Here is a 56852-nt window from a genome sequence, read left to right as displayed (position 1 = left end):
TCCTCATCGCTTGCGTATATTACAGCAGCATGGTTGCGTGAGAATAAAGATGACAATCAAACGTTAATTAATCAACGCCATCCATTTACCACTGACTTATCGGGGAATGCAGGTAAATTAGGAATAGGTTTAAGCAGTTTAGTGAGTGAGAAGTTAAAGTTATATGGTGAGGCACATTATATTAAAGGGCGTAAAACAAAACAGTCCCTTCAGGGTGTTTTAGGTGTACGCTATAGTTTCTAACGATATGGTTATTTTTTAATTGATCTCAATGATAATTTTGATGGAAAGCGTTGAGGAATATAAAAGAAGTTCAACATTTGCTAAGGAGCGGTAGCGCATCTTTATGATGGGATGAGCAATTGCAGGTGTTTTTATTAAAGTCTTCTTTATAATTCATTCTATATTTTTGAGAATTTGTATAGAATTTTGCAGAGTCACTTGGCAAAGGGCTCCTTGCTCGCTATAGAAATGGCTAGAGAATATTATAAATGAAATAAAGGTGGTTAAATGGCTTTAGAGCGTACTTTTTCGATGATTAAACCAGACGCAACCCGTCGTAATTTGACTGGCGCAATTACTAAAATGCTTGAGGATGCGGAGCTACGTGTTATTGCGTCTAAACGTGTCTGGATGAGCAAACGTGAGGCTGAAAAATTTTATGCTGTTCATAAAGAACGTCCTTTTTTTAGTGAATTGGTTGAATTCATGTCTTCTGGTCCAACCGTTGTACAAGTTTTGGAAGGTGAAAATGCAATAGCTAAAAACCGTGAAGTAATGGGGGCTACGAATCCTAGTGATGCAGAAGAAGGGACAATTCGTAAGGTTCATGCTTTATCGATTGGCGAAAATTCTGTCCATGGATCCGATAGTGCTGAAACGGCAAAAACAGAAATCGCCTTTTGGTTTCCTGAGGTAGAAATTGTTGGTTAATAAAGCGTATATAAGAAGCAAAAATCCGAAACACTATGTTTCGGTTTTTTGCTTATAAGATTATAGATTTTTTTGAAAGCATATAGAGCATTAATCGTTTTTTTAGCTTTTAATATTACAGCTGCTTTTACGAAAATATAAAGCCTATTTACTCTTTTTTGAATAGCTTTTATCTACACGTCCCCCTTATTTGTAATGTGCAAAACAGTGTTTGATTGATTTATCATTAATAAAAATAAATCAATCTTATGCTATTCTTATCTCTTATTTAAGTACAAAAAGATAAATTATCATTATAAATCCCCATACTCTTCATAGGATAACGTGTTTTAAACCTGCACGAAAATAATCCCACCCTGTCCACAATGTAAGGAGGGCAGAAATCCACAACATAGTAATGCCAAACTCTACTGTGTAAGGGAAAATTTTATTACCGGCTGGTCCAGCTAAAAGAAATACAATAGCGATCATCTGTACAAAAGTTTTCCATTTTGCAAGACGAGAGACAGGAACACTAACTTTTAACTCAGCCAAATATTCACGTAATCCTGATACAAGAATTTCTCGGCAAAGAATGATAATAGCTGCCCATAGTGTCCACCCAGCGATGGTACTGTCTGCGGCAAGCAAGAGCAAACAAGCAGAGACGAGAAGTTTATCGGCAATTGGATCTAACATGCGACCAATATTGGATGTTTGTTCCCAAATACGAGCAAGGTAACCGTCAAGAAAGTCAGTAATGGATGCAACGATAAAAATAGAAACAGCAATCCAGCGAGTGATATCACTTGATTGTAGTCGCCCTTCTAAAAAAAAGCATGCAACAACCATTGGGACTGCAACAATTCGTGCATAAGTTAAAATATTTGGAAAAGAAAAAGTATGATTTTTCATGGAGCCATTTTTAATTCTTGTGAAAGAGAATATATTTCCTAAACGTAACAAGGTGAAGGTTATGAAACAAGCCTATTTTTCATGAAAATGGTTATGAATTTTTTGTGCAATTGTCATAGAGATTCCCGTAACTTTTTTTAAATCTTCAAATGAGGCACTAGCAACAGCTTTGGCACTTCCAAAATGATGAAGTAACGCACGCTTTCTTGTTGGACCGATATTTTCGATTTCATCAAGTGGGTTTTTGAATGTTGCTTTTTTTCGTTTTATCCTATGAGTTCCAATCGCAAAACGGTGTGCTTCATCACGCAGACGTTGCAAAAAATAGAGGATAGGATCACGTGGAGGAAGTGTAAAGGGGGGAATACCTTTTATAAAAAATCGTTCACGTCCCGCATGACGGTCAACACCTTTGGCGATTCCAACAACTGTGAAGAGATCATTTAATTGTAATTCAGCAAGTATTGCATGTACGCTGTTGATTTGTCCTTCACCACCATCGATTAAGATAAGGTCAGGCCAAATGGGAAAAAGATCATCATCTTTTATGTCATGACTTCTATTTGGCAGATCATACTCTTTGATAAGGCGTGAAAATCTTCGTTTAATCACTTCTTTCATCATGCCAAAATCATCGCCAGGCGTGATATCTGTTGAGCGAATGTTGAATTTTCGATATTGATTTTTAATAAATCCCATTTGACCAGCAACAATCATAGCTCCTACAGCATTTGTTCCCATGATATGAGAATTGTCATAGACTTCTATCCGGCGTGGAGGAAAAGGTAGTTGGAATGTTTTAGCAAGACCTTGAAGCAATTTTGTATGGGTGGCTGTTTCAGAAAGCTTATGTTCAAGTGCTTCATGAGCATTGAGATAGGCACGATTAACAAGAGTTTTTCGTTCACCTTGTTTAGGTAAAGAGAGGGACACTTTGTGATTTGCTTTAAGACTAAATGCCTCTGTAAGAAGTGTCTTTTCTTCAATTTCTTCAGATAAAAGGATGCTTTTAGGAAGTGGTTTATCATCGTAAAATTGGGCAAGAAAACTCGCTAAAATTTCAGTGCGGGAAAAAGAGGGATCTGCTTTAGGAAAATAGGCACGGTTTCCCCAATTTTGCCCCATGCGAAAAAAGAACACTTGAATACAGGTCATTCCTTCTTTTTGCGCAATTGCAAATACATCCGCTTCTTTTATCGTTTGAGGATTAATACTTTGATGGCTTTGTATGTGAGAAAGGGCTGATAAGCGGTCACGATAGGAAGCTGCTTGTTCAAAATCAAGATTTTCTGCGGCTTTATGCATAGCTTGAACCATATCGTTTTTAATAGATTGATCTTTTCCCGAAAGGAACGCTTTTGCTCCTTTCACCAGTTCTTTATAATCACTGTCACTAATTTCATGAGTACAAGGTGCAGAACATCGCTTAATTTGATAAAGCAAACAGGGGCGTGTACGGTTTTCAAAAACTGAATCAGTACAGGTTCGTAATAAAAAGGCGCGTTGTAAAATATGAACTGTTTGTGTCACTGCACCAGCAGAAGCAAAAGGACCAAAATAGTGAGCTTTTCGTGTTCGAGCACCACGATGTTTGTAAAGTGCAGGCACTTGATGATCATCTGTAATCATAATATAAGGAAAACTTTTATCATCACGTAGGAGTACATTAAAATGTGGATGCAATCTTTTGATGAGATTGGCTTCTAAAAGGAGTGCTTCTGTTTCTGTATGGGTGACAATAAATTCCATATGATATGTTGCACGAATCATGCGGGTAATACGATTATTGTGTCCTTTTTCACGTGTATAGTTTGAAACACGTTTTTTGAGATTACGGGCTTTGCCAACATAGAGAATATCACCATTTTCACCAATCATCCGGTAAACCCCTGGCTTATGCGGAAGGTGTCTAACAAACTCTTGTATGAACTTGATACCTTGGAATTGATTTTTCTCATTGCTTTGATTGGCATTATGCCATGTAATATTAGAGAGAAAAGAAAGTTTTTCCCGTTCATTTTGCGGACAATTTGTATTATTTTTCAGGACCATTCCGTTTATTACGAATATGTTGTTTGTTTAATATATGAAATATTCTTTTTTGTTAAATAATGATTATTTATGTCTTTATAATTTTTTTCTATAAATAATATCTTATAACATAAGAGTATGATTTTAGAGAGCCGATCTTTCATAAAAAATATGAGAGTTGTTATTCTAAGACAGCTTTATGAATTTGCCCAATTTATCCATTAAAATGATTGAAATAAGAAATCCATGATGATTAAGAGGATAGGCTTTCTAAAAAAACAATTCACGCTGATCGTTATTAGCTTACCATTATAATATGTTGATATTATCCAAAGAATCAAAGAACTTTATCATTTAATGCCTTTGTATTTTACAACATGATATTTGATTTAGGAAAAATATTAGAGAAAGATCTAAAATAATAGATGTTCTTTTTGAAGCCACTTATGCGTTATTTTGGCATTTTCATCTTGTCCAAGACGGTTGATAAGAAAGGGGCTGAGTTTTTTCATTTCTTCTTCCAAAAGGTAGGGAGGGTTAATAATAATCATACCACTTCCATTCATTGTCGGTGGACTTGAATTTTTTCGGATACGCATTTCAAGCTGTAGAATCTTAGGAATTCCGGTTTGATAAAGCGCTTGAAGAAAACTTTCAATTTCTTTGTCATATTTAACAGGATACCATAAAGCGTAGATTCCTCCAGAAAAGCGACGATAGGCTTTCGTTAATCCATCAATAAGGCGGGAAAACTCTCCAGCTTTTTCAAAGGGAGGGTCAACAAGGATAAAACCACGTTTTTCTTTTGGTGGTACATGAGCATTTAAGGAAAGCCAACCATCTAAATGCAGAACTTTTGTTTGATAATCTCCTGCAAAGTTTTTTGCTAAAATATGATAATCTTCATTGTGCAATTCTATTGCGGTGAGGCGATCTTGTTTCCGTAATAATTGACGAATAAGAACAGGAGATCCAGGATAAAATACAATTTCTTTTTCCCCTTTATTGAGGGCATCAATGATATCACACCATGGACAAAGGAGTGTTCTTAAATCTTCTGGGATAGGAGTTGAAAAAAGTCGTTGGACACCTTCGCGCCACTCTCCTGTTTTATGTGCTTCTAAAGAAGAAAGGTCATAAATACCGATTCCAGCATGCGTATCTATAACGCGAAAAGCTTTTTCTTTGCGTTTGAGATATTCTACAATGCGAGTGACAATAATGTGTTTAAAAACATCAGCAAAATTGCCAGCATGATAAATATGCCGATAATTCATGGAGTAAACTCTATCATATGTATAACTGTACCGGATTATTAGCATAGAATAATAGAATTGATATCCATAAAAATACTCTTGTAGAAATCAAACAATACCCTCACTCCCAAATTATACACTACAGAAAAAATATTAATGTCATTAGAGCATTTATTCACAAGGCTATTTTTATATTATGAGATTAATCGTTAAAATTTTAATTTTTTTATATGAAAGATAGACAAGAAGAGACCAAACATTTCAATAGAGATATTTATGTTGTAAGAGAATTTTTTTATGACCGCGGACTCTTTCAGGAAAACTATAAAAAAACTCAATTAACGAGAATATTAGTGAAGTTTGTTGAAAAATTGAAGGGTATCTTTCAAATTCATTCATCAATTTGCTTGTTTAAAGATTAAAGAATTTCAAATGGTTGATAAAAACATTGTTACATTTATAAGTTTTTTAGCAAGCGTAAAATTATGGATAGAGCAATAAAGTGCTGGTGTTATAGTGATAGATTTTTGTAAAAGTGTGAATGAATTTCATTGCTTTAAGCGGAGCCAAAGCTTTACATTATACACGCTAAATAGCTAGGTTATTGTGTATGATGCTAAAATAAAACTTTTGAAAATTGATATGTGCTCTGCAAGCTATCTCAATCAAAATGAGGAATTTTAAACTAAAGTAAATAGGTTTATCTATCTCTAACACTGTATTATCGAGCGACTTTATGAGGTAATCTTATAAAAAAGGCTAGGATAAGAAATTCTTTTTATATGGATTATGCTTCGATACCATGCTTTTGATTGAATGTAATTTTCTATTCATGCCCATTCTGTTTTCAATACTGAGATAGGTTAAACACATGATATTATGAGAACGCATGCCCAGAATCCGGAGACATGTAATAGTTAGAGCATACAGTGGTTTAGAGAGCTGGTTATATGGAGGTATTTTACTGAATAAAGGCACAAGCTGGTACCTTTTTTATTTTTTAGCAGTATTGCCATACCTCTTGGCACTTGAGTTGGTTCATAAAGTACATTTTTACTCTTTCCGCTAATAGTTTTATTTACACGCCAGATATTTAATTGAATGCTATGATGGCTCATATTTCGTATTGTATATGGAATAATGGATAATAAAATTTCCACCCCAACGCAAAGAATAAATGTTGTGCGTAAGATGATCGTTTTTGAAGAGACTGATGATGTGTTAAGAAAGTTTTTTAGAGATTTTTCTTTCTGATTTTTTTAATTGAATACGTAAAATGTTTTACAGCATGTTATGATTTTTATCAGTAAAGGATAATTTGGCGGAAATGTTTGTAATGATATGTAAAGCATTGTTTAAAAGGAAAGACATTGGCTATAGTATTTACAGGAAGATGAGTAACCTAAGAGATCAGATGAAGTTATTTTAGAAAAGTTTTTAAGTGTTTTGAACTTTGTATGAAGTGGTTTATCATTTTTGAATGGTTTGTGTTATAATACGCTAAAAAAGGATGAGAGGATAAAAAGTTCTTTTTGCAATAAAAGCGTGTAATTGCTTTTAAGTTAAGAAGAAAATATATAAGTAAGATATTATATTTGATACATTCTTCAGAGGAAGCATGGATAAATGAAATCAAATTTAAAAGCATAAAGTTAGAGAGAATAATGGGTAATATTTTTTCACCAACGCATTTAATTATAATTTTATTGATTATCTTTGTGCTTTTCGGTCGCGGTAAAATTTCTGAATTAATGGGCGATGTTGCTAAAGGAATTAAAGCCTTCAAAAAAAATATGAAAGAAGAAGATGACGGCATTGAGGATAAAGTTGAAATGGCTCCTACTTCCCAAATGATTGATGTAGAATCTCAACAATCTCAACCGTTATCGGTAAAACATGCAACAGCGCGCAGAAAGGTTTCTTCTGTTTCTAAAAAAAGCAAAACATCTGTTGCTAAAAAACAGTAACAAAAACGCAATCATCATTGTGCAATATTTTTTGATGAGAAAGTCGAATTAAGAGATGTTTGGGATTGACGGACCAGAGTTTATCGTAATCTTACTTGTTCTCATCATTGTCGTTGGACCAAAAGATTTACCTAAAATATTAAAGACAGTAGCAAAGATAAGAGCGTATGTGTATTCAACAGCAAATGAATTTCGTCATCAGTTTGATGATGTAATAAAACAAATCGAGCGCGATGATTTGCAAAAAGTATGTTCGGATATTAGCAATTCAAGCAAGAAGTTGGCAGAAACTTTTGATCCCACTCAAAATATATTAGAGGATATCCACGATAATTGGGATGTTAAGGAAACACATCATAAATCAAAAAAAGATAAAGAAATTTTGGAATGTGATCAAAAGGTAATCAAGAAAGATATGACAGTTTCTATAGCTTCTCATCATTCTGAAAACATTTTTGTTTCTCCTAAAGATAAAGAAAAAGAAGATGTGTCATGAATGTAAAAAAAAATGAAGTTGATGCTAATATGGCTCCACTTTTAGAACATTTAATTGAACTTCGTCAGCGAATTATTTCTGCCTTGGTTGCATTTATGATCGCTTTTGTGATGTGTTTTCTTGTTAAAGATTATATCTTAAATTTTTTACTATGGCCATATCAGTGGGCAATGAAAATAGCAGGGGGTAACCCTGAGGGTATTCGTTTGCAATCAACGCAAGTATGGGAAACTTTTTTAACGAAGATGAAGCTTTCTGCTTTTGGGGGAATTATTTTATCTTTTCCCTATACGGCTTTTCAGTTTTATAGTTTTATTGCACCAGGGCTTTATAAAAATGAGCGGATGGCTTTTTTACCATTTCTCATTGGGGGGCCTATTTTATTTTGTATTGGGGGAGCGTTTGTTTATGGTCTATTAGCGCCAATAATACTATGGTTTAGCCTTTCTCAACAATTTCTTCCAGATGTTCATTTAAAAATAGAGTTTATAGTGCGTATTTCTGATTATTTGGGCTTTATGACATCATTTATCCTAATTTTTGGTTTGATTTTTCAATTACCTCTTGTCATCAGTCTTTTAACAAAAATTGGATTTTTAACGTCTCATGATTTGGTGTCTAAACGAAAATGGGCTATTTTGCTCTCTTTTATCATTGCGGCAATCATAACGCCGTCGGATTTTTTTACGATGTTTGCAGTGGCTTTACCAACAATAGCACTTTACGAGATTTCAATTTTAATTGCTTACAGTATAGAAAAGAGAAGAAAATCCGCTTAAGAAAAGTGTATAATCTTATGCGATAAGGAATGAATAAAAACAATATAAATGAGGAATTTTTATGCTTGATATTAAGTGGATTCGTGACAATCCTGAGAAATTAGATAAAGCACTCGTAAGTAGAGGTCTTGAGCCACAAGCTGAAAGGTTAATACAACTTGATCTTGCACGTCGGTCGCATATTGCTAAGGTGCAATTGGCGCAGGAACGTCGCAATGCTGTTTCAAAGGAAATAGGACAGGCTTTAGCGGTATCGGATCAGCAAATGGCTGAACGTCTTAGAGCTGAAGTTGAAGAGATTAAAGCTTTTCTTTCCTCTGCAACAGTGGAAGAAAAACAGCTGACGGAGAGTCTTGAGAAAATTCTTTCAGCACTTCCAAATATTCCATTAGATGATGTTCCAGAAGGTAAAGATGAAAGTGATAATGTCGTCATTCGACATTTTGGTACACCTCCAATATTTAATTTTACACCAAAGGAACATTTTGATCTTGGTCAAGATCTCAAACAGATGAATTTTGAACGAGCTAGTCGTTTGTCTGGAACACGTTTTACAGTACTTTCAGGGGCGTTAGCACGGCTAGAACGAGCATTAGGCCAATTTATGCTTGATGTGCATGTCAATGAGAATGGTTACACAGAAGTCTCAGTACCTCTTCTTGTTCGTGATGAGATTGTTTACGGAGCAGCACAATTACCGAAATTTGCTGAAGACCTTTTTCGTACAACAGATGGTCGATGGCTTATTTCCACAGCAGAAGTACCATTAACCAATTTGGTCAACGATGAAATTTTTGAAATATCAGATTTACCACTGCGATTTTCTTCTTTATCTCCCTGTTTTCGTTCAGAGGCGGGAGCAGCCGGTCGTGATACGCGCGGTATGTTGCGTCAGCATCAATTTTGGAAAGTTGAAATGGTCTCGATTACCAGTGAAGAGCAGTCTTTAATTGAATTGGAACGTATGACGGAATGTGCAGAAGATATATTAAAACGGCTTGGTTTGCCTTTTCGCACAGTGGTTCTTTCTACGGGTGATATGGGGTTTGCAGCGCGTAAAACCTATGACATCGAGGTTTGGCTTCCTGGTCAAGAATGTTATCGTGAAATTTCTAGCTGTTCAGTTTGTGGAGATTTTCAAGGTCGTCGTATGAATGCGCGCTATCGTAAAGACGGCGATAAAAAATTGCATTTTGTTCATAGCCTTAATGGTTCTGGTACGGCTGTTGGACGTTGTCTTATTGCTGTACTTGAAAATTATCAACAGGCTGATGGATCAATTATTATTCCAGATGTTTTACAACCTTATATGGGAGGCATGCGCTGTATTACTGCTTAATTTTACGAAAGGAGAGACAATATGCGTTTATTGCCAAGAGGTGATGATACACAGACGCAAGTTTTTGCCATTTTAAAAGAAGCAGTTTGTCAGTATGATAAAAGTGTACCTCCATTGGAGATTGAATGATACTATGGGGCAAAAGGGTATTTTACAATTTCGTGAGGAGTTAGCCGCTCTTGTACTGAAAATGCGTAGCAAAGGCATTGATGACGTGCGATTTTTTTCGGCATTAGAGAAAATTCCGCGTCAACAGTTTGTTGCTGCTCCTTGGTTCAATAGTGCTTATGATAATAAAGTTATTCCCCTTGAGTGTGGTGAATATATGGAACGTTTGGAAGAACAACTCTTAATTCTTTCGGCATTATCGTTGAAAAAAAGGCATCGTGTCTTAGAAATTGGTACAGGATCTGGTTTTTGTACTGCTCTTATGGCATGTCTGAGTGACCGTGTGACAACGATTGATCGTTATAAAACGCTTGTTGATTTAGCACGCCAAAAATTTCAAACTTTAGGAATTGAAAATATTGTTATACGGCAGATTGATGGAAGTCATAGCGTGACAGGCTTAGGATCATTTGATCGCATTCTTATTTGGCCATCACGTTTTGATGAACCAAAGGAATTTTTAGAACTTTTAGCTGAAAATGGAATTCTCATTCAGGCGATAGGACCTGACGAAGGGGTACAAACGGTGACGCGCTATACAAAAATTGGTAGTCGATTTGAGTGTTTAGAACTGTTCCAAGTGCGTTACCAACCTTTTATTAAAGGCATTGCGGAGATACTTTAATTTTTACAAGCTAAGAAGTTTCTGCAAATTGTCTACGTTAAGTTCATTTTGATCTTATATAAAGATATTTATGAATAAAACATCTCATTTTAACTCTTCGGTAATTTAAAAAAGCTTTAATGGAGTGAGTTGATTATTGATGAGTGAGCAAAACGATGTGTCTAAAAGCTTTGGATAATATTTTCCAGCATAATTTTCAGAGAATAACTTTGTTAGCGGTGGTAACTATTGTTGCTGGTTGTAGTTCTGGTACACAGCGTTTTTCCAATACGTTCTCTCATCGTACGGTATCATCTCAATCAAATATATCAAGCACTATGTATACAGACCCGCGAATGCTATCATACGGTAGTGGTATGATACAAAGCACTGAATTGCCACCTGTGGAATCAAGCGATGATTCGTGGGGAGATGATAATTCCCCCTATAATTTTCCACATCAAGATAGGATAACTTCTTCTGATGGTCGCGTTATGGGCTCCCCTCCACGTAATCTTGGAACACTTTCTCGTTCACAAATGGATAAATCTCCTATTTTTCGCCGGAATTCTTATATTGTCCAGAGTGGAGATACACTGCTCAATATTGCACGACAAGTAGGGGTTAGTGTTGAGGCATTAAAATTAGCAAATGGTATAAACAGCAATTCCATTTATATTGGTCAGGTACTGGTTGTTCCAAGCAGGCGTACATTAGCATCTTCAAATGCACACAATAATAACGATTGGGCAGTGTCAACAACAGAATCTGCATCCCAATCTCAAGTGATGTCCTCTATAAAAAACAAGAAGTCCTCTCCTATATATAAAGCTCCTGTAACAACGCCACCCTCTGCAAAGATGAACAAATCAAGTTCTGAGAAAAATTTTTCTAAACAGATGACGCAATTGAAACATGAGACTGGTTTGTCAAGTACTGTTACGAATACAGATAATATGACGACTCCGCAAGCCACAGGAATTTCTAAGATGCGTTGGCCAGTACGAGGGCGTTTATTAAGCCAGTTCGGTCAAAAAAAGGGAACAGTAATGAATCGAGGAATAGATATTGCAGTGCCTGAAGGGTCTTCGGTAAAGGCGGCAGAAAATGGTGTGGTTATTTACGCGGGAGATGGATTAAAAGAGCTTGGTAATGTTGTGATGATTCGACATGAAAATGATATTATCACTATTTATGGATGTAATAGTAAGCTTGTTGTTAACAAAGGACAAAGGATAAGGCGCGGTGATGAGATTGCTAAATCTGGTGTTTCAGGAAATGTTAAAACGCCACGTGTCTATTTTGAGATGCGTAAGAATTCATTACCTGTTGATCCCCTTAAATATTTAGAAAACTAATTTATTGATAACTTTGACATTTGAATAGTCTTACAGTTTATAGAAAATTCATGAAAAACAATTGATTTTCTTAAATCAATAACATAGCAGCAAAAAATCATTGGTTTCAGGAGAGTAGTTCGTTGGGGTCGTTAGATATTACCATCTTTGTATTTATGAAAGTGTAAGACAATAGTATCATACTGTTTGTCAGCTTTGAGTATTCCAATTGCTCTTGCATTTGAGAGAAGCATGAAAAAAGATATTTCACGCCTTTCTTAAAAAGTTTTTATCGACAGGCTCGTTTCATATGTGTGACGTGCAAGAAAATCGTTTTGATTAATTCAGAAGGTTTGAAATGAGATCGTTTTATTGTATTTAGATCTGTCATTTGATATCAAAAACGATAAATTATCTATATAAATTAAGTTTGTTCATTAGAAAAATTATCTTGTATAATTTATTGAGTTAGTGAAAAGATTTGTATTGTAGGATATACAATAGGGGAAAGTGAATCTATTTTTTAAGATTTTTCTCATTGTATTTTGGTATTCTGCCTCTTAAGGATTTATTGTATTTTTGTAAAGCTGTGATTAGATTATGTAGTTATTGCTTTTTATGATAAATTCTTTAGGAATTTTTTCTGTATCGGAATTTCATTTTAATAGAGTGGGAAATACCTGAGGTTTAACTATAGGAGATAAAAATGTTTATGACGAACGCTTATGCTCAAGTTGCAGGCGATGTTTCCGGTGGAATTTCATTTGCTAGCGCTGTCCCATTCATTTTAATTTTTGCAATTATGTATTTTTTTATCATTCGTCCACAGCGTGCCCAAATGAAAAAACGCCAAGAAATGCTTAATGCAGTACGTCGTGGTGATACAGTTATAACGGGTGGTGGTATTATCGGCAAGGTTACGAAGGTTCACGACGAGAGCGGTGAATTAGAGGTTGAAATTGGTGATAGTATGAATATTCGTGTTATTCGCTCAACATTAGCTGATGTGCGCGTTAAAGGTGAGCCGGTTGCAGAAAAAAAATCAAAACTTAATGCTAAAGCAAAAAGACCACAAAAGTCTAAATCTAAAACGACAACGAAAGAAGATATGAGTATCTCTGAAGAGAAAAAAGCTGTATCAAAGGAAAATGCATCTTAAGGTGTAATGGCAGTTTATTACATTTTTTAAGCATTTTTATAAAAAGCTTGGCAAGATCAAGACAATTTCATTGAAAAAGAGGCTTTTATAGTGGCTACAGAAAATGGAGTTTTTGTTTTCTTTAGATTATTAAAATAGTTGTTTTATTTATAGAATGTTACGCAATTTTTTTCTGTTTTTTAAACAAGATCATTGTGTTTATAAAAAGCAATTTGTGAGTAAATAAGCTGAGGAAACTTTTTAAAAGATAGATTTATTTAAGCAGGTATAGCATTTTACCGCAGTTTATTTGCAAATTTTCATATATTTCTTGTATGAGAAGATTAGGGCATTATATAAAAATTTTCACTTCAATACTAGGCTATGTTTAACATATCAATGTTTATATTAGCCTTACTTTAATTTTTATGATGAGAAGAAGCAAAGACAATTGGATTATTCAAAAATAAAAGGTGCATATTTATGTTCGATGCAATTCAAATTCGTGAAGCACATTTTCCAAGTCGCGCACCTATTGATGCTTATGGAAATGGTGGGTTTCGTTTTGCTGATATGTCTCATAGAGGTTCTATTATTTGTGTACCATCAGGTATTTATGGCATTGAGATGGCAGGGCCTGTTCCCACTCAAAGGGATATATCTCGTATTTTAGAAGAAGCTTCTGAAATCGAAGTTTTATTAATAGGTACTGGAATTGAATTATTACGATTACCTGAAGAGTTACGGGTGCTTTTATGGGAAAAACGTATTTCATCAGATACAATGAGTACGGGAGCGGCGGTGCGTACATTTAATGTTTTATTGGCTGAAGATCGCGCTGTTGCGGCGTTATTATTTGCGGTAGAATAGAGTATTGTTTAATAAAACAAAGGCTCTGGTCTAGCATGAAAGACTTGTGTGATTATTTTCTGCGCTGTAAAATACTGTCGTTTAAGGCGGTGATATAAGGGTATAGAATATACATAACTTAACACATTAAGTGTTTTTTAAATACAGCAGCAAGTATTCAGGACAAAGTTTGCTCATAGTTCCTAATGAATCACATGAGTGATCAGCTCTTGGGACTTAAGATAGTTCATAAGAGGCATTTTAATTCTTTCTTATACAGTTTTTACCTACAAGCCAGTTCCGCTTATGACGTGCAAGGGAATAGTTTTTATTGATGTAACATGGAATTGGTTTGAAATGAAAGCATATCTACGATATTTGGGATTCTAATTTAATATACAAAACACAAAATTATCATTATAAATCAATGCGTTTATAGTAACAGAAACGCACCGAGAGCAATTGGATTTTTTACAAATTGGTGTTGGTAAGAACCTTTGTCTTTTAGGATGGGGAGGAGGTCAATGATTGATGAAGTTTTTGTGATCAGTGCATTTTTTATAAAATAACATTGTCATCTATCCACTGAAAAAGTGTTTTGCGTTGCTTGTTGTTCAAGTTTTACTATGCATGTTACGATTGGTTTTTAGCTTTTTTATTGCAAATGAAAACTTGAAGTCCGATAAGATAAGTTTTATCAGAAAAATTATTTATTTAATTTTTTTCTTTCTAAAACGAAAAGGGATTAGAAAAGAAATTTTAATTCATAATACAGTTAAGAGACACATTTAAAAATCTTATTTTCTGAACTGTATTTGCTTATCCTTCATTTTTTAATATGAATAAAAAGAGGGTATTAATTTAATTGCTAAAAAAGGGACGTTAATAGGTTCATAGAATGATAGGCTCTCTTCCTTATTGTCTTGATATTTTACGTACCATAGATCGTGATCGCTATATATCGGTTTTATTTGCACCTAAAAAAAAGCGCCAAGCATTGGCTGCTCTTTATGTATTTAATGCTGAAGTTTCTCGTATCCGCGAAAGTGTACATGACCCACTCATAGGAGAAATACGGTTACGTTGGTGGTATGATGCTATTGCTCATGGTGAAATGCAAACGAGTGGAAACAATCCGATTTTGAATGATTTATTAAAAGCAATCACTCTTTTTAATTTACCTAAGACAGCTTTTTTACGTTATTGTGATGCGCAAATTTTAGATCTTTATCACAATCCAATAGAAACACTTCATGATCTAGAGCATTATTGTGGTGAGACAGCAGGCATAATTTTACAGCTTTCTTGTCAGATATTAGATCCTGAAACTGCACAAGAGTTTACAGATATCTATGAACATGGAGGGATTTCTCAAGGATTAAGCGGTGTATTGCGTCTTTTATCATTCATGCAATCACGATATCAATATTATTTACCCACTGATATATTAAAGGCTGTAGGAGTGAATAGGGAAGATTTGGAATCTCATCGTCTCAGCGATCAACAAAAGGGTTGTATTGTTGAAGCTATGGTAGCATTATCGCGCGATCATTATACCCAATTTTACGAGTATTCTTGTACTTTACCTAGAGTTCTTAAGCCAGCTTTTCTTCCATTGGTCATTGTACCAGCTTCTCTTCAAAAAGCTATACAGCTGGGGGCAGCAATTTTTCAAGAGAGTGCAACTTTGCCATTGATGTATCGCTATTGGTTGATAACAAGGGCAGCAATAAGCGGCAATTTTCCAAAGATATTGTAAAAAAATATTACTACGTTGGAATGCGTAACATGTAGACTGATTTTTTCATATGAAGATAAAAGGAGCTATTGTGATTCCAAACCATTTTTTTGTTATAAAAAATGTTGATGTTTTGGTTGTTATGAACGCAAAAGAATAAGAAATTTTATGATCTTGAAAATACGCTGTATTTCTTCATCAGTAATATGTTTTATTCAGTGTATTGGATGGGTGAGATGCAGAGAAAGAAAAACATGAGATAAATCTTAATACATTGGTTTGTTTGAAGAAGAACTTTTAAGTACTCTGAATGTATTGATTGTATCTCATTTGCAAATGAAATGAAATTTCTATTTTATGAGAGAAGTTATCTTAGCAGTCTATAAGTCTATAAAAAACTCTTATTTTTGAGAAATTATAACATCATAATTGATGATTGTTATGATTGATGAATATATTGATTTATAATGGTAATACGTTTTTTCTCATATTGAATGAGAGTCTTGAATAGAAAAAGATTTCTCCATTTTTATAATGAATTTTAAAAATAGTTTTTTTATCTATTATAAGTTGGATGTGTAAATGAAATCATTTAAGGAAGAAGCAATACGCTCCCTATGAATGAATATTAAGAGTAGCAATATAATGAGCTATGAATGAATGACGATAGGGATGATATTTATAGCTTAATGGGCGGCAACCTTTACGACCTTTGGATGGATAATGTTTTTTAATGCATTGCAAAAACGATTCTACATTCCATTGACTATTTTCTCGCAAATCCATACATGCACTGTTTTGCGAGAAAATGAATCATTATACAAACGCTGATCCTAAGATATGCAGACAAGAAATCCGTCTTACCTCTTCAACTATAGACGAAGAGCTGATGAAAACTTTATCAATAAGTTCTTAAAATTATGCACAATCTTTTTATTGGAGAGCGTTAAAGATCTGATTATAATTTGTGCTATTAATTTCCAAAGGATGTTCTTTATTGGCAACTTGTAGCATTTCTAGCTTGAGATCTTCTCTTATCATCATATCTATATTGGCGCGGACCTCAGTTGAAAGAGTATGAGACGTGATATCTTTAGGCATGGTTACAGTCTTTATTTGATAAATGATACGGTTTGTTGCAACCGGACCTTTTATGATGCCATAATGACCTTTGGGAGCAGCAAATAATGCTTTAATCCCTTCAACGCCAAGGATTTCAGATGAGTCTTGACGCCGGAGGGCGGGTGTTGTTTGTTTTGTAACACCAAGGGTATGAGCAAGAGCAACAAGACTTTTTCCTTCCGTGAGCTGTTTGAGAGCATTTTGGGCTTTTTCATCAAGAAGACGTTGGATTTCCTCATTTTTCCATTGAGAAAGAACATCTAGCTTAGCCTCTTCAAGTGTCTTATCGCGGGAAGGAATAATTTTATCGACCTTGTACCAGAGATATCCACCATTTTGAAAAGAGAGAGGATCAAGATCGACTCCTTCGTTTGATTGATAGATGGCATTCAGTAAAATATCTTTTTGAGGTAAATCCGTGAGTATTGCACCTTCAAGCGTTTTTCCCGTTTTATCAATAGTAATTGTGCGCAAAGATAACTTGTATTGGTCAGCTAACTCTTTGAGAGAAGCACCCTCAAAACGAGCATTTTCAATGGCTACATAATTGTTACGGATATCATCAGTAGCACGATTTTTGGCAAGTATTTGGCGAATATTTTCTTCTACACTTTCAAAAGGAAGAGAGCTTGAAGGTTCAATATGCGTAACGCGAATGAGAACAGGTCCCTGTAAGTCATTTATCACAGGACTGACTTGGCCTTGTTGAAGTTCAAAAATTTCAGATGTCAGATGATTAGGAAGTTCATTTTCTGCGAGAGGACCTTTTTTTATGTCATTAAGAGTCTTTTTTTCAGCTTTTACCAGTTCATCAAAACTCAATCCATCAGCTATTTTTTTTGCTGCATTATCGGCTTCTTCGCGTGAGGGGAATCGCAGTTCTTCGAATGTACGCTTTTCAGGCGTTACAAAACGTGAAGCATTTTGTGTATAATAGGCTTTCGCCTCATCTGTTGAGATATCTTTAGGTTTTACAAAATCATTAAGTTCCATAGATAGCAAAGAGACAGTACGGTATTCTGGAGCACGAAATTGACTTTGATGTGTTTCAAACCATTTTTGTAATGTTTCGTAATCAGGATCAGCAATTGTTTCCTTTTCTTTTAGATCAATAACGAGATAATCAGCAATACGCATTTCTCCTTGATAAAGAGCAAGTGCTTTATAAAAGAGATTTGGTGCCTTCATATCAGAAAGTAAAGCAGCAATAAGCTGATTACGCTTTTCTTGTTTGGTGTAATAATTAAGAAAAGCACTTTCACTAATGTGTAAATGCTGAAGATAGTTATAAAACAAGTTTTTATCAAAAGTGCCATTTACTTGGAACATTTTATCAGAACCAATCGTATGAGCTATTGTATCTTTTGAAAGACTTATTTTCATTTTACGTGCTTGTTCATCAAGCAGTACATTTTGTTGTAATTGATTAAATACAAAAGCAGGAATTTGGTATTGCTGCATTTCATTTGTTGTAAACATTCGTCCAAGATGAGCAGCATATGCTAAACGTGCGCTTTGATCGGCGAGTGCAAGACGATAATCATCGACAGTTACTGTGGACTTTCCAGAAGTAATAAGATCTCTTTCACTTTTTTTGTGTAACTGCGGTACCCCCCATAAAAGAATGAAGCATAAGAGTAAAATAGCAAGGAAAATTCTAAAAATCCAAGAATTTGTAGCATTTCTTATGATGTCAAGCATTGTTCAAGTCCATTTTTAATGTGAGTTATTATCAAAGCTGTAATGGAATTTGCAATAAAGAGATGAAAGATGCAAGCTTTAAAGACTTGCTTTCATTTTATAATTTGGTAACTACAGATAAACAATGTATTGTAAAAGCTCTTGAGGTGAAAATATGTCTCAAAATATTCGGCCTTTTCTTGCTGGAAATTGGAAAATGAATGGAACGAGTGAATCGCTTGGAGAGTTGCGTGCTATTGCTACAGGCGTTAGCTCTGATCTAGGTCATCTTTTTGAGGCGCTTATTTGTGTTCCAGCAACGCTTTTATCGCGTGCTTCTAATACGCTGAATGGTGAAAATCTCCTTTTGGGAGGACAAAATTGTCACTTTGATGATCATGGTCCTTATACTGGAGATATTTCAGCTTTTATGCTTAAAGAAGCGGGAGCAAGTCATGTTATTATTGGGCATTCAGAACGTCGTACAGTGTACCAGGAAAATGATGCGATTGTCTGTGCCAAAGTGCAAGCTGCGTGGCGAGCAGGTCTTGTGGCTCTTGTATGTATTGGTGAAACATTGGAGGAGCGTAATAATAATAAAGTACTGGATATTCTCACGCAGCAGCTTGAAGAATCTCTCCCAGATGATGCAACAGCAGAGAATACCATTATCGCTTATGAACCAGTTTGGGCGATAGGCACCGGCAACACAGCGACTCCAGAAGATATTGCAAAAGTACATCATTTCATTCGTGATAGGGTGCGCTCTCGTTTTGGTGATGAAGGCAATAAGATACGTTTGCTTTATGGTGGATCCGTAAAGCCATCCAATGCATTTGAGCTTTTAAGCATTGCTCATGTTAATGGTGCTTTGATAGGTGGAGCAAGCTTAAAAGCGATTGATTTTTTAACTATTTGCGATGTTTGTCGTAAACTATAGCAGAGAAATTTGAGTTTCCCCTTGGATTGTGCGTTATTTATGTGTAAATAGCTATTAAAGAGTTATTTAAAGAGCAGGGTTTATGCAAACAGTACTTATAGTTATTCATTTTTTGATTGTGATTACTTTGGTTGGTATTATATTAATTCAACCTTCAGAAGGTGGTGGGTTAGGTGTGAGTAATAGCTCAGGGTTGATGAAAACTCGTGGATCTCGAAACCCTTTAACACGTTTGACTGCTATTTTAGCCTGTTGTTTTTTTGTTGTATCTATTGGACTTACCGTGGTGAGTAATATATCAAATTCTAGTTCTGATATTTTAAAGCGTATACCAGTTAATTCAGAGCAGAATTCTACCAATAAAGACTCAGGATCAGTCCCATCATCAGATGGTGAGACTCCCCCTTCTATTCTTGAACAGCTAGGAGGCACTTCGAATTCTTCGCAGGAACAGAAACAGTTCACAAATCCTGAAGTAGAAAGTCCAGTTCCTCAGGTTCTTGAAAATACAGTTCCCGATAACAGTACAAAATAGTTTTTTAAGAAAACATAGACTTTTTAAAAAAGGTGATTTTTTCGCCTTTTTTATTTTAGAAGGAAAATTGTTTCTTTTTGCATTTTTTGCTGGAAAAATCATTATAAATTGCTTATCACCATAAGCCCATGGCACGTTATGTTTTTATTACTGGTGGTGTGGTTTCTTCCCTTGGAAAAGGCATCGCAGCGGCGGCGTTAGCAGCGTTATTACAGGCTCGTGGCTATCGCGTACGTCTTCGCAAACTTGATCCTTATTTAAATGTTGATCCAGGTACGATGTCACCTTATCAACATGGTGAAGTATTTGTAACCGATGATGGTGCAGAAACGGATCTTGATCTTGGTCATTATGAGCGTTTTACTGGGCGTTCTGCAAATAGCCAAGATAATATTACAACAGGGCGTATTTATCGCAATATCATTGAACGAGAGCGGCGTGGTGATTATTTGGGGGCAACAGTCCAGGTTATTCCTCATGTTACGGATGAAATTAAGAGATTCATTACGATGGGAAATGAAGAATTTGATTTTGTTTTGTGTGAGATAGGTGGAACGGTTGGTGATATTGAAGCAATGCCTTTTCTAGAAGCGATTCGTCAGCTTCGCAATGAGCTACCGAGACAAAATGTCGTTTATGTCCATCTCACATTAATGCCTTATATTCCTTCAGCAGGTGAATTAAAAACGAAACCAACACAACATTCTGTCAAAGAATTGCAAGCAGTTGGTATTTCTCCTGATATTTTGCTTGTACGTGCAGATCGATCTATTCCAGAAACAGAACGGTGCAAATTATCACTTTTTTGCAATGTTCGCTCCAATGCAGTCATTCAGGCATTAGATATGCCAACAATTTATGATGTTCCTATGGCATACCATAAGGAGGGTTTGGACTCTGAAGTTCTTTGCGCTTTTGGAATCGATTCGGCACCTTCCCCCAAGATGGATCGTTGGGAAGATATTACGCATCGTATTCACCATCCTGAAGGAGAAGTTACGATTGCTGTTGTGGGAAAATATACGGGCTTAAAGGATGCTTATAAATCTCTTATTGAAGCGATTGCGCATGGTGGTTTAGCGAATAGAGTGAAGGTTAATATTGAGTGGATTGATTCGGAGCTTTTTGAAAAAGAAGATTCTGTTTCAGCTTTACAAAAAGCCCATGGAATTTTGGTTCCAGGTGCTTTTGGGGCACGAGGGGCAGAAGGGAAGATTCGAGCAATTCAATTTGCGCGAGAGCGTAAAGTTCCATTTTTAGGGATTTGTTTTGGGATGCAATTAGCTTGTATAGAAGCTGCGCGCAATATTGCACAGATTGAGAATGCTTCATCGAGTGAGTTTTGCGAAACAGACAATCCAATTGTAGGTTTAATGACAGAATGGCTTAAAGGAGACGTCCTTGAAAAACGTACAAGAAATGGTGATCTCGGCGGTTCGATGCGCCTTGGTGCTTTTGCTGCTGAATTAAAAGAAGAGAGTCATATTGCTCAAATTTATGGGGTGACCAAGATTGTCGAGCGACATCGTCATCGTTATGAGGTCAATATTGATTATAAGGATAAGTTAGAACAGTGTGGTTTGATTTTTTCTGGGATGTCTCCTGATGGTATTTTACCAGAAACGATAGAATATGTAGATCATCCATGGTTTATTGGTGTTCAATATCATCCAGAATTAAAATCCCGTCCTTTTGATCCACATCCGCTTTTTTCTTCTTTTATTGAAGCTGCTGTAGAACAAAGTCGATTAGTTTAATGCATAAATTGGGTTACTTTGCTTTTGAGGGATAAAATGACTAAACCAAATGCCCGTGTGAAAGTTGGAAATATGATTTTTTCAAATGAAATGCCTCTTTCATTAATTGCAGGGCCGTGTCAGATGGAAAGTCGTGATCATGCTTTTGAAATGGCTGGTCGTATTAAAACAATTACCGATCAGCTTGGTATCGGGTTTGTTTATAAATCAAGTTACGATAAAGCCAACAGAACCTCTTTGGGGGCGGCACGTGGTATTGGTCTTGAAAAAGCAATGTCCATTTTTTCTGATTTAAAAAAAGAGTTTAATTGTCCCATATTAACTGATGTGCATACAGAAGAGCAATGTACAATTGTTTCTTCTACAGTTGATATTTTACAAATACCGGCTTTTTTATGTCGTCAAACAGATCTTTTGGTAGCAGCCGCCAAAACAGAATGTGTTATTAACATTAAAAAAGGTCAGTTTTTAGCGCCGTGGGACATGGAGAATGTTTTAAAAAAGGTTGTTTACAGTGGTAATCCGAATGTTATGCTTTGTGAGCGAGGCACGTCATTTGGTTACAACCGACTTATTTCTGATATGCGTTCGTTGCCTATTTTACGTTCATTTGGTGCTCCTGTTATTTTTGATGCAACGCATTCTGTTCAAGAACCTGGGGGGCAGGGGGCTTCATCTGGTGGGCAGCGTCAATTTGTTGAAATTTTAGCGCGTGCAGCTGTCTCTGTTGGGGTAGCTGGTATTTTTTTAGAAACACATCAAGATCCAGATAATGCACCTTCTGATGGACCTAATATGGTTAAAGTTGATGATTTACAAAGATTGCTTGAGACTTTAATGGAATTTGATTATCTGTCAAAAAAGTTGAGCTGAGAAGAGAAAAAATATTTCATTAATAGGGCATTATAAATGAATCGAGACTTTTATTGGATAAGGAAACACATATGACTATAATTGTCGATATCATTGGGCGTGAAGTTCTTGATAGCCGTGGTAATCCAACGGTAGAAGTTGATGTTCATTTGGAGAATGGAGCTTTTGGTCGCGCTCTGGTTCCTTCGGGAGCTTCAACAGGAGCACACGAGGCTATAGAGCTTCGTGATGGTGGTTTGCGCTATCAAGGGAAAGGTGTTGAAAAAGCGGTTGCTGCAGTTAATGGCGAAATTCTTGAAGAACTTGGTGGGCGGGATGCAACAAATCAAATTGCTATTGATCAAGCAATGATTGCTTTGGATGGAACGCCAAACAAAGCCCGTCTTGGTGCCAATGCGCTTCTTGGTGTTTCATTAGCTGTTGCAAAAGCAGCTGCGGATTCATTAAATTTACCTTTGTATCGTTATATTGGTGGTACACAAGCGCATATTCTTCCAACCCCCATGATGAATATTATTAATGGTGGTGTTCATGCTGATAATTTGATTGATTTTCAAGAGTTTATGATTATTCCTATAGGAGCTCCTACTGTAAAAGAAGCTATCCGTTATGGCGCTGAGATTTTCCATGCATTGAAAAAGCGTTTAAAAGATGCGGGTTATAATACCAATGTTGGTGATGAAGGTGGTTTTGCTCCTCAATTTAAAAGTGCTGATCAAGCAATTGATTTTATTATGGAATCTATCATGATATGTGGTTATAAACCAGGTGAACAAATTGCCATTGGTTTAGACTGTGCTTCAACCGAATTTTATAAAAATGGTTCGTATTTTTATAAAGGTGAGGGGAAATGCCGAGACATCCAAGAGCAGGTAGATTATTTAGCGCATCTTGTGAAAAATTATCCTATTATTACAATTGAAGATGGAATGGCAGAGGATGATTGGGAAGGTTGGAAGCTACTTACTGACACAATTGGAGAAAAATGTCAGCTTGTTGGCGATGATTTGTTTGTAACGAATTCAGCACGTTTGCGTGATGGTATCAAAATGGGGGTAGGCAATTCTATTCTCATAAAAGTTAATCAAATTGGTACATTGAGTGAAACACTCGATGCTGTAGAAGTAGCACATAAAGCAGGTTATCGTGCCATTATATCTCATCGTTCAGGCGAGACAGAGGATTCTTTCATTGCAGATCTTGCTGTTGCAACGAATTGTGGACAAATTAAAACAGGTTCTCTTGCACGTTCGGATAGATTAGCAAAATACAATCAACTTATTCGTATTGAAGAAATGCTAGGAGCCCAAGCGCATTATGCTGGTGATTTATATCGTGTATAGTTGTGAGCAAAAAATATGAAAGTATAAGATCATTTAGATTATGAAATTGAGATTTCTTATCAAAGGCATATGCATAGTAATTTTATGGGTATTTAAATTTATAGGGATTAAGATGAGAGGTGTGATTATTACTCAAGATCAAGGAATGTATCTCGTTTCGGGTGATGACGGTAAGCGTTATCAGTTTGCGACTTGGGATTGGTTGGGAAAGAAACCACCAAGGATTGGTGATGCGGTTGATTTTGTCTATGAAGGGGGTGTTGTCAGTTCTGTTTTTCCATTGTTGAGATCAGGTACAGAGAACACAAAGATAATGTTCGCACTGCTTTGTTGGGTTGCAGGTATCTTTGGTGTTCATCGCTTTATGGTTGGGAGAGTTCGGACGGGTACTTTAATGCTCGTTTTATCTTTATCATTGTTTGGATTGATAATTACCGGCATTTGGGCAATTGTTGATTTTATAGTCATTCTTGGTGGAAGATTTACGGATAAAGATGGGAATCAGATTACAGATTTGTGAAAATCTTATAATAAAAAAGGTAATTTAGCCCGCTTTTTATTTTTATAAATATATTAAGTTGATTAATGCCGAACTATGTCTCTATACCTTTTTAAGGAGAGATTAAAAGACTGTGCACAGTTGAATAAAAATATTGAAAAGGACAGTGCTATTTTATATGGGTAATACAAAGGCGCAAATCAATTACAGCGTACTTTAGGTTGCAGCTTATAGCAGCGGGAAACATTGGATTATTGGGGGGCTTCAAACTTATTTCAATTACACGTTTATCATAGTTTTTATGCGTTTTATTTATACCGTGAGGTTAATTCGCATATTATTGAATTTAGAAATAATCTCTTTATGAATAACACATAAGGAGCAGCTTTATAGGTGGGCAAGGATGAAAGGTAAGATTATTGGTCGTGATCGAGAGGCTTATCTCGTTTCGGGAGATGATGGCAAGCGTTACCAATTTTTGCGTGAGGATTGGTTAGGGAAAAAAGCGCCTAATATAGATGATGCGATTGATTTTGTATGTGAAGGAGATAGCATTAAGTCTGTTATCCCTATTTTTCATCGAAAAATATTAGAACAATCAAGATTGGCTTTGGCAATCTTAATTTTTTTTCGGGGCTTTTGGGATTCACCGCTTTATGGCAAATAAACTGGGAACGGCTCTTGCTATGTTTCTTATAACTATAATGTCTCTGGGATTAGGGGGGCTTATAACTGTACCTTGGGCATTGATTGATTTTATCTTTATTTTAACAGGAAATTTTGGGAAAAAATCTACAAATTAGAGGATATCCAATATTTATAATATAAAAAGTGAGGCATTCAACTTACTTTGATCGTATTAAGGGGGGGGATAAATTGAAATAACAAATTATTTTGGTGTAGATTTGGTAATGAGGTATTAATCAAAATCATGCATAGTTGGGCAAAATATCAAGAAATTTTGCTGTAAAGACTGTGCTATTTTATGTGGACAAAGCAGAAACGTCGATCAATCAAAGTACGCTTTGTACTACCTCTTATGACGGTGGGAGTCTTAAGCTATTTCAGTTATCACATTTATCATGGTGAGTATGGATTGTATTCACGCAGTGAAGTTAATCAGCATATTAGCGAATTAGAAAAGGAGCTTCATAAAATAGAAGCTGAGCGGATATTCATGGAAAAGCGTATTTCTCTTTTACGCAACGGGCATATAGAAAAAGATATGTTGGATGAGTATGTCCGAAAGAATTTGAACTTTTCTAAGCCAAATGAACTGACAATCTTAATACCTTGAAATTGATACTAAAGGTAAATGAAAAATCGCTTAATTTAAACAACAATCAGCAATGATATTGTTTAAGCCGGATTGATAAGGCTTGTAACTTTTGTTCGTAAAGGTTATTCCTAAATAATCATAAAAGGGAGTTTAATATGGCAGAACAACTTAAAAAAAATTCTGCGTCGGTGGCGCGCACTGCATTATCAAGCACCACAAAGAAAGCACCAATAGCAGATTTTACAAAAGAAGAAGAACTTGATGCTTATCGTGAAATGCTTTTAATTCGCCGTTTTGAAGAAAAAGCAGGACAACTTTATGGTATGGGGCTTATTGGGGGATTTTGTCACCTTTATATTGGTCAGGAAGCCGTTGTTATAGGAACATTGAAAGCGGCAAAAGAAGGTGATCAGGTTATTACGTCTTACCGTGATCATGGTCATATGTTAGCGGTTGGGATGAGTCCGCGTGGTGTTATGGCAGAATTAACGGGACGTCAAGGTGGCTTTTCCAAAGGGAAAGGTGGCTCGATGCATATGTTCTCTAAAGAAAAGAACTTTTATGGGGGACATGGTATTGTTGGTGCGCAGGTTCCCATTGGTTCAGGTTTGGCATTTTCGAATCAGTACCTTGGTAAAGATAATGTGACATTGGTTTATTTTGGTGATGGTGCTGCAAATCAGGGGCAGGTTTACGAGAGTTTTAATATGGCTTCACTTTGGAAGCTTCCCGTTGTTTATATTATTGAAAACAATCAGTATGCTATGGGAACGTCAGTTTCACGTGCATCTGCAGAAACTGATTTTTCACGACGTGGTCTTTCTTTTGAAATTCCAGGTATTGTTGTTGACGGTATGGATGTTCGATCAGTAAAAGGAGCTGCTGATGAAGCAATTTCTTGGGCACGCTCAGGTAAAGGACCGATCATTCTTGATATGCAGACCTATCGCTATCGTGGTCATTCCATGTCTGATCCAGCAAAATATCGTTCAAAGGAAGAAGTCCAAAAAATAAAAGAGGAGCACGATCCGATTGATCAAGTAAAAAGTCGGATTCTTAAAAAAAATTGGGCGAGCGAAGACGATTTAAAATCTATTGAGAAAGAGGTCCGTGCAATTGTTGCTGATGCGGTAGATTTTGCACAAAGTGATCAAGAGCCAGATGCTTCTGAGCTCTATACTGATATTTTAGTTTGATGCGAGGGAAGCAAGTATGTCTATTGATATTTTGATGCCGACGCTTTCACCAACTATGGAAGAAGGTAAACTGTCTAAATGGCTCAAGAAAGAAGGTGATAAGGTTAGCTCTGGCGATGTTATTGCTGAAATTGAAACGGATAAGGCTACAATGGAAGTAGAGGCCGTTGATGAAGGTACTCTTGGTAAAATTTTTGTGCCTGAAGGTTCAGAAGGCGTAAGGGTTAACACTGTTATTGCAATTTTGTTAGAAGAAGGTGAGCGTGCTGAGGATATTTCGCAACCTACTGATACAGCACAAAAAACTAAGGAATCTGCTCTTTCTCTGCCTTTGTCAGTTCCGCAGGCTGCTCCTACTTTTGATACATCTCTTAATTTTGATATTCCAGCGGGAACACAAATGGTTACAATGACAGTTCGTGAAGCGCTTAATCAGGCTTTGGCTGAAGAAATGCGGCGTGATGAAACAGTTTTTCTTATGGGGGAAGAAGTCGCGCAATATCAAGGTGCCTATAAGGTTAGTCAAGGTTTGTTGGAAGAATTCGGAGAACGCCGAGTTATTGATACCCCAATTACAGAACACGGCTTTGCTGGGCTGGCTGTCGGGGCTGCTTTTGGTGGGTTACGTCCTATTGTCGAGTTTATGACCTTTAATTTTGCGATGCAGGCGATGGACCAAATTATTAACTCAGCAGCCAAAACACGTTATATGTCTGGTGGACAAATGACCGCTCCTATGGTTTTCCGAGGTCCCAATGGCGCGGCTGCCCGTGTTGGTGCTCAACATTCTCAATGTTATGCTGCATGGTATAGTCATGTACCAGGTTTGAAAGTTGTCATGCCTTATAGTGCTGCAGATGCAAAAGGTTTGCTGAAATCTGCTATTCGTGATGATAATCCTGTTATTTTCCTTGAAAATGAGATTTTGTATGGGCATCAATTTGATGTTCCTCAACTGGATGATTTTCTTTTGCCTATTGGTAAGGCACGTATTCATAAGTCTGGACAAGATGTGACGATTGTTGCATGTGGAATTGGGATGCATTATGCTGTTCAAGCGTTACCAGAAATTGAAAAACTTGGTATTGATGTTGAATTGATTGATTTACGAACCATTCGCCCGATGGATCTTCCAACAATTCTTTCGTCAGTTAAAAAAACAGGTCGTTTGGTAACAATTGAAGAGGGATTTCCTCAGTCATCTGTGGGAACTGAAATAGCAACGCGTGTTATGCAGCAGGCTTTTGACTATCTTGATGCACCAATTGCTACGATTTCTGGTAAAGATGTTCCGATGCCTTATGCCGCTAATCTTGAGAAGTTGGCTTTGCCTAATACTGCTGAAATTATTGAGGCCGTTAAGGCTGTGACATACAGAGCATAACGGAGGAAAGCATAATGCCCATTAAAATTACAATGCCAGCGCTTTCCCCTACGATGGAAGAGGGAAATTTAACAAAATGGAATATTAAGGAGGGAGATAAGGTTTCCTCTGGTGATGTTATTGCTGAAATTGAGACGGATAAAGCGACAATGGAAGTCGAAGCCGTTGATGAAGGTAGGGTTGCTAAAATTGTTGTTCCTGCTGGAACACAAGGCGTTAAAGTAAATGCTTTAATTGTTGTTTTAGCAGAAGAAGGTGAAGATTTAGCTGAAGCTGCAAAAGTTGCAGAAGAAATCTCTTCTTCTACAAGACAAAAACCAGAGGGCATCAAACAGACAGATTCTCTGAAACAGACGGACTCAAAGGGAATAAAAATGTCTCACGAATCATCAACTGGGCAATTAATACAGCAAGATAAAAAGGAAGCTCGTCTTTTTGCCTCTCCCTTAGCGCGGCGATTAGCATCTCAGGCAGGTCTTGATTTATCCCTTATTTCTGGAAGTGGTCCGCATGGGCGTATTATTAAGCGCGATGTAGAAAAAGCTGTGAGCAGCGATATGTCTAAAGTGTCTTATTCATCATCGATAGGGGAGCTAATAGCTACAGGTGCTTCGGACAAACAGATATTGAAACTCTTCAAAGAGGATGAATATAGCTTCGCTCCCCATAATAATATGCGTAAAACAATCGCGACACGTTTGGTGGAATCAAAACAGAGAGTCCCACATTTCTATGTAACGGTAGATTGTGAACTTGATGCGCTATTAGCACTGCGTACACAACTAAATGCTGCTGCTCCAATGGTTAAGGGGCAGGAAGAAACTCAGCCTACTTATAAGCTTTCTGTTAATGATATGGTGATCAAAGCTGTCGCACTTTCTTTGAAAGCGGTTCCTGATGCGAATGTTTCTTGGCTTGAAGGCGGGATGCTTCATCATAAACATTGTGATGTTGGGGTTGCTGTTTCTATTCCCAATGGATTAATTACACCAATTATTCGCCATGCAGAGAAAAAGCCGTTATCACTTATTTCCAAAGAGATGAAGGATTTTGCAAAGCGTGCGCGCGAGGGCAAGTTAAAAATGGAAGAATATCAGGGTGGAACAACAGCTGTATCAAATATGGGGATGTATGGTATAAAAAGTTTTTCGGCTATTCTTAATCCACCGCATGCGACGATTTTTGCGATTGGTGCAGGGGAGCAACGCGCCGTTGTTAAAAATGGTGCATTAGTTATTGCGACAGTTATGTCAGTTACGCTTTCTGCGGATCATCGTGCTGTCGATGGTGCTTTAGCAGCAGAGCTCGCGCGGACTTTTAAGAAGATGATTGAAAATCCATTAGCAATGTTGGTTTGAACTGTTTAACAGTTCTTCACGTAAATTGTGAGAAAGCGTGTTAGGAGAATAGAAACAAATTTAAAGAGTTTAAAGAGCAATGTTATTGCTATTTCTGGTTTGGGTAAAGCATTTACGTGAAGCTTAAAGCAAAGACATAAGATAATTCTCTCATGTTGTTTTACAGTCTTAAGTTCAAAAAATGCATATCCGTTTTTTATATATCCATGGAGGAATTACTGTGGCAAATCTTTATGATGTAATTGTGATTGGATCAGGTCCAGGCGGATATGTAACCGCAATTCGTGCAGCACAATGTGGCTTTAAGACTGCGATTGTTGAACGTGAACATTTGGGAGGGATCTGTTTAAATTGGGGATGTATTCCAACAAAGGCCCTTCTACGTTCAGCGGAAATGAAACATTTTGCTGAACATGCGACAAATTATGGATTAAAAATTAATGGTTCAATTGAGGCAAACATCAAAGATGTTGTGGCACGTTCACGGGGTGTTTCAGCACGTTTAAATGCTGGTGTTGGTTTTTTAATGAAAAAAAACAAAATTGATATTATCTGGGGTGAAGCAAAGCTTACTAAAGAAGCAAAGGGAAGCCTTCCTGCGGAAATTATGGTTTCTTCATCCTCCAAACCGATTATGCAACCGCAAAATCCAGTCCCTAAAGGGACGTTAGGGGAGGGAACTTATCAAGCAAAGCATATCATTATTGCAACGGGCGCACGTCCTCGTGTCCTTCCTGGTATTGAGCCAGATGGAAAACTCATTTGGACTTATTTTGAAGCTATGATACCGCCAGCAATGCCAAAATCGCTTTTGGTTATAGGGTCTGGGGCTATTGGCATTGAATTTGCTTCTTTTTATCATGATATGGGGGCGACAGTAACTGTTGTTGAAATGATGCCCCATATCATGCCTGCTGAAGATATTGAAATTTCAACGTTTGCTCGTAAACAGTTAGAGAAAAAAGGTTTACGTATTCTTCGTCAAGCAAAAGTAACAAAGGTTGAAAAATCTTCCGATTCTGTAAGTGTACATATTGATGTTCAAGGTAAAATAGAGTCAATAACTGTTGACCGGTTGATTTCCGCTGTTGGGGTGCAAGGTAATATTGAGAATCTTGGTTTAGAAGCTTTGGGAATAAAAACCGATCGCGGCTGCATTGTAACTGATGAATGGAGTTGGACGGGGGTGGAAGGTATTTATGCTATTGGTGATGTAGCAGGCCCTCCTATGTTGGCCCATAAAGCAGAAGAAGAAGGTGTGATATGTATTGAGCATCTTGCAGGTTTGAAAAGAGCTCATCCACTTGATAAAAGAAAAATTCCAGGGTGTACATATTGTACACCACAGGTTGCCTCTGTAGGGCTTTCAGAAGCGGCAGCAAAAGAAGCAGGTTATGATATACGGATTGGTCGTTATTCTTTTGCTGCGAATGGTAAGGCGATTGCTTTGGGTGAAGATCAGGGGTTAGTAAAAACGATTTTTGATAAAAAAACAGGACAGCTTCTCGGGGCCCATATGGTAGGGGCTGAGGTAACAGAATTGATACAGGGTTTTGTTATTGCTATGAATCTTGAAACAACAGAAGAAGAATTAATGCATACTGTCTTTCCACATCCGACCTTATCGGAAATGATGAAAGAAAGTGTATTAGATGCTTATGGTCAAGTTTTAAACGCTTGATGACTGGATTGTATGAAAAGTTTTATATTTTTGATTGTTACTTCGTATTTATAAGGCAAAGGCTTAAATGGTTACGGTTGTTGATAGAGTTGCAAATAGACGATTGCGTCATCCTGAAAAGGCACATCGTCCTGATACAAGCGTTCAAAAAAAGCCAGATTGGATTCGTGTAAAAGCGCCAACATCACCAATTTATAAGGAAACACATGGTATTGTACGTACGCATAAGCTAGTGACTGTATGTGAAGAAGCTGGTTGTCCTAATATTGGCGAATGTTGGAGCCAGAGGCATGCTAGCTTTATGATTTTAGGTGAAATATGTACGCGTGCTTGTGCTTTTTGTAACGTTGCAACAGGTATTCCACTTGCCGTTGATGATAATGAGCCAGAACGTGTCGCTGATGCTGTTGCAAGGATGGAATTAAAACATGTTGTCATTACATCTGTTGATCGTGATGATCTTGCTGATGGTGGTGCTGAGCATTTTGCAAAAGTTATTTATGCGATTCGTCAAAAAACTCCTAAAACAACAATTGAAGTTCTTACACCTGATTTTCGTCATAAGGATGGCGCTTTAGAAGTTGTTGTTGCTGCTAAGCCTGATGTTTTTAATCATAACTTAGAAACAGTTCCTTCTAAATATTTGAAGGTCCGTCCAGGGGCACGTTATTTTCATTCAATTCGTTTGTTACAACGTGTTAAAGAACTTGATCCAACAATTTTTACAAAATCGGGAATTATGGTTGGCCTCGGGGAGGAGCGAAATGAAGTTTTGCAATTGATGGATGATTTGCGCGCTGCTGATGTTGACTTTATGACAATTGGACAATATTTGCAGCCTACACGAAAACATCATCCAGTTGTTCGTTTTGTGCCTCCTGAAGAATTTGAGTCTTTTGCCAAGATTGGTAAAGTAAAAGGATTTTTACATATGGCCTCCAATCCTCTAACGCGTTCATCTCATCATGCTGGAGATGATTTTGCCATTTTGCAAAAAGCGCGTGATGAAAAATTTTCCTTACAGAGATAATTATGCCGATTTTTACAATACATCGGCAGATCACCCATAGTGCCAGTGAAATGTTTGATCTGGTTTCAGATATTGAGCGTTATCCTGAATTTTTACCAATGTGTGAGTCTTTAATAATACGTTCTCGAAAAGAATATGGAAAAAAAATATTGCTTCTTGCGGATATGACCGTTGGCTATAAGATTATTCGTGAAACTTTTACGACTCAAGTATTTCTTCAGTCGGAAAAAAGTCTTATAGAAGTTAAATATATTGATGGTCCATTCAAATATCTTGAAAATCGTTGGGCCTTTCATGATATTGAAAATACCAATGCATGTAATGTAGAGTTTTTTATTGATTATGAGTTTAAAAGTAAAACGCTTGGATTAGTGATGGGCTCAATGTTTGATATTGCGTTTCGTAAATTTACCGAGGCTTTTGAGAAGCGTGCGCATCAGATTTATGGCTCTACGGTAACATAGTCTATTCTGTTATTTTTTAACAATACCTATTGCTTAAACAGCGTGAAGGTGAAAACCGGTTTCCATCTTTACTATTTGTTTTTAATTCAGCTTTCAAAAGTATATTGAAGGAATATCATTTTAAATGATGAAGATGATGCACAGCTTCATGCTTTTGTTTCTCTCTTTTTTAATGGATGCACACTCATTAAACAAAACGCCCAAATAGAACCTGCTTGCGTCATACCCATTTCATAATAGTGCTCATAATAAATAGTATAGATTCTCGTAAAAGTATATAAAATCTACATCTGTACACTTATGAAGAATTCCTCCTGTATCATTTATTTGCCATCTCTCAAGATGTTGTGCCAGCTCTTAGCACTTGAGAGAAGTACAAGTGTCTCTTTCTTTAATCATTTTATTTATACAGTTTTTTCTCTTGTGGCGTGCAAGTGAATAAATTTGATTAATTCAACCTACACAGGACTGAAGTGAGATAACTTTACGCTATTCAGATCTTTCATTTTCAGGTTGTGATACAATAAAATTTTTTCAAGATGTTGACGATTATAGACACGATGGGGAATAAAGAATTTTGAAATTAGTATGGGGAATTCAGTGAAGCAATTCCAGAATCATTTTAAAAGCATTTTCAACAGTTGCGTGGCGGATAGCATTGCGATTAAGATGAGCAAAGTGCATTTCTTTGTGCAGGGGAGAGTGGTTTTTGTAAGCAACTGCGCAATGCACAAGTCCTACAGGTTTATCAAGACTTGCACCTCCTGGACCAGCAATTCCTGTTACAGAAACTGCAATGTCAGCTTGTGAATGTTTTAATCCACCCTCAGCCATTGCAAGAGCAACTTCTTTTGAAACGGCACCATAGGTTCTTATAAGTTCAGCACAAACGCCAACAAGGCGTATTTTAGATTCATTTGAATAAACAACAAATCCACAATCGAGAACATCTGACGATCCTGCAATATTTGTGAGGCATGCAGCAATGAGTCCCCCTGTACAAGACTCTACAGTTGTTAACAGCAAACCTTTTTGGCGAAAGGTATTAAGGACTTCATGTGCGTGTTTTTCACAAAGATATGTCATTGGGGAATTTCTCCTGAATAAAGGACGCTCACTGTTGCAAGAGCAGCAATTCCCTCACCACGACCAATAAATCCAAGCCTTTCATTTGTTGTTGCTTTGATAGAGATTCGATCAGGTGTTATTGCAAGTATTGTTATAAGATTTTCTGTCATGGCATGACGATATGGACTAATTTTAGGATTTTCAGCGATAATTGTGATATCAACATTGGCGATACGACCACCTGCTTGTTTTATAATATCAAGAGCATGACGGAGAAAAATTTCTGATGATACATTTTTCCATTGAGGATCAGAGGGAGGAAAATGTGTACCGATATCTCCAGCACCTTGAGTTGCAAGAAGGGCATCTGTTAATGCATGAAGAGCAACATCCGCATCGGAGTGTCCATTTAATTTTTTATGAAAAGGGATTTTTATACCACATAATATAAGAAAATCACCATCCTCAAAAGAGTGAACATCATAACCATTGCCGGTACGAATATCAGGAAATATTTGCATTTTCTTTTGGAGATATAAATGTGCAGTATTAAAATCTTCATGCCATGTAATTTTTATGTTGTTAGGATCCCCAGGAATGGTACGCATAGGAATTCCAAACCATTCGGCAATTGCAGAATCGTCAGTGAATTCTTGTTTGCAAGCTTGTTTTGCTTGTTTATGGGCCGCTAAGATATGTTCAAAGGGAAAACACTGTGGAGTTTGTGCACTATAAAGATGGGTACGGGGAATTGTTTCTAAAACATGCTGATTATTTATACGTTTAAGGGTATCAGAGATGGGCAGAACAGGAAGAACACCTTCTTGAGGCGTGATAGTGTTGTGAATGTTATTAAGAAGCTTGTTTTCGATAAAAGGGCGTGCACCATCATGAATATGCACATATTGGGGGGCAAATTTTTTGAGTGCCTGAAGTCCATATAAGGTAGAGATTTGACGTGTATTGCCTCCTTCAACGATAATAAGGCGCTCTTTAAAATCGTCAATAGCTTGTTCACAGATTTGACGATCTTCTGGATGAATAACAAGAATAATTGTTGTGATAGCTGGATGCTGCAAAAAACAATGCACGGTATGATAAATAATTGGCTTTTGTCCTAGAAGCCGATATTGTTTTGGAATTTTATGGGGAGATCCTGCTCTTTCACCCCGTCCAGCGGCTAATATTATTGCTGCAATAGAAATACTTAATCTCCTTGTATTATAATCTTAGTTTGCTTTTTTGTCATTAATTTTAAAATGATTTTGAAAGGATGGTTGTTGTAGATCAGCAAGGGATATCACGGATAACACCTCAAAAAAAGCATTTAATGCTTTTTGAAGTGCGGTATTTAAACCACAAAAATCAAACAAGGGGCAAGTTGGTTCTGCAGTATCGAAACATTCTGCGAGGGAAAAGTTGTCTTCTGTTACTTTCACAACATCAGCGACTGAAATCTCTGCTGCGGGTTTAGCCAATCTAACTCCACCATTGCGTCCACGCACTGTTTGTATAAAACCTGCTTGAACAAGCAGCTGAAGGATTTTAAATAAAAAAAGCTCTGAAACGGCATATGCTTTAGCAATTTCTGGAACACGACTGAGAGTTCCCTGATTATCTGCACAATACATGAGCATTCGAAGAGCATAATTTGTTTGTTTTGTTAATCGCATCTCATTTCCTTCGTAAAGTATCGTCGAACACAGTCTATTTTAAAGATATTTTGCAAAATGTAGAAGTTTTTTCTCGTTGACTATATTTGCCTATTTTAAATGTAGTATTAGTATTGTCAATTTTTGCTACAAAAGGTTATATGAGAATAATGGGATAAGGGTATGTAAGCTCATGACGAATATAACATCTGTGACGAATCTTCAAGACATAGATAAAAATACTTATAACGATGAGTTGTATCGTTTAAGTAAGGTATATATTTTTTTAGGGATTACAATTATTGTATTGGCTTTACTTACGGCCTCTGTTTCATTTATTATTCTTATTGGATTAACTCCTGTTGTTCCCAGTAGAACAGTAACCCTTATTCTTATAGGAATTAATAGTTTTTGGGTTTTAGGGCTTATTGTCATCGTTTTTTATGAGATGATACCGATCATTCGTGCTTGGCGTTCAAGGCGTGCAGGATCGCGTCTTCATGTGCGCCTTATTTCATTGTTTGCACTTGTTGCGACAATGCCAGCTGTTGCTGTAGCTCTTGTATCGGGTCCAGCACTAAATTTGGGACTTGATCGATGGTTTGATACAACAACGCGGCAAATTGTGGGCTCTTCTATTGATTTAGCAAATGCTTATGCAGATGAAATGCTCCAAAATTTAAAAAATTTATCCTACGCGATGGCATTTGCACTTGATAACAAAAAACTCTTAGAACGTAATCCAGCTGAATATAGGATGCAATTGACGCGTCATGCTCTAGGACGCAATTTGCGTGGTGCATTTTTGTTAAGTTCTAGTGGAGCTATTTTTGTATCGAGTGCTCTTGGTGATGAAGATAAACTGCCAATTCCTCCTTCTCATCTTATTGAACGTGCAACCAGTGCGAGACCTTTTTCTTTTCAACCAGGCGTCCATGATTATTTTGGTATTATTTTAAAATTTACCAATATTCCAAACACATTTTTATATTTGGTGCGTGACGTTGATAAAGGTGTTTTATCTGCTTTGCGTTTGACGGAAGTTAATACAGATCGTTATCGTGATTTAAATGAGAATCGCCTGCTGACACAGATTGCATTTGGTATGCTTTATTTGTGTCTTTTTTTTAGTTTATTCTTATCAGCCATTTGGGCTGCTATTGCTGTTGCTGATCGCTTAGTACGTCCTATTCGTCTTCTCATTAGTGCTGCCGATGATGTTGCTTCTGGAAATATGGAAATTTTCGTGCCAGTACGAGCAAAAGATGGAGATATTGGGCAATTATCCAAAACTTTTAATTACATGGTCAGTGAATTGAAAAGTCGGCGTAATGAATTGATTGCAGTGCGTGATCAAATTGATGAAAGACGGCGTTTTTCTGAAGCTGTGTTATCGGGTGTAACAGCGGGAGTAGCAGGTATAGATGATAATGGTGATATCACCATTATCAATCGGTCTATTGAAGCGATGTTTGATATTCGCTCAGAGCGCGTTGTTGGAAAAAGTCTTTTATCTTTAAGCGCTGAAATTTGGCAGGTTTTTCAGTTTGTGCGTTCATTGGATCGTAAAAACCATCGTGAGCAGGTCACTTTAAACGTTGCAGGAAAAGAGCGTGTCTGTAATGTCCAAGTTACGATGGAGGAGGATGATGGACAAGGGCAATCTTGGGTTCTAACAATTGATGATATTACAGATCTTGTTGCAGCGCAACGTACAGCGGCGTGGGCGGATATTGCGCGGCGTATTGCACACGAAATTAAAAATCCTCTTACACCTATTCAGTTATCCGCTGAACGCATTCGTAAACGTTATAACAAAGCTATTACACAAGATAGAGAGGTCTTTGAGCGGTGTATTGACACAATTATTCGGCAGGTTGGAGATATTGGGCGTATGGTTGATGAGTTTTCCTCTTTTGCACGTATGCCCAAACCCAAAATGCATATTTTAGATATACGAGAATTGTTGCGCGAAGCATGTTTCTTGATAGAGGTGACGCGACATGATATTCATTTTGAGCAAGATTTAGGAACTCTACCACTTATGGGTGCATTTGATAACCGTCTCATTGTACAGGCTTTTTGCAATGTTATCAAAAACGCGAGCGAATCCATAGATTCAGTTATGCGAGAGGAAAATATTCACGGTCATATTCTTATCCGTTCTTATCGTCAGGGAGAATGGGTGGTTGTGGATGTTGTTGATAACGGGAAAGGACTTCCTAAAGAGCAAAGACAAAAGTTATTAGAACCCTATATAACAACGCGGGAAAAAGGAACAGGGCTGGGGTTAGCTATTGTGCGCAAAGTTATTGAAGATCACGGTGGTTTCATGGAGCTTCATGATGCACCGGAGAGTTTTTATGAAGGTCGTGGTGCGATGATCCGTTTGATATTTCCAGCGGATGGGGGTAAGCAGGGTAATATTATACAAGCCATAAATCATAAGATAGGGGAATAGTATGGTATCAGATATCTTGATTGTTGATGATGAAGCAGATATTCGTGAGCTTGTTGCTGGTATTTTAGATGATGAAGGTTATGAAACGCGTGTTGCTTGTAACTCTGATGAAGCATTGGCTCAAATTAGTGAGCGTATTCCAAAGCTCATTTTTTTGGATATTTGGCTACAGGGTAGTCGTCTCGATGGTTTAGCACTGCTTGATGAAATTAAAACACAATATCCGGCTCTTCCGGTTGTTATGATCTCTGGTCATGGTAATATTGAGACGGCTGTTTCCGCTATAAAGCGAGGGGCATATGATTTCATTGAAAAACCTTTTAAAGCTGATAGACTTGTATTGGTTGCAGAGAGAACACTTGAAAATTCAAATTTAAAACGTGAGCTTTTAGAATTGCGAAAGCGTTCGAACGAGACATTAGAGTTGCTCGGAAAATCGACAGTTATAAAAAATTTGCGTCAAATCATAGAAAAAGTAGCACCAACCAATAGTCGCATCATGATAACAGGTCCTTCAGGGGCAGGAAAAGAGACTGTTGCACGAGCTATTCATGCGCTCTCAACGCGTTCGAATGGGCCATTTGTTACAATAAATGCTGCAACGATTACTCCGGAAAGAATGGAAATAGAGCTGTTTGGCAGCGAAATGGAGGGAAGAGAGCGTAAAATTGGTGCCTTAGAGGAAGCTCATGGCGGTATCTTATATCTTGATGAAATTGCTGACATGCCGCGTGAGACTCAAGGGAAGATTCTTCGGGTTTTAACGGGGCAAACATTTGAGAGAATTGGCGGCACAAAACGTGTTAAGGTGGATGTCCGTATCATTTCTTCGACAGCGCAAAATCTTGAAAACCTCATTTCTGATGGGCGCTTTAGGGAGGATCTTTTTCACCGTCTTTCCGTTGTTCCTATTGTTGTTCCGCCCCTTTCAGCGCGTCGTGAAGATATTCCAGAACTTGTACATCATTTTGTAAAAACAATATCACAGCAGGTTGGGATTAAACCGCGTGCAATCAGTGATGATGTGATTGCTATTTTGCAAACGCACGCTTGGCCGGGTAATGTGCGGCAATTACGTAATAATATTGAGCGTCTTCTTATTCTTGTGCGGGATGGTGATGGTCCTATAACAGCGGACTTTCTTCCCAGTGAAGTAAGTGATTCTTTGCCACGTCTTCAAATGGATTCAGATGAAAGTATAATGGATTTGCCGTTACGTGAAGCTCGAGAATTATTTGAAAAGAGATATTTAGTGGCGCAGATTGGGCGTTTGGGTGGAAATATATCACGTACTGCTGAATTTATAGGCATGGAGCGTTCAGCTTTGCACCGTAAACTTAAAGCGCTTGGAGTTTCTTAAAGCGATGCGTATTATTATTTGTGGAGCAGGACAGGTTGGTTATGGGATAGCAGAGCGTCTTGCTGCTGAAAATCACGATGTTACTGTTATTGATATTGAAACGAGATTAATTGAAAAGATTCGCGATACATTGGATGTGAGAGGTTTTGTTGGTCACGGTTCACGGCCTGAAGTTCTTTTGGCTGCAGATGCAGACAAAGCTGATATGTTGATTGCTGTCACTTTGTTTGATGAAGTTAATATGGTAGCTTGCCAAGTAGCACATTCATTATTTAATGTGCCCACAAAAATTGCTCGTATTCGCTCACAATCTTATTTAGAACCACGTTATAAGACGCTTTTTTCCAGAGAGAATATTCCCATTGATGTGGTTATTTCGCCAGAAGTTGAAGTTGGGGAAATGGTTTTGCGCCGTATTGCTTTACCTGGTGCAATAGATGTTCTTTATTTTTGTAATGATGATATTGTGGCACTAGCTTTGGAATGCATGGAAGATTGTCCCGTTATTAATACACCTTTGCGTCAATTAACAGAGCTTTTTCCAGATCTTCATACGACGGTTACTGCTATTAAACGTGGCGCGGAATTATTGGTTGCACATTCAGAAACGCAATTACGCGTTGGTGATATAACCTATCTTGTTGTTTCTCGTGAACAGATGCGTCGTGCTGTTGGGCTTTTTGGTCATAAAGAACAAGATGCCCACCGCATGATTATTGCAGGGGGTGGTCACATTGGCCTTTATGTTGCACAGGCTATTGAAAAGCGTTTTCATAAATTAAAATTGAAGATTATAGAAGCGCATAGAGAAAGAGCCCTCACAATTGCTGATCAGCTTGAAAAAACAACAGTTTTATACGGTAACGTGTTAGATCCAGTGATTCTTCAAGATGCGGGAATTGATCAGTCCGATTTAATGATTACATTGACCAATCAAGATCAGGTTAATCTCTTAAGCGCTATTATTGCTAAAAGATTGGGCTGCAAAGCCAATATGGTATTGATTAATAATGTTGCCTATCAAGAATTTAGTCGTGCTGTTGGTGTGGATGCATATCTTAATCCCCATAGTGTTACAATATCGAGAATTTTGCAACAAATGCGCCGTGGGCGTATTCGTTCTGTTCATTCAGTTTTTAATGGCCGAGCAGAAATTATTGAAGCTGAAGTGATGCAAACATCTTCACTGGTTGGTAAGTCATTATCAGAGCTCAATTTATCAGATGGTTTGAGAATTGGTGCAATTTATCGCAATAAGACAATAATACAGCTTTCGGCAGATACGCGTATTTTGTCTGGTGATAGAATAGTGATTTTTGCTCTTGCTGATAGGGTTCGTGATGTTGAACAGCTCTTTCGCGTAAGTTTAGAATATTTTTGATGTATTATCTATGGATATTTGTACTTTTTGGTATAGTGGACAATTAAGATTGGTAGATAGGCTTTGTTTGTCTTCAATGGTTAAAACTGGACAGCGCGTTAAGCTTTTTAGTTATGATAAAAAAATAGATAATCTCCCTGCTGGTGTTGAGCTGTATGAAGCCGAATCAATTTTACCACGCTCAGCAATTTATCGCCTTGATCCCGATTTTTCTGATGATAAACTAGGGTGTACAATTGTTCAGTTCTCGGATTTTTTTCGTGTTATGCTGATGAAATATCAACAAGGTGTTTGGTTAGATACAGATGTTTACCTTGTTAAACAATTTCATCCAGATGCGGATAAGGTTTGGTTGGCAAGAGAAAATAATACAAGAGTAGGCGTTTCTGCACTTTATTTTCCGCCCAATAACCCTATTATAAAAATATTTGAGGATTATTGGGCAGGTGCAGAAATTATTCCTCATTGGCTTGGGTTTAAGCGTCGTGTTTGGAGATCGTTCTGGTTAAAGAGGAAAAAAATGCCGATTTTACCGGGAAATCTTGGCGTTACAATATTTGGCAATGATGGTATTTCACGATTAGCAAAACGATATGGTTTTTTTCATGAAGCAAAGGAAAAGGAAACTTTTTATTATTGGACTGGGCGAAAAACTGAACGTATTTTTGAACCAGCTTTTGGCGTAAAGCCGCTTACAGATTCACGCTTGATAGGTTTTCATATTCACAGAAAGACAAAGACTACGAAAAGACCTCAGGAAGGAAGTTTTTACCATTGGGCGGTATCTCGCATTCCGGATGTTCATCATTTGTTTAGGTAGAGTTATTATTGCTATTTTAACTATTGAGATTTTAATCTATCTTATACAATCTCTTGATTGTAGCTTGCACAAGAGAGTAATGTTAACATATGGACAAAAACATTGAATGTGTAAAGAGCGGTTGTTATATGAACGGAAAGTAAAAATATGAGTGATCCAATGAAAACAGCATTAAGCCTTGTTCCTATGGTTATTGAACAAACAAATCGTGGTGAACGGGCCTATGATATTTTTTCCCGTCTTTTAAAGGAACGGATTATTTTTATTAATGGACCTGTTGAAGATGGTATGGCAATGCTTGTTTGTGCACAATTGCTTTTTTTGGAAGCGGAAAATCCTAAAAAAGAAATTAGTCTTTATATTAATTCTCCAGGTGGTGTTGTAACATCTGGTATGGCTATTTATGATACTATGCAGTTTATTCGCCCTCCTGTTTCTACGCTTTGCATGGGGCAAGCGGCATCTATGGGGTCTTTATTATTAACGGCTGGAGCAAAAGGTCATCGTTTTACATTGCCAAACGCACGTATTATGGTGCATCAACCATCTGGTGGTTTTCAAGGTCAAGCTTCAGATATTGAGCGACATGCGCAAGATATTATAAAGATGAAACGGCGTTTAAATGAAATTTATGTTCAACATACGAGTCAAGATTATGAGATTATAGAGAGAACTCTCGATCGCGATCATTTTATGACAGCAGAAGAAGCCAAAGCGTTTGGCTTAGTTGATGATGTTATACAATACCGTGCAGAAACTGAAAAAGAAGAAAAAGATTAAGAGTTTTTATAGAAAAAATAGCTACTTTAAATCAAAGAGTTTTATAAAAAATATCGCAAAATAAGAGAAACACCTAAAAGTATTGAGACATGCATGGTTTTCTATATGTCTTTTAGTTTTCATGATGAAAAGCTTCCTTTGAAAAGGCAAAGTGTTCATATATTGTGGTGAAAGGAAAGAAAAATGAGCAAAATTAGCAATAGCGGGAACGAATCAAAAAATACTCTCTATTGCTCGTTCTGCGGCAAGAGTCAGCATGAGGTGCGTAAGCTCATTGCGGGGCCTACTGTATTTATCTGTGATGAATGTGTAGAGCTTTGCATGGATATTATTCGGGAAGAAAATAAGTCTTCTGGGGTTAAGGTGCGTGATGGTGTTCCTACGCCACAGGAAATTATAACAGTTCTTGATGACTATGTTATTGGTCAGCAGCATGCAAAGCGTGTTCTTTCTGTTGCTGTTCATAATCATTATAAACGGTTGGCGCATCAGTCTAAAAGCAATGATATTGAGTTGGCTAAATCAAATATTCTTCTTGTTGGTCCAACGGGTTGTGGTAAAACTTATCTTGCACAAACATTAGCACGTATTATTGATGTGCCTTTTACGATGGCGGATGCGACCACTTTGACTGAAGCAGGTTATGTGGGGGAAGATGTTGAAAATATTATTCTTAAGCTCCTTCAAGCAGCAGATTATAATGTTGAACGTGCACAGCGTGGTATTGTTTATATCGATGAGGTTGATAAGATTTCTCGTAAAGCAGATAATCCTTCTATTACAAGAGATGTTTCGGGGGAAGGAGTTCAGCAAGCGTTATTAAAAATTATGGAAGGAACGATTGCTTCTGTTCCTCCTCAAGGTGGACGTAAGCATCCGCAACAAGAGTTTCTTCAGGTTGACACCACAAACATCTTATTCATTTGTGGGGGAGCTTTTGCAGGTTTAGAACGGATTATTTCAGGGCGTGGTGAAAAAACTTCTATTGGTTTTTCTGCAACCGTTAAGGCTCCTGATGAGCGTTGTGTCGGTGAAATTTTTCGTGATTTAGAGCCTGAAGATCTTATAAAATTTGGTTTAATACCAGAATTTATTGGACGCCTTCCTATAGTCGCTACCTTAGAGGATTTAGATGTTAACGCCCTCATGCAAATTTTATCACAACCTAAAAATGCGTTAGTAAAGCAATATCAGCGTCTTTTTGAAATGGAGAATGTCGAGTTAGCATTTCATGAAGATGCTTTACGTGTTATTGCAAAGAAAGCAATTGAACGTAAAACTGGTGCTCGTGGTTTACGTTCAATTATGGAGAAGATCCTTCTTGAGACGATGTTTGAGCTACCGGCTCTTGAAGGCGTTCAAAAAGTGGTTATTTCGAGTGATGTCGTTGATGGGAAAGCGCGTCCTCTTTATATTTACTCAGAACGTGCAGAAGATAAAGAAAATGTATCAGCATGACATTGTGCTATGCACAATATAAAAGGTGGTAATGAATGGATAAAAGGTGGTAATGAATGGTATTTGATGGGTGTTTCTAATAATATCATTATAATGCTTGATTTATCTATGAGTAATTACCACTTCATGTACAGTGAAGAGCTGAGGTTTTCTAAAGGTGGGCTGATTGTTGTAGATAGCTCATAGGCTCCAGAAAGGAGAGTTATGCAATATATTGATGAAAAGATAGATGAAGTAAGAGATGGGGTTTATGCTGTTTTACCTCTTCGTGATATTGTTGTCTTCCCCCATATGATTGTTCCACTTTTTGTGGGCCGCGAAAAATCAATTCGTGCTCTTGAAGAAACGATGGCGGTTGATAAGCAAATACTATTGGTGACACAAAAAAATGCTTCTGATGACGATCCAAAATCAGAGGATATTTATCATATTGGTACATTTGCTAATATTCTTCAACTTTTAAAGCTTCCTGATGGTACTGTAAAGGTTTTGGTTGAAGGAACTGCACGTGCAAAAATTAGTCAATTTGCTTTAAGTGAAGGTTATCATCAGGCTTTTGCAACTGTTACAGAAGAACCTAGAGAGAGTGATGTTGAGATTGAAGCTCTTTCAAGGTCAGTGATTACTTATTTTGAAAACTATGTAAAGCTTAATAAAAAAATCTCTCCTGAAGTTGTGAATGCGATTGGCCAGCTTGATAATCCTTCTAAGCTTGCCGATACGATTGCTTCTCATTTGATGATTAAACTTGCAGAAAAACAGGAAATATTAGAGCTCTTACCTGTGCGGGCCCGTCTTGAACGTGTTTTGTCCTTCATGGAAGGAGAAATTTCTGTTTTGCAGGTTGAAAAACGTATTCGTTCGCATGTTAAAAGGCAAATGGAAAAAAACCAACGAGAATATTATCTCAATGAGCAGATGAAGGCTATTCAAAAAGAGTTAGGAGCAGGTGATGATAGCCGAGATGAACTCTCTGAATTAGAAGAGCGTATCAAGAATACAAAACTATCCAAGGAAGCGCAGGAAAAAGCTGGAGCAGAATTGAGGAAATTACGGAATATGTCTCCGATGTCTGCAGAAGCGACAGTTGTACGTAACTATCTTGATTGGTTATTAGCAATGCCTTGGGGTAAAAAATCTAAGATTAAAAACAATTTAGATTTTGCTGAAAAGGTCATGAATAATGAACATTTTGGTCTTGAAAAAGTTAAGGAGCGAATTATTGAATATTTGGCCGTACAAAGTCGCGCGTCAAAGATAAAAGGTCCCATTATTTGTTTGTTAGGTCCTCCAGGTGTAGGGAAAACATCATTAGCGCGCTCTATTGCAAAGGCAACGGGACGTGAGTATGTTCGTATCTCATTGGGAGGTGTCCGAGATGAAGCAGAAATTCGTGGACATCGCCGAACATATATTGGCTCGATGCCTGGAAAAATTATCCAGTCTATGAAAAAAGCAAAAAAATCTAATCCGCTTTTCTTGCTTGATGAAATTGATAAAATGGGCCAAGATTTTCGTGGCGATCCTTCATCCGCTTTATTAGAAGTTCTTGATCCTGAACAAAATGGTACATTCATTGATCACTATTTGGAAGTTGAATATGATCTTTCTGATGTCATGTTTATCACAACTGCCAATACGCTTAATATTCCAGGTCCGTTAATGGATCGTATGGAAATTATTCGTATCGCTGGTTATACTGAATGTGAGAAAATGGAAATTGTTAAACAGCATCTTTTACCAAAGGCACTAAAAGATCACTGTTTGTCTAAAAAAGAACTCAGTATTTCTGATGGAGCACTAAGGTCAATTATTCAGTTTTATACACGTGAGGCAGGCGTTCGTAACCTTGAACGTGAACTCATGAAAATTTCCCGCAAATCCGTTACAAAAATTCTCAAAACACATCAAAAATCTGTAAAAGTTACAGAAAGTAATATTCATGATTTCTTGGGTGTTAAACGTTATCATTACAATCAGATTGAAGGAGAAAATCAAGTTGGTGTTGTAACAGGTCTTGCGTGGACAGAAGTCGGTGGAGAGTTATTGACCATTGAAGGAGTTATGATGCCCGGCAAAGGGAAGATGACTGTAACTGGAAATTTACGTGATATTATGAAAGAGTCCATTTCAGCGGCAGCATCTTATGTACGTTCTCGTGCTGTTGATTTTGGTATTGAACCTCCACTTTTTGAAAAACGCGATATCCATGTTCATGTTCCAGAGGGTGCGACACCAAAAGATGGCCCATCGGCTGGGATTGCAATGGTGACAGCAATTGTTTCGGTCCTTACAGGAGTAGCTGTGCATAAAGATATTGCAATGACTGGTGAAATTACTTTACGTGGACGCGTTTTACCCATTGGTGGATTAAAAGAAAAACTCTTAGCAGCTCTTCGAGGAGGGATAAAAAAAGTACTTATTCCTGAAGAAAATGCAAAAGATTTGGTTGATATTCCTGATGATGTCAAAAATAATATGGAAATTATTCCGGTAAATCATGTGAGTGAAGTTTTGAAACACGCTTTGGTTCGTTTTCCAGATACTATTGAATGGAAAGAGCCCTCTGCAGGGGCTGTGCCAATCCGGTCAGAGAGCAGTGATAGTGAAGGAATACAGATTGCGCACTGATTCACTTATCTCATTTATAACGGCATTTTTTAGGTGGTAGAAGGTGTTGTTGAGGTTATTATTCTGTTTTTTGTTGGAAAAAGTGAAAAATTCCGTGAATAACTGTGATTATTGCTAAAAAAACAATGTTTTGGATAAAAATAAGACTTCTGTTTGCTGTACTTTTCAATAAACTGACCAATAACATGATTAAGTCATGTTCAGGTAATATAGGGAAAGGAAATATTTTATGAATAAAAGTGAATTCGTTAGCTCCGTTGCTGAAAAGGCAGGTGTTTCGAAAGCGCAAGCTGGTGCTGTTGTTGATGCTTTTATGGCTTCTGTAACAGAAGCTTTGGCTTCAGGGGGGGATGTTCGTCTTCCAGGTTTTGGCACTTTTGAAGTTTCTCATCGTGCTGCAACAAAGGGGCGTAATCCTTCAACTGGTGCTGAAATCGATATTCCAGCACGTTCTGTACCCAAATTTTCTGCAGGAAAAAGCCTTAAAGAAGCAGTTAATAAAAAATAATTTAAGCTACATTAAAAAAACCCGATTTATTTATAAGCGGGTTTTTTTTAACACATGTGTTATGCTTGTTTTTCACATAAAACTTTGAGATCCTTGCGATATTTTTATTTTCATGTATTGCTGGAAATATATTGTTTTTAGTCATTTTCAATGAAATATTGCACTGTTTTAATTGAGCGCGGGTATGGCTTATAAAATGTAATTATTAACTTTTATTACGCTGAAGTGTTACGGTATTTATTTCAAAACAAGATCCGTAAATAACATGAGGCGGAAAACTCTGTAAAGTCCATAAAAGTTATTATATATCACCATTTACGCTTAATAAAAGTGCATGTTGGTGCCACCGTGCTATCTATTTTCTCAGTTCCTATAATGTTGCGACTAGCCCCAGATATCTGAGACGAGTGCATAAGGGATAGTTTTATTCTTTTACTCTTATACGCCAACCTTTCTTGTGACGCACCAAGAGGATAATTTTATTGATTTATTATAAGATCCTGAAATAAAAAAATCTTTTGATATTCAGATTTGGTTTTTAATATTGGGATTTTTCTTGGCATTTGAGAGGGGAGAGATAGCTCCAGCTCTATCCTACAAATATTTTTTCCATATCTTTATTTCACTTGTGATATGCAAGCGAGTATTTTTCCTTCATCATACAAGAGTTAAAATAAGAGAACATCACAAATTTTGAGGGAGGAAGTTAAAAAACAGAAAAATTACTCTTATAAAATAATATACATTACGTAATATAAAAACTATTAATAAAGATAGTACAGTATTACTTGTGTATTTCCATTTATTTATTTTGATTATTCATAATATATTTATATAATTATTTTGTTTTTAGTCATTAAATCATATTAAATTATTGATAGTGGTAAAGTTTTTTTATAGCCAAAAGTTATTTTACAGCATCTACATAATTGAATAAATGATGAAACGTAGGGTAGTATTTATTGATTGGGGGAGACAGTCTTTAAAAGGCTTTAGAATGATTTTTTCACGAGAGTTATAAAGATCTATTCAGTAGGAGAGAGGCGAATCGTGTGTTTTTTATAAACAGGAGCTCTTTGATTCTTTATTTGCTAACCACTGAGTACAATCATTGAGAGCTCTCGCTGTTATGGCTTGTTTTTTTACTAATTTTTTTTCTTTACTTGGTAAGCGTTTTCCTGAATGTTTAATAGAAGCAATAGGTGGAAAGAGTCCGAAATTGATATTCATTGGCTGAAAAGATTGTGTTTCTGCTTTTTCATCTATGATGTGTCCCCCTGTAATATGATTCAAAAGGGCTCCGAATGCTGTAGTTTGTGGGGGTAGGCAAGGGGAAATATGATGATATTCGGCAGCAGCAAAACGTCCAGCAAGAAGCCCTATTGCCGCTGATTCTACATAACCTTCACATCCGGTAATTTGCCCTGCAAAGCGTAGTTGTTTTTTTTGTTTTAAACGAAGGGTTTGATCAAGAATAATTGGCGAGTTGAGGTAGGTATTGCGGTGAAGACCACCAAGACGCGCAAACTCTGCTTTTTCAAGACCGGGAATCATTCTAAAAATGCGAATTTGTTCACCATATTTCAATTTTGTCTGAAAGCCGACCATATTATAAAGCGTTCCAAGTTTATTATCTTGGCGTAATTGAACGACAGCATAGGGTTTAACTGTAGGGTTATGGGCATTAGTTAAGCCCATAGGTTTCATAGGACCATGTCTTAACGTTTCAAGTCCGCGCTCAGCCATAATTTCAATGGGGAGGCATCCATCAAAATAGGGCGTTTTTTCAAAGTCACGAAACTCTGTTTTTTCAGCATTTTTTAACGCTTCAACGAATGTTTCATATTGTTCTTTGTTGAGGGGACAATTAAGATAGTCTTTTCCTGTTCCCTCAGGACCAATTTTATCATAGCGAGACTGATACCAACAAATGTTGATATCAATACTGTCGGTATGGATAATAGGTGCAATTGCATCAAAAAAAGAAAGAGCTTTTATACCGGTTATTGCTTGTAATTTTTGAGCAAGTGCAGGCGATGTAAGGGGGCCTGTTGCAATGACAACATGTTTCCAAGCTTTAGGAATTTCTTGAACTTCTTCACGTTTGATTGTTATAAGAGGGTGGTTTTCAAGTGCTGTCGTAACGGTTTTTGAAAATCCATCACGGTCAACAGCAAGAGCACTACCTGCGGGAACTTTGTTGGTATCAGCAGCTTTCATAATTAACGATTTTGCTAATCGCATTTCAGCATGTAAAAGCCCTACGGCATTTGTTAATGAATCATCGCAACGAAACGAATTTGAACAAACCAGTTCTGCCAATTTATCGGTTTTATGGGCATCTGATTTTTTTTCGGGTCGCATTTCATGCAAAACAACAGAAATTCCTGACTGAGCGATTTGCCAGCTTGCTTCACACCCCGCAAGACCGCCACCGATGATATGAATTGGGATATCAAATGTCTTTAACATAATTGACTTTTAGCGTAAGCAGTTATGTATGAAAAGCATAGATTTTGTTTTTTTTAATATATTTGTTTGCTTTTTTTCTGTAATTAATGGTATAGAAACGCCGCTTGTATAAGGTTATTAGCTTGTAAGTTTGAGCGGATGTGGCGAAATTGGTAGACGCACCAGATTTAGGTTCTGGCGGGAGACCGTGGGGGTTCGAGTCCCTCCATCCGCACCAAAGCAATCCCTTAAGTGCTACGGATTTCTACGTGTCTGAAATTCCGCTTCATGGTAAATGTAACACTCGAAGTGTTAGAATGTAATGATTATTAGAGTGGGTTGATCCCTCTCCTTAGAAAAATGAAGGTGTTTAATGCAGGTTACCGAGACGCTTAATGAAGGACTGAAGCGCGAAATTAAGATCGTGGTTCCAGCGAAAGATTTAGAAGAAAAGTTGAATGAACGATTGGATGATACCAAGGGAAAAATCAAGCTTAATGGTTTTCGTCCCGGTAAAGTGCCTAGTGGGCATTTGCGAAAAATGTATGGTAAATCCTTTATGGCGGAGATTCTCAATGAGATACTCAGTGATGCACCCCGTTCTATTTTAGCGGACCGCAATGAACGTGCAGCGATGCAGCCAAAAATTGATATAGATGAAGATGAAAAAATTCTAGATGGCAAAGCTGATTTTACTTTTAGTTTAAAGTATGAAGTTTTACCAAAAATTGACATTAAAGATTTTGAACATATTACGGTTATCCGTGAAATTGCAATTATTCCTGAACAGGATATTGATGATCAAGTCAATCGCGTCCTTTCTTCTACGCGTAATTATTCTCTAAAAGAGGGGAATTCTGAAGAAGGTGATCGCATTACCATAGATTATCAAGGTAAGCTTGAAGGCGTTCCATTTGAAGGTGGGGCAGATAGTGATGCACAACTGATTCTTGGGTCAAAACAATTTATTCCTGGTTTTGAAGAGCAATTGGTTGGTGTGAAAGCTGGGGATGTAAAAACGATTTTTGTTAAATTTCCTGATAATTACAGTGCGGCACATTTGGCGGGACGGGAAGCAGAGTTTGACATTACTGTCAAAGCTGTCTTTAAACCAGATGAATTAAAAATTGATGATGAAGCAGCGCAAAAAGTTGGTTTAGAGTCTCTAGATCGCTTACGTGAGGTCGTTCGTGGGCAGATTGAAAGCCAATATGGTTCAGTGACACGTCAAAAAGTTAAGCGTCAAATTCTTGATGCTTTAGATGCTGATTATAATTTTGAGATTCCTGAAGAACTTTTAGAGGTTGAGTTTAACAATATATGGGCTCAGGTTAATGATGATTTGAAAAAGGCTGGGCGCAGTTTTGAAGATGAAGGTATTACAGAAGAAAAGGCACGTGAGGAATATCGTGTCCTTGCGCAGCGTCGTGTTCGTCTTGGTTTGGTGCTTTCTGAAATTGGAATGAAGGTTGGTGTTAAAGTTAGTGAGGATGAGCTAAAAGCAGCAGTTTTTGATCAGGTTCGCCAATATCCAGGACAAGAGAAAGAGATTATGGATTTTTTCCGTAAGACTCCGGAAGCTGTTGAAAATCTACGTGCTCCGATTTTTGAAGAAAAGGTCATTGATCATTTATTAGCACAGATAAAAGTCACAGATAAAGAAGTGACGGTTGAAGAGTTGATGAAAGAATATGACGAATTAGATGTCCCTGAAGAAAAGCCGGCAAAGAAAAAGTCTGCAGTGAAAGAAACGTCTACAGAGAAAAAACCCGCTAAGAAAAAGGCTCCTAAAAAAGCTTAATATTTATGCAAACAACACAAGCCCGATAAAATCGGGCTTGTGTTGTAAGATTTATATCCTAGGATTGCACTGAGAGAATGGTTTTAGATAAGCCATGAGTGAATTTTAAAATATTGGTAGTGGATTGGCAATGAGCATCATTGATACGCGTACTCCTGATTCTAAGCGTTTTATTTCTGGAGTTACAGGTGATTGGGAAGTCATCATTGGCATGGAAGTTCATGCGCAAATCATATCAAATTCGAAACTTTTTTCAGGAGCATCAACCAAATTTGGTGCAGAGCCGAACAATCATGTATCACTTATTGATGCAGCCATGCCAGGTATGTTGCCTGTTCTTAATCAAGAATGTGTTCGTCAAGCGGTTCGAACGGGGTTAGGATTAAAGGCGCATATTAATTTAAAATCTGTTTTTGATCGCAAAAACTATTTTTATCCAGATTTACCGCAGGGGTATCAGATTTCTCAATTTCGCTATCCCATTGTAGGAGAGGGAAAGATTATTATATCTGTTGGTCCAGATTCGAATGGCCAATTTGAGGATATTGAAGTGGGAATTGAGAGATTGCACCTTGAACAGGATGCTGGAAAATCGATGCACGATCAACATCCAACGATGTCTTTTGTAGATCTTAATCGTTCTGGTGTTGCTCTTATGGAAATTGTTTCCAAGCCTGATATGCGCTCATCAGATGAAGCTAAAGCCTATATGACAAAATTGCGTACGATTGTTCGTTATTTGGGCACTTGCGATGGCAATATGGATGAAGGTTCTATGCGTGCAGATGTCAATGTATCTGTTCGTCGTCCTGGTGAAGGTTTTGGAACGCGCTGTGAAATTAAAAACGTTAATTCTATTCGCTTTATTGGTCAAGCAATTGAATATGAAGCGCGTCGTCAGATCGCAATTTTAGAAGATGGAGGCGTCATAGATCAAGAGACTCGGCTTTTTGATGCCGCTAAAGGTGAAACGCGCTCTATGCGCTCAAAGGAAGAAGCGCATGACTATCGTTATTTTCCTGATCCTGATCTTTTACCATTAGAATTTGATCAAGCATTTGTGGATGCTTTGGCAGCGGACTTACCAGAATTGCCTGACGCTATAAAAGCACGTTTTGTTAAGGAAATGGGATTGACAGTGTATGATGCTTCCATTCTTGTGACAGAAAAGGCTATTGCTGATTATTTTGAAGAAGTAGCACGTGGGCGTGATGGAAAAATAGTTGCCAATTGGGTGATTAACGACCTTTTAGGGGCTTTAAATAAAGATAATCGTGAGATTGAAGAGTCACCAGTATCGCCAAATCAATTGGGAAGCATTATTGATCTTATAAAAGAAGGAGTTATTTCTGGAAAAATTGCCAAAGATCTTTTTGAGATTATTTGGAATGAGGGGGGAGATGCACGCCAAATTGTAGAAGAACGAAATATGAAGCAGGTAACGGATACAAAGGCTATTGAAAGAGCTGTTGATGAGATCGTTGCCAATAATTCTGATAAAGTTGCGCAAGCAAAGCACAAACCTGCTTTAGCTGGTTGGTTTGTTGGACAGGTAATGAAAGTAACAGGTGGTAAGGCAAATCCCCAAGCTGTTAATGAATTGGTTAAGATGAAACTTGGCATAGATTAAATTTTATGGGGTGGAGAAGAAGCCATACATATGATATCTTCTTGAAATTAAAGGATAGCACGTTAACCTATCAATTGGAATTGTAGTTGAATTTACTAGTAACTTTTTCGATAATTTCAATCGTTAATAATTTTATTCCAACGATTAATTTCATGAGCGCACTAAATGAATGGAATAGCAGATGGTTCGTTTTTTTAAGCAAATCTTCACATGGTGGAATGGCAATACCATTGGTACGCGTTTTTTCACATGGCGCAAAGGTAAGCGGATAGGGGAAGATCAATTTGGAAATATATATTATGAAGGAGGACTTCATAAGGATGGTTATCCGCACCGTTGGGTTATCTATAAAGACTATTCTGAGGCCTCTACTATTCCACCAGGTTGGCATGGCTGGATTCATCATCGCTGTGAGTGTCCACCAACACAAGAGGATTATCATCCTTATGAATGGGAAAAGCCTCATGTTGCAAATATGACAGGAACAAGTGAGGGCTATCGACCAAAGGGAGCTATCACCTCCAATGGAGAGCGTTCTTGTGTGCATGAAGATTATGATGCGTGGTCACCTAAAAAATAACATGTTTTAATGTGCGTGTGTATTTTTGTCTTATTTGACTCTATGTTATGAAAAGAATTATTTTTTAAGGTGCGATTGATTTTGATATGATGAGATTTTTTTTATTGTTAGGGGCGAGGCATTTTTTTTATATTTTTTTTATGGAAATTTTAGTGTTTTTATCCTTAAATAATGGGGTGCGGGCTGAGCGTATTAGCAATGGAATTGCTGTTTTTGCAGGTCTTGACAAAATCACGGGACGGACCACACGTTTTGAAGTTACTCTTGGTAAAATTTATCAGTACGGCGCATTACAGGTAACACCACGTGCGTGTTATACGAGCTCTAAAGATGAACCCACGCGTACAACTGGTTTTGTTGAAGTCAATGAAGTAACATTAGATAAAAAAATACGGCGTATTTTTACAGGATGGATGTTTGCAGATAGTCCTGGTTTGAACGCTGTTGAGCATCCTATTTATGATGTGTGGTTAAAGGATTGCAAGCAGAATTCTCAAGATCGTTCTCTTCAATAATTAGTGTGTTATCTATTTATAATACATTGATTTATAATGGTCCTTTATCATTTTACAACTTAATAGCAAATTCCTATGATTACCTCATTTAATTTTTTTTATATTGAATAATCCAAATTATTCTCTTGCGCGTTACAAGTGTCGGATGTGTCAATACGACTGTCTAAAAAAGGAATAAAAAATTCCGTCATGAACTGTTTAAATTCAAAGATGCATCATTAGAATCAACATATTTTTTCAGTGTTTCATAAGAGACAGTTCTTGAATTATATCTGTTAAAGGTTGAAATGAAAGGCTTGTTTATATTTATTAAAGAGATGAACTGACGCTTTTGCATGTATGAGGGAAACAGATTATCAAGTAAGTAATTCATCATGAAACACTAATTATTATATCTAGAGAACACTGTATTGGTATTTTTCTCATAGAGATGTCGTTTTTCGTTCAAAGCATAGAAGCAATGCAGGCCATATTAATGGAAAAATTGAGATTTAAGATTCTTTAAAGTTTATCAATCGAAGTATAGCTTGGTTAAAAAATGCAATAATCAATATATTTCTAGTAAGAAAATAATGTTTATATATTTTTATTATACACCACCTCATAAGTGAGTTTGTCTATTCGTAAGTTCTTGTATATTGCATGGTAACTTCACATTTAAGTAAGTAGGATACCACTAAGTTTGTAAATCATATTCTTGATATCCATGCTTTTTAAAATCTTTTGTATAAAATACACGTGTTTTCATATAGAGCTATTGAAAATTTAAAAAGGGGCTTCGAAGAGGCGTTGAAAAGATTCTGCATCACTGGGAATGGTATATTTATTTTGTATAAAAGAATAACCCATTTTCTAAAAAATACGAGATTTTATACAATGAAAGTTTCTAGTCACCAACATAATGATGTTTCCCGATTGCCAAAACAACCTAAAGAACCCTTATTGAATGTTCCATTTATTATAGTTGTTTTGATAGCATTTTGTTTTTGTCTTTATTGCATTTCTCAGTATTTTTTTTCTCATCATGTTTATGTTGAAAGTCTTGAGCTTTTTTCATTTATACCAGCATTGTTTAAGAGGGATCCTGTAGCATTTTGTTATACCATGGTGAGTTATTCATTTATGCATAGTAGTTTTAAACATGTTGCTCTTAATATGGTTTGGCTTTTGGTTTTCGGCTCTCCTTTAGCAAGGCATTTTGGTGTTTTACGTTTTTTAATTTTTTGGGTGTTAACGGCAGTTATTTCTGTTTTGACTTATTTTACATTTCATCAAGAAAGTACCATATCACTTATTGGGGCGTCAGGTGCCGTATCTGGAATGATGGGTGCTATTGCACGTTACGGTTTTCCTAGTGGTAATCTAGCTGTCAATGCGCAGAACGAAAAACTTTTAGGACCTTTATTATCTGTCAAAAAAGCTCTGTGTTCTAAGGGGGTTCTTGTTTATATGAGTGTATGGCTGACGACTGATTTGATCATAGGTATTTCTTCTATTTTGTTTGAAGAAAATGGCATCTCAATAGCATGGGAAGCTCATATTGGCGGGTTTTTTGCGGGTTTTTTGTTGGTTGGTTTTTTTGATGTTTCACAAAAAATTAAAAACTAGAATCTAAGATATTGATGTGCCACATAAAGAGCTATTGTTGCTGCATTTGAAACATTTAATGATTTAATATTTCCAGGCATGTCAAGGCGTGTTAAAGCGCAAACGGTTTCGCGTGTTTTTTTACGTAAACCTTTACCTTCTGCTCCTAAAACAAGAGCAATTTTATTCCCTGTTAATGCTGTTTCTAGAGGTTGGTCACCTTCTGAATCGAGACCAAAGCTTGTAAAACCTGTTTGATGAAGTTCTTGAAGAGCTTCAGCAAGGTTTCGTACGGTAATATAATGAATCATCTCCAGAGCTCCAGATGCCGCTTTCGCAAGAACACCGCTTTCGTGGGGAGAGTGACGGCAAGTTGTAATAAGTGCTTTAGCTTTCAATGCAACTGCAGAGCGCATAATAGCGCCAACATTATGTGGATCGGTAATTTGATCCATGACAATGACCAGATCAGTATTGGTTAGTTCCGACAGTTTGCATGGTTTGAGGGGGAGAGTTTCCAAAACAATACCTTGATGAACAGCCTCACTTCCAACAAGCGAATCAAGATATTTGGGGGTGCATAATATAACAGAGCAAGGATAATCTGATTCGGATATATTTAATCGTTTTAAGGCATTTTGTGTAACGTAAAGACATTTTAAAATTCTTTTTGGGTTTTCTAAAGCAGCCTGAACAGAATGAATGCCATAAAGATGGATGATCTCTTGCTGTAAAGAAGCAGCTTTCTTCTTTGGGTGTGTAAAAGATCGAGAAGGAGAGCCTTTTGTATCGCGATATCGGCGACGCAAACGAGCATAATGAGAATTTTGTGATGTTTTTTCTTTCATAGCTTCTTTATAACGTGTTAATAAGAAAAATAGAGAGAAAAAATCTATGATTTAAAATTATGAGCAGGAAATTTGTACAGAATTGTATTTATTCTGTTGACAGATACAATAGTAATCGTCATAACCACTTCGCAATCAGATTGAATTGAATGGGTATTCAAGGTGGTTGTCGTGATGTCTCATTGCGCGACTTTATCGGTGTAATGGAGGGGTGCCCGAGTGGTTAAAGGGGGCGGACTGTAAATCCGTTGCGTATGCTACGTTGGTTCGAATCCAACCCCCTCCACCATTCATCGAAGGAGAGTTAGTACGTGGGTCATGCGGGTATAGCTCAATGGTAGAGCAGCAGCCTTCCAAGCTGAATATGCGGGTTCGATTCCCGCTACCCGCTCCAAGTGGTTGTTGGTGATTGGGCAAATAGGTATGATGGAGGATATTCCATTTATAGATTTGGTGGGGTTTTCCGTCTAAGAGTTGTGGTGATTGGGCTGTTTACAGTCTGGTCAGACTTAAATTTTGCAGAATTGTCCCTAGGTGCTAATAAAAATAGGGAATAAAACAAGAGATTAATAGCAATGGCGAAGAGCAAGTTTGAACGAACAAAACCGCATGTTAATATTGGTACGATTGGTCACGTTGATCATGGGAAGA

At 37.1% G+C, this 56852-nt stretch carries 48 protein-coding genes, 3 tRNA genes and 1 pseudogene; 43 read left to right on the top strand and 9 right to left on the bottom strand.

Going from position 1 to position 56852, the window contains the following annotated elements; genetic code table 11:
* The coding region (locus ACFIQE_RS04825; RefSeq protein ID WP_375630187.1) for an autotransporter outer membrane beta-barrel domain-containing protein at nt 1-243 on the top strand (243 nt) is incomplete at its 5' end.
* A 267-nt stretch (nt 244-510) separates the two neighbouring features.
* The gene (gene ndk / locus ACFIQE_RS04820; RefSeq protein ID WP_375612918.1) at nt 511-933 is read left to right on the top strand and encodes a nucleoside-diphosphate kinase; all 423 of its coding nucleotides are present in this window, start codon (nt 511-513) and stop codon (nt 931-933) included.
* 312 nt (nt 934-1245) lie between these two features.
* On the opposite strand, the gene pgsA is transcribed toward ndk, so the two are convergent.
* The 3 genes from pgsA to ACFIQE_RS04805 form a co-directional block, all read right to left on the bottom strand.
* Nucleotides 1246-1827 (bottom strand): CDP-diacylglycerol--glycerol-3-phosphate 3-phosphatidyltransferase, encoded by a 582-nt coding sequence (gene pgsA, locus ACFIQE_RS04815; RefSeq protein ID WP_273723320.1) that lies wholly within the window; start codon nt 1825-1827, stop codon nt 1246-1248.
* Between the two features lie 72 nt (nt 1828-1899).
* Entirely contained in the window at nt 1900-3879 is a 1980-nt protein-coding gene (gene uvrC, locus ACFIQE_RS04810) for an excinuclease ABC subunit UvrC (protein WP_375707332.1), read from the bottom strand.
* 392 nt (nt 3880-4271) lie between these two features.
* Complete coding sequence (locus ACFIQE_RS04805) at nt 4272-5135, bottom strand: 23S rRNA (adenine(2030)-N(6))-methyltransferase RlmJ (protein WP_375620751.1); 864 nt, start codon at nt 5133-5135, stop codon at nt 4272-4274.
* A gap of 1643 nt (nt 5136-6778) precedes the next feature.
* On the opposite strand from ACFIQE_RS04805, the gene tatA reads away from it, so the two are divergent.
* From tatA to ACFIQE_RS04760, 9 genes are all read left to right on the top strand, one after another.
* Nucleotides 6779-7081, top strand: coding sequence for a twin-arginine translocase TatA/TatE family subunit (gene tatA, locus ACFIQE_RS04800; protein WP_375611300.1), 303 nt, complete (start codon nt 6779-6781; stop codon nt 7079-7081).
* Nucleotides 7082-7136: 55 nt separating this feature from the next.
* Nucleotides 7137-7577, top strand: a complete 441-nt coding sequence (locus tag ACFIQE_RS04795; RefSeq protein WP_375620752.1) for a twin-arginine translocase subunit TatB — start codon at nt 7137-7139, stop codon at nt 7575-7577.
* The gene (tatC, locus tag ACFIQE_RS04790) at nt 7574-8356 is read left to right on the top strand and encodes a twin-arginine translocase subunit TatC (RefSeq protein WP_375620753.1); all 783 of its coding nucleotides are present in this window, start codon (nt 7574-7576) and stop codon (nt 8354-8356) included. The genes ACFIQE_RS04795 and tatC overlap by 4 nt, the downstream gene beginning before the upstream one ends.
* 61 nt (nt 8357-8417) lie before the next feature.
* The gene (gene serS, locus ACFIQE_RS04785) at nt 8418-9695 is read left to right on the top strand and encodes a serine--tRNA ligase (protein WP_375620754.1); all 1278 of its coding nucleotides are present in this window, start codon (nt 8418-8420) and stop codon (nt 9693-9695) included.
* Between the two features lie 133 nt (nt 9696-9828).
* Nucleotides 9829-10488, top strand: a complete 660-nt coding sequence (locus ACFIQE_RS04780; protein ID WP_273791164.1) for a protein-L-isoaspartate(D-aspartate) O-methyltransferase — start codon at nt 9829-9831, stop codon at nt 10486-10488.
* 155 nt (nt 10489-10643) lie between these two features.
* Nucleotides 10644-11825 carry a peptidoglycan DD-metalloendopeptidase family protein gene (locus tag ACFIQE_RS04775; protein ID WP_375630192.1) on the top strand — a complete coding sequence of 394 codons (1182 nt, stop codon included), beginning with the start codon at nt 10644-10646 and terminating at the stop codon, nt 11823-11825.
* A gap of 685 nt (nt 11826-12510) precedes the next feature.
* The gene (gene yajC / locus ACFIQE_RS04770) at nt 12511-12963 is read left to right on the top strand and encodes a preprotein translocase subunit YajC (protein WP_375707331.1); all 453 of its coding nucleotides are present in this window, start codon (nt 12511-12513) and stop codon (nt 12961-12963) included.
* Nucleotides 12964-13425: 462 nt separating this feature from the next.
* The gene (locus ACFIQE_RS04765) at nt 13426-13812 is read left to right on the top strand and encodes an Mth938-like domain-containing protein (RefSeq protein ID WP_375611259.1); all 387 of its coding nucleotides are present in this window, start codon (nt 13426-13428) and stop codon (nt 13810-13812) included.
* Nucleotides 13813-14689: 877 nt separating this feature from the next.
* Nucleotides 14690-15550 carry a phytoene/squalene synthase family protein gene (locus ACFIQE_RS04760; RefSeq protein ID WP_375611260.1) on the top strand — a complete coding sequence of 287 codons (861 nt, stop codon included), beginning with the start codon at nt 14690-14692 and terminating at the stop codon, nt 15548-15550.
* A 912-nt stretch (nt 15551-16462) separates the two neighbouring features.
* On the opposite strand, the gene ACFIQE_RS04755 is transcribed toward ACFIQE_RS04760, so the two are convergent.
* Complete coding sequence (locus ACFIQE_RS04755) at nt 16463-18352, bottom strand: peptidyl-prolyl cis-trans isomerase (protein WP_375707330.1); 1890 nt, start codon at nt 18350-18352, stop codon at nt 16463-16465.
* 154 nt (nt 18353-18506) lie between these two features.
* Between ACFIQE_RS04755 and tpiA the strand changes: the two genes are divergently transcribed.
* From tpiA to ACFIQE_RS04680, 15 genes are all read left to right on the top strand, one after another.
* Nucleotides 18507-19271 (top strand): triose-phosphate isomerase, encoded by a 765-nt coding sequence (gene tpiA, locus ACFIQE_RS04750; RefSeq protein WP_375612907.1) that lies wholly within the window; start codon nt 18507-18509, stop codon nt 19269-19271.
* Between the two features lie 82 nt (nt 19272-19353).
* Complete coding sequence (secG, locus tag ACFIQE_RS04745) at nt 19354-19806, top strand: preprotein translocase subunit SecG (protein ID WP_375707329.1); 453 nt, start codon at nt 19354-19356, stop codon at nt 19804-19806.
* A gap of 128 nt (nt 19807-19934) precedes the next feature.
* Nucleotides 19935-21563 carry a CTP synthase gene (locus ACFIQE_RS04740; protein ID WP_375611264.1) on the top strand — a complete coding sequence of 543 codons (1629 nt, stop codon included), beginning with the start codon at nt 19935-19937 and terminating at the stop codon, nt 21561-21563.
* A gap of 36 nt (nt 21564-21599) precedes the next feature.
* On the top strand, nt 21600-22436 hold the full coding sequence (gene kdsA / locus ACFIQE_RS04735) for a 3-deoxy-8-phosphooctulonate synthase (protein WP_273791141.1): 837 nt from the start codon (nt 21600-21602) through the stop codon (nt 22434-22436).
* 71 nt (nt 22437-22507) lie between these two features.
* A complete protein-coding gene (gene eno, locus ACFIQE_RS04730; RefSeq protein WP_375630195.1) occupies nt 22508-23779 on the top strand; it encodes a phosphopyruvate hydratase in 1272 nt (423 codons plus the stop codon).
* A 112-nt stretch (nt 23780-23891) separates the two neighbouring features.
* Entirely contained in the window at nt 23892-24299 is a 408-nt protein-coding gene (locus ACFIQE_RS04725; protein WP_375707328.1) for an NINE protein, read from the top strand.
* A gap of 382 nt (nt 24300-24681) precedes the next feature.
* Nucleotides 24682-24945 (top strand): hypothetical protein, encoded by a 264-nt coding sequence (locus ACFIQE_RS04720; RefSeq protein ID WP_375707327.1) that lies wholly within the window; start codon nt 24682-24684, stop codon nt 24943-24945.
* Entirely contained in the window at nt 24935-25081 is a 147-nt protein-coding gene (locus ACFIQE_RS04715) for a hypothetical protein (protein WP_375707326.1), read from the top strand. The genes ACFIQE_RS04720 and ACFIQE_RS04715 overlap by 11 nt, the downstream gene beginning before the upstream one ends.
* A 182-nt stretch (nt 25082-25263) precedes the next feature.
* Nucleotides 25264-25575, top strand: coding sequence for a septum formation initiator family protein (locus tag ACFIQE_RS04710; RefSeq protein WP_012754998.1), 312 nt, complete (start codon nt 25264-25266; stop codon nt 25573-25575).
* 137 nt (nt 25576-25712) lie between these two features.
* Nucleotides 25713-26753 (top strand): pyruvate dehydrogenase (acetyl-transferring) E1 component subunit alpha, encoded by a 1041-nt coding sequence (pdhA, locus tag ACFIQE_RS04705; protein ID WP_375707325.1) that lies wholly within the window; start codon nt 25713-25715, stop codon nt 26751-26753.
* Nucleotides 26754-26769: 16 nt separating this feature from the next.
* Nucleotides 26770-28137: a pyruvate dehydrogenase complex E1 component subunit beta gene (locus ACFIQE_RS04700; protein ID WP_375620767.1), complete on the top strand. Its 1368-nt coding sequence runs from the start codon at nt 26770-26772 to the stop codon at nt 28135-28137.
* 14 nt (nt 28138-28151) lie between these two features.
* The gene (locus ACFIQE_RS04695; protein ID WP_375707324.1) at nt 28152-29495 is read left to right on the top strand and encodes a pyruvate dehydrogenase complex dihydrolipoamide acetyltransferase; all 1344 of its coding nucleotides are present in this window, start codon (nt 28152-28154) and stop codon (nt 29493-29495) included.
* A gap of 220 nt (nt 29496-29715) precedes the next feature.
* Nucleotides 29716-31176 carry a dihydrolipoyl dehydrogenase gene (gene lpdA, locus ACFIQE_RS04690; protein WP_375707323.1) on the top strand — a complete coding sequence of 487 codons (1461 nt, stop codon included), beginning with the start codon at nt 29716-29718 and terminating at the stop codon, nt 31174-31176.
* Between the two features lie 67 nt (nt 31177-31243).
* Nucleotides 31244-32206 (top strand): lipoyl synthase, encoded by a 963-nt coding sequence (gene lipA / locus ACFIQE_RS04685; protein ID WP_375611273.1) that lies wholly within the window; start codon nt 31244-31246, stop codon nt 32204-32206.
* 2 nt (nt 32207-32208) lie between these two features.
* Complete coding sequence (locus tag ACFIQE_RS04680) at nt 32209-32670, top strand: type II toxin-antitoxin system RatA family toxin (protein ID WP_375707322.1); 462 nt, start codon at nt 32209-32211, stop codon at nt 32668-32670.
* Nucleotides 32671-33267: 597 nt separating this feature from the next.
* On the opposite strand, the gene ACFIQE_RS04675 is transcribed toward ACFIQE_RS04680, so the two are convergent.
* Genes ACFIQE_RS04675 through rirA form a run of 3 tightly spaced genes read right to left on the bottom strand, consistent with a single transcriptional unit; the run spans nt 33268 to nt 35411 of the window.
* Nucleotides 33268-33756 carry a CinA family protein gene (locus ACFIQE_RS04675; RefSeq protein ID WP_375620769.1) on the bottom strand — a complete coding sequence of 163 codons (489 nt, stop codon included), beginning with the start codon at nt 33754-33756 and terminating at the stop codon, nt 33268-33270.
* Complete coding sequence (locus ACFIQE_RS04670) at nt 33753-34943, bottom strand: bifunctional 2-C-methyl-D-erythritol 4-phosphate cytidylyltransferase/2-C-methyl-D-erythritol 2,4-cyclodiphosphate synthase (RefSeq protein ID WP_375620814.1); 1191 nt, start codon at nt 34941-34943, stop codon at nt 33753-33755. Before ACFIQE_RS04670 ends, ACFIQE_RS04675 begins: the two co-directional genes overlap by 4 nt.
* A 24-nt stretch (nt 34944-34967) precedes the next feature.
* A complete protein-coding gene (gene rirA, locus ACFIQE_RS04665) occupies nt 34968-35411 on the bottom strand; it encodes an iron-responsive transcriptional regulator RirA (protein ID WP_375611276.1) in 444 nt (147 codons plus the stop codon).
* Nucleotides 35412-35583: 172 nt separating this feature from the next.
* On the opposite strand from rirA, the gene ACFIQE_RS04660 reads away from it, so the two are divergent.
* The 8 genes from ACFIQE_RS04660 to ACFIQE_RS04625 all read left to right on the top strand — a co-directional run bounded on the left by ACFIQE_RS04660 (nt 35584) and on the right by ACFIQE_RS04625 (nt 46789).
* Nucleotides 35584-37851, top strand: a complete 2268-nt coding sequence (locus ACFIQE_RS04660) for an ATP-binding protein (protein ID WP_375630198.1) — start codon at nt 35584-35586, stop codon at nt 37849-37851.
* Nucleotide 37852: 1 nt separating this feature from the next.
* Nucleotides 37853-39211, top strand: coding sequence for a sigma-54-dependent transcriptional regulator (locus tag ACFIQE_RS04655; protein WP_375611278.1), 1359 nt, complete (start codon nt 37853-37855; stop codon nt 39209-39211).
* Between the two features lie 4 nt (nt 39212-39215).
* The gene (gene trkA, locus ACFIQE_RS04650; protein ID WP_375611279.1) at nt 39216-40592 is read left to right on the top strand and encodes a Trk system potassium transporter TrkA; all 1377 of its coding nucleotides are present in this window, start codon (nt 39216-39218) and stop codon (nt 40590-40592) included.
* A 10-nt stretch (nt 40593-40602) separates the two neighbouring features.
* The gene (locus ACFIQE_RS04645) at nt 40603-41412 is read left to right on the top strand and encodes a hypothetical protein (protein ID WP_375707321.1); all 810 of its coding nucleotides are present in this window, start codon (nt 40603-40605) and stop codon (nt 41410-41412) included.
* A 147-nt stretch (nt 41413-41559) separates the two neighbouring features.
* Nucleotides 41560-42192: an ATP-dependent Clp endopeptidase proteolytic subunit ClpP gene (gene clpP, locus ACFIQE_RS04640; protein WP_375630200.1), complete on the top strand. Its 633-nt coding sequence runs from the start codon at nt 41560-41562 to the stop codon at nt 42190-42192.
* A gap of 183 nt (nt 42193-42375) precedes the next feature.
* Nucleotides 42376-43650 carry an ATP-dependent Clp protease ATP-binding subunit ClpX gene (clpX, locus tag ACFIQE_RS04635; RefSeq protein ID WP_273723371.1) on the top strand — a complete coding sequence of 425 codons (1275 nt, stop codon included), beginning with the start codon at nt 42376-42378 and terminating at the stop codon, nt 43648-43650.
* Nucleotides 43651-43854: 204 nt separating this feature from the next.
* The gene (gene lon, locus ACFIQE_RS04630) at nt 43855-46281 is read left to right on the top strand and encodes an endopeptidase La (protein WP_375640064.1); all 2427 of its coding nucleotides are present in this window, start codon (nt 43855-43857) and stop codon (nt 46279-46281) included.
* Nucleotides 46282-46510: 229 nt separating this feature from the next.
* Complete coding sequence (locus tag ACFIQE_RS04625; protein ID WP_375611283.1) at nt 46511-46789, top strand: HU family DNA-binding protein; 279 nt, start codon at nt 46511-46513, stop codon at nt 46787-46789.
* Between the two features lie 1059 nt (nt 46790-47848).
* Here the strand turns inward: ACFIQE_RS04625 and trmFO are convergent.
* Nucleotides 47849-49261 (bottom strand): methylenetetrahydrofolate--tRNA-(uracil(54)-C(5))-methyltransferase (FADH(2)-oxidizing) TrmFO, encoded by a 1413-nt coding sequence (gene trmFO / locus ACFIQE_RS04620; RefSeq protein ID WP_375645457.1) that lies wholly within the window; start codon nt 49259-49261, stop codon nt 47849-47851.
* A 134-nt stretch (nt 49262-49395) separates the two neighbouring features.
* Here trmFO and ACFIQE_RS04615 point away from each other — a divergent pair.
* The 6 genes from ACFIQE_RS04615 (at nt 49396) to ACFIQE_RS04590 (ending at nt 55374) form a co-directional block, all read left to right on the top strand.
* Nucleotides 49396-49478, top strand: a tRNA-Leu gene (locus tag ACFIQE_RS04615).
* 135 nt (nt 49479-49613) lie between these two features.
* Entirely contained in the window at nt 49614-51041 is a 1428-nt protein-coding gene (tig, locus tag ACFIQE_RS04610) for a trigger factor (RefSeq protein ID WP_375620772.1), read from the top strand.
* A gap of 130 nt (nt 51042-51171) precedes the next feature.
* Nucleotides 51172-52671, top strand: coding sequence for an Asp-tRNA(Asn)/Glu-tRNA(Gln) amidotransferase subunit GatB (gatB, locus tag ACFIQE_RS04605; protein ID WP_375620773.1), 1500 nt, complete (start codon nt 51172-51174; stop codon nt 52669-52671).
* Between the two features lie 181 nt (nt 52672-52852).
* Nucleotides 52853-53251: an NADH:ubiquinone oxidoreductase subunit NDUFA12 gene (locus ACFIQE_RS04600; RefSeq protein WP_375620774.1), complete on the top strand. Its 399-nt coding sequence runs from the start codon at nt 52853-52855 to the stop codon at nt 53249-53251.
* 89 nt (nt 53252-53340) lie between these two features.
* Nucleotides 53341-53766 carry a DUF2155 domain-containing protein gene (locus tag ACFIQE_RS04595; protein WP_375620815.1) on the top strand — a complete coding sequence of 142 codons (426 nt, stop codon included), beginning with the start codon at nt 53341-53343 and terminating at the stop codon, nt 53764-53766.
* Nucleotides 53767-54642: 876 nt separating this feature from the next.
* Complete coding sequence (locus ACFIQE_RS04590) at nt 54643-55374, top strand: rhomboid family intramembrane serine protease (RefSeq protein ID WP_375620775.1); 732 nt, start codon at nt 54643-54645, stop codon at nt 55372-55374.
* On the opposite strand, the gene ACFIQE_RS04585 is transcribed toward ACFIQE_RS04590, so the two are convergent.
* A complete protein-coding gene (locus tag ACFIQE_RS04585; RefSeq protein WP_375620776.1) occupies nt 55371-56201 on the bottom strand; it encodes a TrmH family RNA methyltransferase in 831 nt (276 codons plus the stop codon). The genes ACFIQE_RS04590 and ACFIQE_RS04585 overlap by 4 nt on opposite strands.
* A 205-nt stretch (nt 56202-56406) precedes the next feature.
* On the opposite strand from ACFIQE_RS04585, the gene ACFIQE_RS04580 reads away from it, so the two are divergent.
* The 3 genes and pseudogenes from ACFIQE_RS04580 to ACFIQE_RS04570 form a co-directional block, all read left to right on the top strand.
* Nucleotides 56407-56490, top strand: a tRNA-Tyr gene (locus ACFIQE_RS04580).
* A 31-nt stretch (nt 56491-56521) separates the two neighbouring features.
* A tRNA-Gly gene (locus tag ACFIQE_RS04575) sits at nt 56522-56595 on the top strand.
* 181 nt (nt 56596-56776) lie between these two features.
* Nucleotides 56777-56852 (top strand): annotated as a pseudogene (locus ACFIQE_RS04570) (elongation factor Tu); the annotation flags it as partial.

The sequence above is a fragment of the Bartonella sp. AA1HLJMS genome, assembly GCF_042197445.1.
Lineage (GTDB): Bacteria > Pseudomonadota > Alphaproteobacteria > Rhizobiales > Rhizobiaceae > Bartonella.
Note: the sequence above shows the minus strand (reverse complement) of the source record. Positions and strands in the feature narration are given on the sequence as shown.

Bases quoted from the DNA above. Each gene is read 5' to 3' on its own strand.
- ndk (WP_375612918.1), top strand. From the start codon at position 511: ATGGCTTTAGAGCGTACTTTTTCGATGATTAAACCAGACGCAACCCGT.
- pgsA (WP_273723320.1), bottom strand. From the start codon at position 1,827: ATGAAAAATCATACTTTTTCTTTTCCAAATATTTTAACTTATGCACGA.
- uvrC (WP_375707332.1), bottom strand. From the start codon at position 3,879: ATGGTCCTGAAAAATAATACAAATTGTCCGCAAAATGAACGGGAAAAA.
- ACFIQE_RS04805 (WP_375620751.1), bottom strand. From the start codon at position 5,135: ATGAATTATCGGCATATTTATCATGCTGGCAATTTTGCTGATGTTTTT.
- tatA (WP_375611300.1), top strand. From the start codon at position 6,779: ATGGGTAATATTTTTTCACCAACGCATTTAATTATAATTTTATTGATT.
- ACFIQE_RS04795 (WP_375620752.1), top strand. From the start codon at position 7,137: ATGTTTGGGATTGACGGACCAGAGTTTATCGTAATCTTACTTGTTCTC.
- tatC (WP_375620753.1), top strand. From the start codon at position 7,574: ATGAATGTAAAAAAAAATGAAGTTGATGCTAATATGGCTCCACTTTTA.
- serS (WP_375620754.1), top strand. From the start codon at position 8,418: ATGCTTGATATTAAGTGGATTCGTGACAATCCTGAGAAATTAGATAAA.
- ACFIQE_RS04780 (WP_273791164.1), top strand. From the start codon at position 9,829: ATGGGGCAAAAGGGTATTTTACAATTTCGTGAGGAGTTAGCCGCTCTT.
- ACFIQE_RS04775 (WP_375630192.1), top strand. From the start codon at position 10,644: ATGTGTCTAAAAGCTTTGGATAATATTTTCCAGCATAATTTTCAGAGA.
- yajC (WP_375707331.1), top strand. From the start codon at position 12,511: ATGTTTATGACGAACGCTTATGCTCAAGTTGCAGGCGATGTTTCCGGT.
- ACFIQE_RS04765 (WP_375611259.1), top strand. From the start codon at position 13,426: ATGTTCGATGCAATTCAAATTCGTGAAGCACATTTTCCAAGTCGCGCA.
- ACFIQE_RS04760 (WP_375611260.1), top strand. From the start codon at position 14,690: ATGATAGGCTCTCTTCCTTATTGTCTTGATATTTTACGTACCATAGAT.
- ACFIQE_RS04755 (WP_375707330.1), bottom strand. From the start codon at position 18,352: ATGCTTGACATCATAAGAAATGCTACAAATTCTTGGATTTTTAGAATT.
- tpiA (WP_375612907.1), top strand. From the start codon at position 18,507: ATGTCTCAAAATATTCGGCCTTTTCTTGCTGGAAATTGGAAAATGAAT.
- secG (WP_375707329.1), top strand. From the start codon at position 19,354: ATGCAAACAGTACTTATAGTTATTCATTTTTTGATTGTGATTACTTTG.
- ACFIQE_RS04740 (WP_375611264.1), top strand. From the start codon at position 19,935: ATGGCACGTTATGTTTTTATTACTGGTGGTGTGGTTTCTTCCCTTGGA.
- kdsA (WP_273791141.1), top strand. From the start codon at position 21,600: ATGACTAAACCAAATGCCCGTGTGAAAGTTGGAAATATGATTTTTTCA.
- eno (WP_375630195.1), top strand. From the start codon at position 22,508: ATGACTATAATTGTCGATATCATTGGGCGTGAAGTTCTTGATAGCCGT.
- ACFIQE_RS04725 (WP_375707328.1), top strand. From the start codon at position 23,892: ATGAGAGGTGTGATTATTACTCAAGATCAAGGAATGTATCTCGTTTCG.
- ACFIQE_RS04720 (WP_375707327.1), top strand. From the start codon at position 24,682: ATGAAAGGTAAGATTATTGGTCGTGATCGAGAGGCTTATCTCGTTTCG.
- ACFIQE_RS04715 (WP_375707326.1), top strand. From the start codon at position 24,935: ATGGCAAATAAACTGGGAACGGCTCTTGCTATGTTTCTTATAACTATA.
- ACFIQE_RS04710 (WP_012754998.1), top strand. From the start codon at position 25,264: ATGTGGACAAAGCAGAAACGTCGATCAATCAAAGTACGCTTTGTACTA.
- pdhA (WP_375707325.1), top strand. From the start codon at position 25,713: ATGGCAGAACAACTTAAAAAAAATTCTGCGTCGGTGGCGCGCACTGCA.
- ACFIQE_RS04700 (WP_375620767.1), top strand. From the start codon at position 26,770: ATGTCTATTGATATTTTGATGCCGACGCTTTCACCAACTATGGAAGAA.
- ACFIQE_RS04695 (WP_375707324.1), top strand. From the start codon at position 28,152: ATGCCCATTAAAATTACAATGCCAGCGCTTTCCCCTACGATGGAAGAG.
- lipA (WP_375611273.1), top strand. From the start codon at position 31,244: ATGGTTACGGTTGTTGATAGAGTTGCAAATAGACGATTGCGTCATCCT.
- ACFIQE_RS04680 (WP_375707322.1), top strand. From the start codon at position 32,209: ATGCCGATTTTTACAATACATCGGCAGATCACCCATAGTGCCAGTGAA.
- ACFIQE_RS04675 (WP_375620769.1), bottom strand. From the start codon at position 33,756: ATGACATATCTTTGTGAAAAACACGCACATGAAGTCCTTAATACCTTT.
- rirA (WP_375611276.1), bottom strand. From the start codon at position 35,411: ATGCGATTAACAAAACAAACAAATTATGCTCTTCGAATGCTCATGTAT.
- ACFIQE_RS04660 (WP_375630198.1), top strand. From the start codon at position 35,584: ATGACGAATATAACATCTGTGACGAATCTTCAAGACATAGATAAAAAT.
- ACFIQE_RS04655 (WP_375611278.1), top strand. From the start codon at position 37,853: ATGGTATCAGATATCTTGATTGTTGATGATGAAGCAGATATTCGTGAG.
- trkA (WP_375611279.1), top strand. From the start codon at position 39,216: ATGCGTATTATTATTTGTGGAGCAGGACAGGTTGGTTATGGGATAGCA.
- ACFIQE_RS04645 (WP_375707321.1), top strand. From the start codon at position 40,603: ATGGATATTTGTACTTTTTGGTATAGTGGACAATTAAGATTGGTAGAT.
- clpP (WP_375630200.1), top strand. From the start codon at position 41,560: ATGAGTGATCCAATGAAAACAGCATTAAGCCTTGTTCCTATGGTTATT.
- clpX (WP_273723371.1), top strand. From the start codon at position 42,376: ATGAGCAAAATTAGCAATAGCGGGAACGAATCAAAAAATACTCTCTAT.
- lon (WP_375640064.1), top strand. From the start codon at position 43,855: ATGCAATATATTGATGAAAAGATAGATGAAGTAAGAGATGGGGTTTAT.
- ACFIQE_RS04625 (WP_375611283.1), top strand. From the start codon at position 46,511: ATGAATAAAAGTGAATTCGTTAGCTCCGTTGCTGAAAAGGCAGGTGTT.
- trmFO (WP_375645457.1), bottom strand. From the start codon at position 49,261: ATGTTAAAGACATTTGATATCCCAATTCATATCATCGGTGGCGGTCTT.
- tig (WP_375620772.1), top strand. From the start codon at position 49,614: ATGCAGGTTACCGAGACGCTTAATGAAGGACTGAAGCGCGAAATTAAG.
- gatB (WP_375620773.1), top strand. From the start codon at position 51,172: ATGAGCATCATTGATACGCGTACTCCTGATTCTAAGCGTTTTATTTCT.
- ACFIQE_RS04600 (WP_375620774.1), top strand. From the start codon at position 52,853: ATGGTTCGTTTTTTTAAGCAAATCTTCACATGGTGGAATGGCAATACC.
- ACFIQE_RS04595 (WP_375620815.1), top strand. From the start codon at position 53,341: ATGAGATTTTTTTTATTGTTAGGGGCGAGGCATTTTTTTTATATTTTT.
- ACFIQE_RS04590 (WP_375620775.1), top strand. From the start codon at position 54,643: ATGAAAGTTTCTAGTCACCAACATAATGATGTTTCCCGATTGCCAAAA.
- ACFIQE_RS04585 (WP_375620776.1), bottom strand. From the start codon at position 56,201: ATGAAAGAAAAAACATCACAAAATTCTCATTATGCTCGTTTGCGTCGC.